Origin of the sequence: Streptomyces sp. DSM 40868 (assembly GCF_011820545.1) — a bacterium.
Taxonomy (GTDB): domain Bacteria; phylum Actinomycetota; class Actinomycetes; order Streptomycetales; family Streptomycetaceae; genus Streptomyces; species Streptomyces eurythermus.
In genome coordinates, this window is the sequence record NZ_CP050504.1 from 7098278 (window position 1) to 7154537 (window position 56260).

The 56260-nt window shown below is 73.6% G+C and carries 54 protein-coding genes and 2 pseudogenes (2 of these 56 cut by a window edge); 39 read left to right on the forward strand and 17 right to left on the reverse strand.

Features of this window, described 5'->3' with window-relative positions; all coding sequences use genetic code 11:
- A protein-coding gene (locus HB370_RS32155; RefSeq protein WP_167513053.1) for a biotin carboxylase N-terminal domain-containing protein crosses the window boundary here: on the forward strand, positions 1-738 show its final stretch. The gene continues 1035 nt to the left of window position 1, outside the view; the window shows 738 of its 1773 coding nt (coding positions 1036-1773); its start codon lies off the left edge, out of view; it ends in the stop codon at positions 736-738.
- 307 nt (positions 739-1045) lie between these two features.
- On the opposite strand, the gene HB370_RS32160 is transcribed toward HB370_RS32155, so the two are convergent.
- A complete protein-coding gene (locus tag HB370_RS32160; protein WP_030789311.1) occupies positions 1046-1984 on the reverse strand; it encodes an NADP-dependent oxidoreductase in 939 nt (312 codons plus the stop codon).
- Positions 1985-2259: 275 nt separating this feature from the next.
- Here HB370_RS32160 and HB370_RS32165 point away from each other — a divergent pair, with 275 nt between their 5' ends.
- The 8 genes from HB370_RS32165 (at position 2260) to HB370_RS32200 (ending at position 12545) form a co-directional block, all read left to right on the forward strand.
- Positions 2260-3312, forward strand: a complete 1053-nt coding sequence (locus HB370_RS32165) for a DUF6081 family protein (protein WP_030789308.1) — start codon at positions 2260-2262, stop codon at positions 3310-3312.
- A 295-nt stretch (positions 3313-3607) separates the two neighbouring features.
- The gene (locus HB370_RS32170) at positions 3608-6067 is read left to right on the forward strand and encodes a SpoIIE family protein phosphatase (RefSeq protein ID WP_030789305.1); all 2460 of its coding nucleotides are present in this window, start codon (positions 3608-3610) and stop codon (positions 6065-6067) included.
- Positions 6068-6169: 102 nt separating this feature from the next.
- Positions 6170-6889 carry a class I SAM-dependent methyltransferase gene (locus HB370_RS32175; protein ID WP_030789303.1) on the forward strand — a complete coding sequence of 240 codons (720 nt, stop codon included), beginning with the start codon at positions 6170-6172 and terminating at the stop codon, positions 6887-6889.
- 71 nt (positions 6890-6960) lie between these two features.
- The gene (locus tag HB370_RS32180; RefSeq protein WP_030789301.1) at positions 6961-7794 is read left to right on the forward strand and encodes a M55 family metallopeptidase; all 834 of its coding nucleotides are present in this window, start codon (positions 6961-6963) and stop codon (positions 7792-7794) included.
- Entirely contained in the window at positions 7787-9091 is a 1305-nt protein-coding gene (locus tag HB370_RS32185; RefSeq protein ID WP_030789298.1) for a M20/M25/M40 family metallo-hydrolase, read from the forward strand. The genes HB370_RS32180 and HB370_RS32185 overlap by 8 nt, the downstream gene beginning before the upstream one ends.
- 3 nt (positions 9092-9094) lie before the next feature.
- Positions 9095-11062 carry an LpqB family beta-propeller domain-containing protein gene (locus tag HB370_RS32190; protein ID WP_030789296.1) on the forward strand — a complete coding sequence of 656 codons (1968 nt, stop codon included), beginning with the start codon at positions 9095-9097 and terminating at the stop codon, positions 11060-11062.
- Complete coding sequence (locus HB370_RS32195) at positions 11059-11982, forward strand: LD-carboxypeptidase (RefSeq protein ID WP_030789294.1); 924 nt, start codon at positions 11059-11061, stop codon at positions 11980-11982. Before HB370_RS32190 ends, HB370_RS32195 begins: the two co-directional genes overlap by 4 nt.
- Before the next feature lie 17 nt (positions 11983-11999).
- The gene (locus HB370_RS32200) at positions 12000-12545 is read left to right on the forward strand and encodes a GNAT family N-acetyltransferase (RefSeq protein WP_030789291.1); all 546 of its coding nucleotides are present in this window, start codon (positions 12000-12002) and stop codon (positions 12543-12545) included.
- Positions 12546-12551: 6 nt separating this feature from the next.
- Here HB370_RS32200 and HB370_RS32205 read toward each other — a convergent pair whose 3' ends face one another.
- On the reverse strand, positions 12552-12902 hold the full coding sequence (locus tag HB370_RS32205; protein WP_030789288.1) for a VOC family protein: 351 nt from the start codon (positions 12900-12902) through the stop codon (positions 12552-12554).
- An 80-nt stretch (positions 12903-12982) separates the two neighbouring features.
- Between HB370_RS32205 and HB370_RS32210 the strand changes: the two genes are divergently transcribed.
- Entirely contained in the window at positions 12983-13405 is a 423-nt protein-coding gene (locus tag HB370_RS32210) for a phage holin family protein (protein ID WP_030789285.1), read from the forward strand.
- 6 nt (positions 13406-13411) lie between these two features.
- On the opposite strand, the gene HB370_RS32215 is transcribed toward HB370_RS32210, so the two are convergent.
- Positions 13412-14368, reverse strand: a complete 957-nt coding sequence (locus HB370_RS32215) for an LLM class F420-dependent oxidoreductase (protein ID WP_030789282.1) — start codon at positions 14366-14368, stop codon at positions 13412-13414.
- A gap of 223 nt (positions 14369-14591) precedes the next feature.
- Here HB370_RS32215 and HB370_RS32220 point away from each other — a divergent pair.
- The 13 genes and pseudogenes from HB370_RS32220 to HB370_RS32280 all read left to right on the forward strand — a co-directional run.
- Positions 14592-14891, forward strand: a pseudogene (locus HB370_RS32220) (FAD-dependent oxidoreductase); the annotation flags it as partial.
- A gap of 90 nt (positions 14892-14981) precedes the next feature.
- The gene (locus HB370_RS32225; protein ID WP_030789275.1) at positions 14982-16829 is read left to right on the forward strand and encodes a transketolase; all 1848 of its coding nucleotides are present in this window, start codon (positions 14982-14984) and stop codon (positions 16827-16829) included.
- A gap of 116 nt (positions 16830-16945) precedes the next feature.
- Positions 16946-17134, forward strand: a pseudogene (locus HB370_RS32230) (ATP-dependent DNA ligase); the annotation flags it as partial.
- A 44-nt stretch (positions 17135-17178) separates the two neighbouring features.
- Complete coding sequence (locus HB370_RS32235) at positions 17179-17586, forward strand: gas vesicle protein (RefSeq protein WP_030789262.1); 408 nt, start codon at positions 17179-17181, stop codon at positions 17584-17586.
- Positions 17587-17650: 64 nt separating this feature from the next.
- Positions 17651-18073, forward strand: coding sequence for a gas vesicle structural protein GvpA (locus tag HB370_RS32240; RefSeq protein WP_030789259.1), 423 nt, complete (start codon positions 17651-17653; stop codon positions 18071-18073).
- On the forward strand, positions 18070-18840 hold the full coding sequence (locus tag HB370_RS32245) for a GvpL/GvpF family gas vesicle protein (protein WP_030789256.1): 771 nt from the start codon (positions 18070-18072) through the stop codon (positions 18838-18840). The genes HB370_RS32240 and HB370_RS32245 overlap by 4 nt, the downstream gene beginning before the upstream one ends.
- Before the next feature lie 29 nt (positions 18841-18869).
- Positions 18870-19133 (forward strand): gas vesicle protein GvpG, encoded by a 264-nt coding sequence (locus HB370_RS32250; RefSeq protein WP_030789253.1) that lies wholly within the window; start codon positions 18870-18872, stop codon positions 19131-19133.
- Positions 19130-19756, forward strand: coding sequence for a hypothetical protein (locus HB370_RS32255; RefSeq protein ID WP_030789251.1), 627 nt, complete (start codon positions 19130-19132; stop codon positions 19754-19756). Before HB370_RS32250 ends, HB370_RS32255 begins: the two co-directional genes overlap by 4 nt.
- Positions 19753-20916, forward strand: a complete 1164-nt coding sequence (locus HB370_RS32260; RefSeq protein WP_030789248.1) for an SRPBCC family protein — start codon at positions 19753-19755, stop codon at positions 20914-20916. Before HB370_RS32255 ends, HB370_RS32260 begins: the two co-directional genes overlap by 4 nt.
- Positions 20913-21248, forward strand: a complete 336-nt coding sequence (locus tag HB370_RS32265) for a gas vesicle protein (RefSeq protein ID WP_030789245.1) — start codon at positions 20913-20915, stop codon at positions 21246-21248. The genes HB370_RS32260 and HB370_RS32265 overlap by 4 nt, the downstream gene beginning before the upstream one ends.
- A complete protein-coding gene (locus HB370_RS32270; RefSeq protein WP_030789242.1) occupies positions 21245-22069 on the forward strand; it encodes a GvpL/GvpF family gas vesicle protein in 825 nt (274 codons plus the stop codon). Before HB370_RS32265 ends, HB370_RS32270 begins: the two co-directional genes overlap by 4 nt.
- Positions 22066-22293, forward strand: coding sequence for a gas vesicle protein (locus tag HB370_RS32275; RefSeq protein ID WP_030789239.1), 228 nt, complete (start codon positions 22066-22068; stop codon positions 22291-22293). The genes HB370_RS32270 and HB370_RS32275 overlap by 4 nt, the downstream gene beginning before the upstream one ends.
- Positions 22290-22571 carry a gas vesicle protein K gene (locus HB370_RS32280; protein WP_030789236.1) on the forward strand — a complete coding sequence of 94 codons (282 nt, stop codon included), beginning with the start codon at positions 22290-22292 and terminating at the stop codon, positions 22569-22571. The genes HB370_RS32275 and HB370_RS32280 overlap by 4 nt, the downstream gene beginning before the upstream one ends.
- A gap of 21 nt (positions 22572-22592) precedes the next feature.
- On the opposite strand, the gene HB370_RS32285 is transcribed toward HB370_RS32280, so the two are convergent.
- From HB370_RS32285 to HB370_RS32295, 3 genes are all read right to left on the reverse strand, one after another.
- Positions 22593-22763: a hypothetical protein gene (locus tag HB370_RS32285; protein WP_030605834.1), complete on the reverse strand. Its 171-nt coding sequence runs from the start codon at positions 22761-22763 to the stop codon at positions 22593-22595.
- Between the two features lie 43 nt (positions 22764-22806).
- Positions 22807-23628: a class I SAM-dependent methyltransferase gene (locus HB370_RS32290; protein ID WP_030789233.1), complete on the reverse strand. Its 822-nt coding sequence runs from the start codon at positions 23626-23628 to the stop codon at positions 22807-22809.
- A gap of 130 nt (positions 23629-23758) precedes the next feature.
- Positions 23759-25258, reverse strand: coding sequence for a bifunctional phosphatase PAP2/diacylglycerol kinase family protein (locus HB370_RS32295; protein WP_030789232.1), 1500 nt, complete (start codon positions 25256-25258; stop codon positions 23759-23761).
- Between the two features lie 57 nt (positions 25259-25315).
- On the opposite strand from HB370_RS32295, the gene HB370_RS32300 reads away from it, so the two are divergent.
- Together HB370_RS32300 and HB370_RS32305 are read left to right on the forward strand one after the other, a co-directional pair.
- Positions 25316-25963 (forward strand): histidine phosphatase family protein, encoded by a 648-nt coding sequence (locus HB370_RS32300; protein WP_030789230.1) that lies wholly within the window; start codon positions 25316-25318, stop codon positions 25961-25963.
- A gap of 77 nt (positions 25964-26040) precedes the next feature.
- Entirely contained in the window at positions 26041-27660 is a 1620-nt protein-coding gene (locus HB370_RS32305; RefSeq protein ID WP_030789228.1) for an ATP-binding cassette domain-containing protein, read from the forward strand.
- Between the two features lie 63 nt (positions 27661-27723).
- On the opposite strand, the gene HB370_RS32310 is transcribed toward HB370_RS32305, so the two are convergent.
- Positions 27724-28842, reverse strand: coding sequence for a Vms1/Ankzf1 family peptidyl-tRNA hydrolase (locus HB370_RS32310; RefSeq protein WP_030789226.1), 1119 nt, complete (start codon positions 28840-28842; stop codon positions 27724-27726).
- Positions 28843-28899: 57 nt separating this feature from the next.
- Here HB370_RS32310 and HB370_RS32315 point away from each other — a divergent pair, with 57 nt between their 5' ends.
- Entirely contained in the window at positions 28900-29187 is a 288-nt protein-coding gene (locus HB370_RS32315; protein ID WP_030789224.1) for a DUF6158 family protein, read from the forward strand.
- A gap of 94 nt (positions 29188-29281) precedes the next feature.
- On the opposite strand, the gene HB370_RS32320 is transcribed toward HB370_RS32315, so the two are convergent.
- From HB370_RS32320 to HB370_RS32335, 4 genes are all read right to left on the reverse strand, one after another.
- The gene (locus HB370_RS32320) at positions 29282-29824 is read right to left on the reverse strand and encodes a type 1 glutamine amidotransferase domain-containing protein (RefSeq protein WP_030789222.1); all 543 of its coding nucleotides are present in this window, start codon (positions 29822-29824) and stop codon (positions 29282-29284) included.
- 6 nt (positions 29825-29830) lie between these two features.
- Positions 29831-30514, reverse strand: a complete 684-nt coding sequence (locus HB370_RS32325) for a hypothetical protein (protein ID WP_051816048.1) — start codon at positions 30512-30514, stop codon at positions 29831-29833.
- Positions 30511-30888: a DUF2795 domain-containing protein gene (locus tag HB370_RS32330; RefSeq protein WP_030789216.1), complete on the reverse strand. Its 378-nt coding sequence runs from the start codon at positions 30886-30888 to the stop codon at positions 30511-30513. The genes HB370_RS32325 and HB370_RS32330 overlap by 4 nt, the downstream gene beginning before the upstream one ends.
- A 94-nt stretch (positions 30889-30982) precedes the next feature.
- Positions 30983-32779 (reverse strand): thiamine pyrophosphate-requiring protein, encoded by a 1797-nt coding sequence (locus tag HB370_RS32335; RefSeq protein WP_030789213.1) that lies wholly within the window; start codon positions 32777-32779, stop codon positions 30983-30985.
- A gap of 433 nt (positions 32780-33212) precedes the next feature.
- On the opposite strand from HB370_RS32335, the gene HB370_RS32340 reads away from it, so the two are divergent.
- The 3 genes from HB370_RS32340 (at position 33213) to HB370_RS32350 (ending at position 36829) form a co-directional block, all read left to right on the forward strand.
- Complete coding sequence (locus HB370_RS32340; RefSeq protein WP_051816047.1) at positions 33213-34043, forward strand: hypothetical protein; 831 nt, start codon at positions 33213-33215, stop codon at positions 34041-34043.
- A gap of 252 nt (positions 34044-34295) precedes the next feature.
- Complete coding sequence (locus HB370_RS32345; protein WP_244405718.1) at positions 34296-35783, forward strand: aminotransferase class I/II-fold pyridoxal phosphate-dependent enzyme; 1488 nt, start codon at positions 34296-34298, stop codon at positions 35781-35783.
- Positions 35780-36829: an MBL fold metallo-hydrolase gene (locus HB370_RS32350; RefSeq protein ID WP_030789198.1), complete on the forward strand. Its 1050-nt coding sequence runs from the start codon at positions 35780-35782 to the stop codon at positions 36827-36829. The genes HB370_RS32345 and HB370_RS32350 overlap by 4 nt, the downstream gene beginning before the upstream one ends.
- A 21-nt stretch (positions 36830-36850) precedes the next feature.
- Here the strand turns inward: HB370_RS32350 and HB370_RS32355 are convergent, their stop codons facing one another.
- Positions 36851-37474 (reverse strand): VTT domain-containing protein, encoded by a 624-nt coding sequence (locus tag HB370_RS32355; protein WP_030789194.1) that lies wholly within the window; start codon positions 37472-37474, stop codon positions 36851-36853.
- Positions 37471-38244, reverse strand: a complete 774-nt coding sequence (locus HB370_RS32360; protein WP_030789191.1) for an MBL fold metallo-hydrolase — start codon at positions 38242-38244, stop codon at positions 37471-37473. Before HB370_RS32360 ends, HB370_RS32355 begins: the two co-directional genes overlap by 4 nt.
- 84 nt (positions 38245-38328) lie before the next feature.
- Here HB370_RS32360 and HB370_RS32365 point away from each other — a divergent pair, with 84 nt between their 5' ends.
- The 7 genes from HB370_RS32365 (at position 38329) to narI (ending at position 49036) form a co-directional block, all read left to right on the forward strand.
- Complete coding sequence (locus HB370_RS32365) at positions 38329-38760, forward strand: hypothetical protein (RefSeq protein ID WP_189753597.1); 432 nt, start codon at positions 38329-38331, stop codon at positions 38758-38760.
- A 137-nt stretch (positions 38761-38897) separates the two neighbouring features.
- A complete protein-coding gene (locus HB370_RS42130; protein ID WP_244406064.1) occupies positions 38898-41438 on the forward strand; it encodes a phage holin family protein in 2541 nt (846 codons plus the stop codon).
- Positions 41439-41579: 141 nt separating this feature from the next.
- Positions 41580-42443 carry a helix-turn-helix transcriptional regulator gene (locus HB370_RS32380; protein ID WP_030789184.1) on the forward strand — a complete coding sequence of 288 codons (864 nt, stop codon included), beginning with the start codon at positions 41580-41582 and terminating at the stop codon, positions 42441-42443.
- A 101-nt stretch (positions 42444-42544) separates the two neighbouring features.
- Positions 42545-46228, forward strand: coding sequence for a nitrate reductase subunit alpha (locus HB370_RS32385; protein ID WP_030789182.1), 3684 nt, complete (start codon positions 42545-42547; stop codon positions 46226-46228).
- Positions 46228-47823: a nitrate reductase subunit beta gene (gene narH / locus HB370_RS32390; RefSeq protein WP_030789179.1), complete on the forward strand. Its 1596-nt coding sequence runs from the start codon at positions 46228-46230 to the stop codon at positions 47821-47823. The genes HB370_RS32385 and narH overlap by 1 nt, the downstream gene beginning before the upstream one ends.
- The gene (gene narJ, locus HB370_RS32395; RefSeq protein WP_030789176.1) at positions 47823-48317 is read left to right on the forward strand and encodes a nitrate reductase molybdenum cofactor assembly chaperone; all 495 of its coding nucleotides are present in this window, start codon (positions 47823-47825) and stop codon (positions 48315-48317) included. Before narH ends, narJ begins: the two co-directional genes overlap by 1 nt.
- Complete coding sequence (gene narI, locus HB370_RS32400; RefSeq protein ID WP_030789172.1) at positions 48314-49036, forward strand: respiratory nitrate reductase subunit gamma; 723 nt, start codon at positions 48314-48316, stop codon at positions 49034-49036. The genes narJ and narI overlap by 4 nt, the downstream gene beginning before the upstream one ends.
- A gap of 65 nt (positions 49037-49101) precedes the next feature.
- Here narI and HB370_RS32405 read toward each other — a convergent pair whose 3' ends face one another.
- Together HB370_RS32405 and HB370_RS32410 are read right to left on the reverse strand one after the other, a co-directional pair.
- A complete protein-coding gene (locus tag HB370_RS32405; RefSeq protein WP_030789169.1) occupies positions 49102-49527 on the reverse strand; it encodes an OsmC family protein in 426 nt (141 codons plus the stop codon).
- Between the two features lie 133 nt (positions 49528-49660).
- Complete coding sequence (locus HB370_RS32410) at positions 49661-50485, reverse strand: helix-turn-helix transcriptional regulator (RefSeq protein WP_030789164.1); 825 nt, start codon at positions 50483-50485, stop codon at positions 49661-49663.
- A 103-nt stretch (positions 50486-50588) separates the two neighbouring features.
- On the opposite strand from HB370_RS32410, the gene HB370_RS32415 reads away from it, so the two are divergent.
- The 3 genes from HB370_RS32415 to HB370_RS32425 all read left to right on the forward strand — a co-directional run bounded on the left by HB370_RS32415 (position 50589) and on the right by HB370_RS32425 (position 52457).
- Positions 50589-50894, forward strand: a complete 306-nt coding sequence (locus HB370_RS32415) for a 4a-hydroxytetrahydrobiopterin dehydratase (protein WP_030789161.1) — start codon at positions 50589-50591, stop codon at positions 50892-50894.
- Positions 50895-50899: 5 nt separating this feature from the next.
- Positions 50900-51655 (forward strand): class I SAM-dependent methyltransferase, encoded by a 756-nt coding sequence (locus tag HB370_RS32420; RefSeq protein WP_030789158.1) that lies wholly within the window; start codon positions 50900-50902, stop codon positions 51653-51655.
- A 112-nt stretch (positions 51656-51767) separates the two neighbouring features.
- Positions 51768-52457, forward strand: a complete 690-nt coding sequence (locus tag HB370_RS32425; protein ID WP_030789155.1) for a hypothetical protein — start codon at positions 51768-51770, stop codon at positions 52455-52457.
- Positions 52458-52508: 51 nt separating this feature from the next.
- On the opposite strand, the gene HB370_RS32430 is transcribed toward HB370_RS32425, so the two are convergent.
- Together HB370_RS32430 and HB370_RS32435 are read right to left on the reverse strand one after the other, a co-directional pair.
- Positions 52509-55169 carry a cellulose binding domain-containing protein gene (locus HB370_RS32430; protein ID WP_030789152.1) on the reverse strand — a complete coding sequence of 887 codons (2661 nt, stop codon included), beginning with the start codon at positions 55167-55169 and terminating at the stop codon, positions 52509-52511.
- 153 nt (positions 55170-55322) lie between these two features.
- Positions 55323-56260, reverse strand: partial view of a glycoside hydrolase family 48 protein gene (locus HB370_RS32435; RefSeq protein WP_030789136.1) — the final stretch only. Its footprint extends 1975 nt past the window's final position; the window shows 938 of its 2913 coding nt (coding positions 1976-2913); its start codon lies off the right edge, out of view — the gene reads right to left on this strand; it ends in the stop codon at positions 55323-55325.

Here is a 56260-nt window from a genome sequence, read left to right on the forward strand (position 1 = left end):
CTGCCCGCACCGGGCACGGTGACCAGGTTCGAGGCGCCGTCCGGCCCCGGAGTCCGGCTGGACGGGGGCGTCGAGTCCGGCAGCGTCATCGGACCGGCCTGGGACTCGCTGCTCGCCAAGCTGATCGTCACCGGCCGAACCCGCAAGGAAGCCCTCCAGCGGGCCGCGCGTGCGCTGGAGGAGTTCCGCGTCGAGGGTATGGCCACCGCCCTCCCCTTCCACCGCAAGGTCGTCACCGATCCGGCGTTCGCGCCCGAACTGACCGGGTCCGACGAGCCGTTCACGGTCCACACCCGGTGGATCGAGACCGAGTTCGTCAACGACATCCCCGCCTTCGCCGCCCCCGCCGCCGACGCGGCGCAGGACGAGGCCGGTCGCGAGACCGTCGTCGTCGAGGTCGGCGGCAAGCGCTTGGAGGTGTCCCTGCCGGCCGGGATGGGCATGTCGCCGGCCCGCTCCGGGCCGACGGCCGACGCCCAGCCGAAGCGCCGCGCGGCCAGGAAGTCCGGCCCGGCCGCGTCCGGTGACGTCCTGGTCTCCCCGATGCAGGGCACGATCGTCAAGGTCGCCGTCGAGGAGGGCCGGCAGGTCCAGGAAGGCGAGCTGGTCGTGGTCCTGGAGGCCATGAAGATGGAGCAGCCGCTCAACGCGCACAAGTCCGGCACCGTCACGGGGCTTTCGGCCCAGAGCGGCGCCTCGCTCACTTCAGGCGCCGTGATCTGCGAGATCAAGGACTGATGGGCTCGCCGCCGTCCCGGCCCGAGGCCGCAGCGGCCGGGACGGCTGCGAGCCGGCCGACGAGGCCGTTGTCGCCCCCGCCGGCCGCGCCGGGAGGGAAGCCGGCGGGGCGCAGACGGACCGGTTGAGCACGGGCGGACCGGTGGGGTGCCCGGGGACCGGCGAGGTGACGGTGGACCGGTGGGACCACGCGGGGGGCCACCGTCCTCGACGCCCCGCCGCCCGGCAGGGACGGCCCGGTCCATGGTGCGGGGTGCCGTCGCGCCGGTGATCGGGCCGACGCCGACGGCGCCCGGGTTCCGCTCGGTCAGGGCACCAGGACGAGACGTCCGCGGAGGCCGCCCTTCGCCAGCCGCCGGTGCGCCTCCACCGCCTCGGTCAGCGGCAGCACATCGGCGACCCGCGGGGTCAGGCGCCCGGCCCCGGCGAGTGTTGCGAGACCGTCCAGCGTCCGCCCGTCCGCCTCGACCCACTGCAGTTCGGTGACCCGTATGCCCCGCATGGCGAACGGTGCCGCCCCCGCGAGCACGGAGGCGAACGCCCCTTGGTTGCGCACCGCGTCCAGCACCTGAATGCCCTGGACGGCCGCGTCGAGGACGGCGTCCACGCCGCCGGGCACCAGAGCGCGGGCCGCCCGCGCGACATCGTCGGTGCGAGCGATGAACGAGCGGGCCCCCAGGCTCCGTATCAGTTCCTCGTCCTGCTGCCCCGCCACGGCGACGACGTGGACGCCGGCCAGCGACGCCAATTCGGTGGCGTAGCCGCCCACCGCACCGGCCGCCCCGGTGACGAGCAGGGTCCGGCCGGGCTGCAACGACAGTCGCGCCAGGGCCTGTTGCGCGGTCAGGGCGTTGAGCGGCAGCGTCGCCGCGACGGTGGGCGACATCCCGGCCGGGGCGGGCGCGACGGCCGAGGCGTCCAGGACCACGTAGTCCGCGTAGGCGCCGTAGGGGCCGTCGAAGCGTTCCCGCAGAGCGACCACCGCCTGCCCGGCCTCCAGCCCGCCCACACCCGGGCCGACCTCGTCCACCTCGCCGGCGATGTCCGCGCCGATGCCGACGACGGAATGGCGTGCCATCAGGCCGACTTCGGCCAGCTTTCCCTCACGGACGGCGGCGTCCACGGGATTCACGGCGGCGGCGCGCACCCGGACGCGGACCTGGCCGGGGCCCGGTACCGGCTCCGGCACCCGCACGATTTCCAGGGCCTCGGGGCCGCCCGGGTTCCTGACTACAACGGCACGCATGGTGACCTGCCTTCCAGCCGGCTGGCTGACAAAGATTCCGCGGACGGAATCAGGTTCGAATTCGAGAGCGGGCGGGTGAGCTCTGCCGACCGCCCCTGGACCTCTCCCGCGCACGTGGGGAAGCAGTCGACGCCACTCTGCCGGGGCTCGTTCAAACGCTCGTCAAAGCACGATGGAGGCAGGACGTCACCGCTGCTCCCAGGCAGCTTTGTTCCAGCTTTTACACCGCCCCCACAAGCTGGTTTCCGACATCCAACGCACGAGGGGGGATCACCATGAGCAAGAAGAGATTGCGGTCACTGCTGGTGGCCGGGTCGGCGGCGCTGGCGCTGGCCGTACCGGTGACGGCGGCGTCGGCCGCCACGGACGTCGACCAGTCCCGGCAGACCGTGTTCAGCGACGACTTCGGCAGCGGGTTCGACACCTCCGAGTCGGGCAGGTGGCAGCTCTTCCAGCAACGCGGCCTGACCGCGAACGACGGAGTCACCACCACCGGTGCGAACGGGCTGAACGTCGTGCCCTCGGGAACCGACGCCGCCACCGGCGCCCCGGCCTTCGCCTTCACCACGGGGCAGGAGTCGGCCGGCGGGCAGGGCGACGCCGACCACATGAAGTGGATGGCCTATCCCCGGCACAACGCCACCAGCGGCTACCCGGGCTGGGACGTGCCCGCGACCGGTTCGTGGGCGTGCGCCTCCTCGCTCTCGGTCACCGAACGGAACATGAACCGGCAGCCGTTCGGCAGCGCCGTCAGCGACCCGGACGCCGACATCCGGCTCGGCTCGGGCGGACTGGTCGGCGCCGACCTGCAGACCGGTGTGGTGGTGGACTTCCACGTCACCAACAACACGGTCTACGCGTGGTACGAGCGGCTGCGTTTCCCCGGATCGACGTACGCCGCCTTCACCTACGCCGTACCGGTGGCGAAAATAGCCAAGGGCACCAAGATCAACACGAAGATCATCGTGGGCAACGGCGGTACGACGGCCCACTGGATCCTCAACGGCATCAACGTCCTCACCGTCGACCGGCTCGGCACCCTCGCGCTCGACCGGAAGTACTTGCTCACCGATCACGGCGGGACCCCCGAGGCCGTCTCGGTCAAGCAACTCACCTGCGGGCTGGGCCTGTTCACCGTTCTCGACGGTGCGGGGGCGGACGGCAAGGGGCTGGTCCGGCTGTCCTCGGGCGACGGTTTCTACTTCGCCCCCCGCCAGGGTGCTCCGGCCCCGGCCACCTTCGCCGACGAGAACAGCCTGAGCGGCAACCGCCTCTGGGGACAGGGCGTGAACATGCAGGCGGGTTACGTGCGCGTGTCGACGGGCTGACGACGCGCCGACGCGGGTGCCGGACCTGAGCGCCGGCACCCGCGACACGCGTTCCCGGCCCGGGCGGCGGCGCCCACGGCCCGGTGGACGGCGACCGTTCGACCACGGACACGGCGCCCGTCGGGAACAGTCGTAGCCCGACCGGGGGGCGCACGGGGCGCGCCGGGCCGTGCGCCGGTGCATCCGGTGCACCCAATTCCAGGATTGCCACACATCGCGACCGGCGGCCGCCTTACCGTAGTGGCGGGCGGCACAGATCGTTTGCGGACAGCCGTGGGGAGAAAGGGCCTGGGCCATGGACCGTGGCAACGAGCGGGACACGCCCGCCGGGCACGGCGTCGGCGACACCGCGGCGGGGCGTGTCCCGCTGGCCGTGGTCGTCGTCGACCGCGCCGGTCTGGTGTCCCACTGGAGCAGCGGTGCGCGGCGCCTGTTCGGCATCGGCCGGGAGGAGGCCGTGGGCAGGCCCGCGGCCGATCTGCTGCCCGTCTCCGGCGCCCTCCACGACACGGACGACCCGCACGGCGGTCCCGCGTCGTACGACGGATCCGGCCCCGACCTCGAGACCTCCCTCGACGGGCAGAGCGGCTTTCCCCGGGCCGGCTGCGCCCGGCTCTGCCCGCACCCGGAGGGACCCGGCGCCGAGGACCGGATCGACGTACTGTGGTGGGCCTACCCGCTGGTCGGCCCCGACCCGTCCCGGCTGCTGGTGCTCGTCGCCGACGCCACCCGGCTGCGCGCCGAACGCGGCCACGACGACGCGACCGCCGAACGCATCACGCCCGGCTTCGCCCGCCACACCGAACTGCCCGCCGCCGAGGACCTCGAACGGCGCCTGCCCGACATCCTGCCCAACATGGGCCCGGGCCTGAGCGCCCGCATCGTCTCCCAGGTCCTCGAACTCGGATACCCGATCCTGGAGTTCAGTCAGTACGAACGGGTGCCCGTGACCCCGTACTGGGGCGTGCCCCGCCGCCCGGGCCGCAGGACCGCCGAAGCCGTACCCGGGGCCGTGACGGCCGGGCACCGGCCCGTGGCCGTCGCGGTCCCGGCCGGCGCCGAGCAGGACCTGGAGTACGCCGCCGTCCGCGAGCGGCTGGAGTTCCTGAACGAGGTCAGCTCCCGCATCGGCTCCTCCTTGGACCTCGGCGAGACCATCCGCGAGGTCACCAGCGCCGCCGTACCCCGGTTCGCGGACTTCGCCGGCACCCACCTGCGCGCCGCGGTGCTGGCCGGCGAGGGCTTCCCGGACGGCCCGCCGGACGCCAGCACCGTGATGTTCCGCGTCTGGGTCGAGCACAACGACGAACCCGGCCGCTGGGACGACACCGTGCCCGTCGGCGAGGCCTTCGCCTTCCCCGAGCACACCCCGTTCTACAAGTGCATGGTCACCGGCGAGCCCGTGCTCGTCCCACGGGTCACCGACGAGCTGTCCGAGCGGATCTCCGGCGAGTTCGAGAAGCGCGACCTCAGGCCGCTCATCGGCGGCCGGTCGCTGCTGATCGTCCCGCTCAAGGCGCGCAACGTCGTCCTCGGCTTCATGGTGCTGATGCGCCGCCCCGACCGGCCGCAGTTCGACGACATGGACCGCACCACCGGCGCCGAACTCGCCGCCCGCGCGGGCCTGGTGCTGGACAACGCGCGCATGTACACGTACCAGGAGAACGTCGCCGACACCCTCCAGGACAGCATGCTGCCGCAGATCACCCCGCGGATGGCCGGCTGTGACGTCGCCACCCGCTATCTGCCCGGCACCCGGCTCGGCAGGATCGGCGGCGACTGGTTCGACACCATCAAACTGCCCGGCTCCCGCACCGCCCTAGTGGTCGGCGACGTCATGGGTCACGGACTGAACTCGGCGGCGATGATGGGCCAGTTGCGCACCGCCGTACAGACCATGGCCGCCATGGAGACCCCGCCCGCCCAGCTCCTGCGCAACCTGGACGCCCTGGCCCGCCGGCTCGGCGACACCTACCTCGCCACCTGCCTGTACGCGGTCTACGACCCGATCCGCGGCGAGCTGACCCTCGCCAACGCCGGTCACATCCCGCCCGTGCTGGTGCGCGCCGAGGACGGCGGCAGCAGGCTCCTCGACCTGCCCACCGGAGCCCCGATCGGCGTCGGCGGCGTCCCGTTCGAGGCCGTCCGGGTCAGGGTGGCGCCCGGCGACCGGCTGGTGCTGTGCACCGACGGCCTGGTCGAGGTGCGCGGCTCCGACATCGGCGAGGGCCTGGCCGCGCTCTGCGAGTCCGCCGCCCACCCCGCCGCCTCGATGGACGACGCCTGCGACACCATCATCCGCGCGCTGAACACCCGCGGCGGACGCAAGGACGACGTCGCCCTGCTCATGGCGCGCCTGAACGGCATCCCGGACGACCACGTCGCCGAGTGGCGGCTGGAGTCCGTACCGGCCGAGGTGCCCCGGGCCCGCCGCCTGGTGCGCGGGCAACTGCTGGACTGGGGCCTGCCGCAGGCCGTGGAGACCGCCGAACTGCTGGTCAGCGAGGTCGTCACCAACGCCGTGCTGCACGCCGGGAGCGACCGGATCGGCCTGCGGATCGTACGCACCGACGCGCTGCTGTTCGAGGTCACCGACGACGAACCCGCCCTGCCCGCCCTGCTGAGCACCGGCCCCGAGGACGAGTTCGGCCGTGGACTGCGCGTGGTCAGCCGGCTGGCCCGGGAGTGGGGCGCCAGCGCCACCGGGCACCGCAAGACCGTCTGGTTCGAACAGGCCCTCACCACCGGCCGCTGACCCGCCGGGACACTCCCCGCCGGGAACCGTGCCGCGCGACCCTTGCCCCGCGCCGGTCCGCCGCGATATCCCGATCACGGAACCGACCCGTGGGGAGACCGCATGAACATCTCGGACACCTATCGCGACGCGTGGGAGAGCTACTGGAGCGAGACCTCCGGCGCCCGGGGGGAGGCGATATGGGACTCCGACCCCGCGCTGAGCGCCGCACCGCACAGCGAACTCCTCCTGCCGCACGCCGACCCGGGCCGTACGATCGTCGACCTCGGCTGCGGCAACGGCACCCAGACCCGCTATCTGGCCACCCGGTTCGCCCGTGCCGTGGGCGTCGACCTCTCGCACGCGGCCGTCGAACACGCCCGCCGGGCCGCGGGCGACGCCCCCGTCGAGTTCCAGCAGCTCGACCTCACCGACACCGGCGCCGTCCGCGCCCTGCACCGGCGGCTCGGCGACAGCCACGTCTACATGCGGGCCGTCATCCACCAGAGCGAACCGGCCGCGCGCCCCGCGGTGGCCGCCGCCGTCGCCGAGATCATCGGCACCGAGGGCCGTGCCTTCGTGGTCGAGCTGACCTCCGCCTCCCGGGACGTCCTCGGCCGCGCCGCCGCCGGCCCGGCCGGCCCGCCGCCCAAGCTCCGGCGCGTCTTCCACCACGGCCTCAAGCCCGCCGCCGCCCCCGACGAGGAGATCCCGCGCCTGCTCGCCGAGGCCGGCCTCACCGTCCTGGCCGACGGCGAGACCGCCCTGCCGCAGACCGAGTACCTCCCCGACGGCACCCGCATCGACCTGCCGGCCCGCTGGTTCGTCCTCGCCCGGGCCTGACCGGACTCGGGCACCGCGTTCCCCGCCGGGGTCGTGGCCAGGGGGCGGCCCGGCGCGTAACGTGACACGGCATGAAGATCCTCATCAGTGCCGACATGGAGGGGGCCACGGGCGTCACCTGGCCCGCCGACGTGCTGCCGGGGACGCCGCAGTGGGAGCGGTGCCGTTCGATGTTCACCTCGGACGTGAACGCCGCCGCGGAGGGCTTCTTCGACGGCGGCGCCGATCGGGTGCTGGTCAACGAGGCCCACTGGACCATGCGCAACCTGCTGCTGGAACGGCTCGACGAGCGGGTGGAGATGCTCACCGGCCGGCACAAGGCGCTGTCGATGGTGGAGGGCGTCCAGCACGGCGACGTCGACGGCATCGCCTTCGTCGGCTACCACGCCGGCGCCGGCATGGAGGGCGTCCTCGCCCACACCTACCTCGCCAACCAGATCACCGGGGTGTGGCTGAACGGCGTCCGCGCCAGCGAGGGTCTGCTCAACGCCCACGTCGTCGCCGAGTACGGCGTCCCGGTCGTCCTCGTCACCGGCGACGACGTGGCCTGCGAGGACGCCCTCGGGTACGCGCCCGAGGCACCGAAGGTGGCCGTCAAGGACCATGTGTCCCGGTACGCGGCCGTGTGCCGGACCCCGGCCCGGACCGCCGCCGACATCCGCGCCGCCGCCAAGGAGGCCGCCCTGCTGGCGGTCCGTCACGAACCCGCCGAGGCCGGGCCGTTCACGGTCGCCGTCGAGTTCGACGCCGAGCATCTCGCCCAGGCCGCCACCGTCGTCCCCGGCGTGGCGCGGACCGGCGAGCGGAAGGTGGCGTACACCAGCGCCACCATGTACGAGGGCATCAGGACGTTCAAGGCGGTCACCACGATCGCCTCCGCCGCCGTGGAGGAGCAGTATGGCTGACCCGCAGGCACTCGACGAGGTCGTGGAGTTCACCTCCGGCCTGATCCGTATCGACACCACCAACCGGGGCGGCGGCGACTGCCGGGAGCGGCCGGCCGCCGAGTACGCCGCCGAACGGCTGGTCGGGGCCGGCCTGGAGCCCCTGATGCTGGAACGCACCCCGGGCCGCACCAACGTGGTGGCCCGGATCGAGGGCACCGACCCGTCCGCCGACGCGCTGCTGGTCCACGGCCACCTGGACGTCGTACCCGCCGAACCCGCCGACTGGAGCGTGCCGCCGTTCTCCGGGGAGATCCGGGACGGGATGGTGTGGGGGCGGGGCGCCGTCGACATGAAGAACATGGACGCGATGATCCTCGCGGTGGTCCGCTCCTGGGCCCGGCAGGGCGTACGGCCCCGCCGGGACCTGGTCATCGCCTTCACCGCCGACGAGGAGGCCAGCGCCGAGGACGGCTCCGGGTTCCTCGCCGACCGGCACCCCGAACTCTTCGAGGGCTGCACGGAGGGCGTCAGCGAGGGGGGCGGCTTCACCTTCCACGACGGCTCCGGCCGGGAGATCTACCCGATCGCGGCGGGGGAGCGGGGCACCGCCTGGCTGAAGCTCACCGCGCGCGGCCGGGCCGGGCACGGCTCCAAGGTCAACCGGGAGAACGCGGTGACCCGGCTGGCCGCCGCCGTCACCCGCATCGGCGAACACGAGTGGCCGACGCGCCTCACCCCCACCGTGCGGGCCGCCCTCGACGCGCTCGCCGCGCTGTACGGCATCGAAGCCGGGCGCACCGACGTGGACCGGCTGCTGGAGAAGCTCGGCCCCGCCGCGGGGCTGGTCGAGGCGACCGTCCGCAACAGCGCCAACCCGACGATGCTGGACGCCGGTTACAAGCTGAACGTCATCCCCGGCGAGGCGGTCGCCCATGTCGACGGCCGCTATCTGCCCGGCACCGAGGAGGAGTTCGCCGCCACCCTGGACCGGCTCACCGGACCGGACGTCCACTGGGAGTTCGCACACCGCGAAGTGGCGCTCGAGGCACCGGTGGACTCCCCGCTGTTCGCCGGAATGCGGGCCGCCGTCGAGGAGTTCGCGCCCGGCGCGCACGTCGTGCCGTACTGCATGGCCGGCGGCACCGACGCCAAGCAGTTCTCCCGGCTCGGCATCACCGGCTACGGATTCGTCCCGCTGAGGGTGCCCGCCGGCTTCGACTACCCGGCGCTGTTCCACGGCGTGGACGAACGCGTGCCCGTCGAGGCGCTGCGCTTCGGCGTCCGCGTCCTGGACCGCTTCCTGAGGGCGGCCTAGCCGATGGGGGAGCAGACGCGCACCGCGCCGTACGGATCCTGGCCCTCGCCCGTGACCGCCGCGCTCGCCGCCGCGCACGACGGCCACCCGGACTGGGTGGGGTTCGTCGGCGACGAGATCTGGTGGACCGAGCCCCGGCCCGCCGAGGGCGGCCGGCGGGCCCTGGTCCGGCGGCGCGCCGACGGTGCCGAGGAGACCGTGCTGCCCGCGCCGTGGAACGTCCGCAGCCGGGTCGTCGAGTACGGCGGCCGGCCCTGGACCGGGGTGGTGGCCGACGGCCGGCCGCTGGTCGTGTTCGCGCACTTCGCCGACCAGCGGCTGTACCGCTGGGAGCCCGGCGCCGAGCCCGTTCCGCTCACCCCCCTCTCCCCGGTGGGCGGCGGCCTGCGCTGGGCCGAGCCCCGCGTGGACCTCGCCCGCGGCGAGGTGTGGTGCGTGCTGGAGGAGCACACCGGGGACGGGCCGGACGACGTACGGCGGGTCCTGGCCGCCGTACCGCTGGACGGCTCGGCCGCCGCCGACCGCGCCGCCGTACGCGAACTCGCCCCGCCCCGGCACCGGTTCGTCACCGGCGCCCGGCTCTCTCCCGACGGTCGGCGGGCCGCCTGGATCGGCTGGGACCATCCGCGGATGCCCTGGGACGGCACCGAACTGCTGGTCGCCGACGTGACCGGCGACGGCCGGCTGACCGGCGTCCGCACGGTCGCCGGGGGCCCGGACGAGTCCGTCTGCCAGGCCGAGTGGGCCCCGGACGGCCGCCTGCTGTACGCGAGCGACCGCGGCGGCTGGTGGCAGCTCTACCGCGACGGCACCCTCCTGTGCCCCCGCGAGGAGGAGTTCGGCGGGCCCCTGTGGCAGCTCGGGCTGCGCTGGTTCGCGCCGCTGGACAACGGCCTGCTGACGGTCCTGCACGGACGCGGACCGGCCGCGCTCGGGATACTGGACCCGGAGACCGGCGAGATCGTCGACGCCGCCGGACCCTGGACCGAGTGCGCCCCCACCCTCGCCGTCCACGGCCAGCGCGTCGTCACCGTCGGCGCCGGCCCGCACACCGGGTACGAGGTGGTCGAGCTGGACACCGTCACCGGCCGTGCCCGGGTGGCCGGCGCCCGCCACCGCGACCCCGTCGACCCCGCCTACTACCCGCGGCCCGAGGTGCGCACCTTCGCCGGGCCCGACGGCCGCGAGGTGCACGCCCACGTGTATCCGCCGCACCACCCGGCGCGGACCGCGCCCGACGGCGAACGGCCGCCGTACGTCATCTGGGCGCACGGCGGCCCCACCAGCCGCAGCCCGCTCGTGCTGGACCTGACGATCGCCTACTTCACCTCCCGGGGCATCGGCGTCGCCGAGGTGAACTACGGCGGCTCCACCGGGTACGGCCGCGCCTACCGGGAGCGGTTGCGCGAGCGGTGGGGCGTGGTGGACGTCGAGGACTGCGCGGCCGTCGCCCGCGCCCTCGCCGCCGAGGGCACCGCCGACCCCGCCCGGCTGGCCGTCCGGGGCGGCAGCGCCGGCGGCTGGACCGCCGCCGCCTCCCTGACCACCACCGACGTCTACGCCTGCGGCACCATCCGCTACCCGGTGCTCGACCTCACCGCCTGGGGCCCCGGCGAGACCCACGACTTCGAGTCCCGCTACCTGGAGTCGCTGATCGGCCCGCTCGCCGAGGTCCCCGACCGGTATGCCGAACGCTCCCCGATCACCCACGCCGACCGGCTCACCGTGCCGTTCCTGCTGCTCCAGGGCCTGGACGACGTCATCTGCCCGCCCGCCCAGTGCGAACGCCTGCTCGCCCGGACCGCCGGCCGGGGCGTACCGCACGCCTACCTCACGTTCGGGGGCGAGGGCCACGGATTCCGCCGCGCCGATACCATGATCCGCGCCCTGGAGGCGGAACTGTCGCTGTACACCCAGGTGTTCGGGCTGGACCCGACGCCGCCCGTACCGAAGCTGGAGCTGTCTTCGTGAAGGAACTCGTCCGCCCGCACCGGCTGGCCCCGGGCGCCCGGGTCGCCGTGGTCGCCACCAGCGGGCCGGTACCCGAGGAACGCCTCCAGGCCGGCCTGGACGTGCTGCGCGGCTGGGACCTCGACCCGGTGCCCGGCCCCCACGCGCTGGACCGGCACCCCGGGTTCGGCTATCTCGCCGGCACCGACGCCGACCGTGCCGCCGACTTCCGGAACGCCTGGTGCGACCCGGCCGTGGACGCGGTGCTGTGCGCCCGCGGCGGCTACGGCGCCCAGCGCATGGTCGACCTGCTCGACTGGGACGCCCTGCGCGCGGCCGGACCCAAGCTGTTCATCGGCTTCAGCGACGTCACCGCGCTGCACGAGGCCATCGCCACCCGGCTGGGACTGGTCACCCTGCACGGGCCGGTGGCGGCCGGTGCCGACTTCATCAAGAACCAGCGGGCCCAGGAGCACCTGCGGGCCACCCTGTTCGCGCCCGAGACCGTCCGCACCCTCGCCTTCGGCGGCACCGCCCTCGTCCCCGGCCGGGCCCGGGGCGTCACCCTCGGCGGCTGCCTGTCCCTGCTCGCCGCGGAACTCGGCACCCCGCACGCCCGGCCCTCGGCGCGCGGCGGACTGCTGTGCCTGGAGGACGTCGGCGAGCCGGCCTACCGGCTGGACCGCTGCCTCACCCAGCTCCTGCGCGCCGGCTGGCTGGACGGGGTGCGCGGGGTGCTGCTCGGCTCCTGGGAGGACTGCGCCGGCCAGGAGGAGCTGCGGGCCCTGTTCGCCGACCGGCTCGGCGGGCTCGGGATCCCGGTCGCCGAGAACGTCGGATTCGGCCACTGCGAGGGGGCGTTGACGGTTCCGCTCGGGGTGGCCGCCACCCTGGACACGGAGGCGGGCACGCTCACCCTGGACGAGCCGGCCCTGCGCTGACGCCGTAGGCTGGGCCGATGGCGCATCCCCCGTCCCGGTACCTCGCCGAAGGCCCCCGCGTGGGCATCCGGCCCTTCACACTGGAAGACGGTCCCGAGTTCACCGCCCGGGCCCGGGAGAGCAAGGACCTGCACCGGCCCTGGCTGTTCCCGCCGGACACCGACGAGGCGTACGCCGACTACGCCGGCCGGCTGATCGACGATCCGGCCCGGGCCGGTTTCCTGGTGTGCGAGCGGGACGGCGGGGACATCGCCGGCTTCATCAACATCAACAACATCGTGCGGGGCGGCTTCCAATGCGGCGCCCTCGGCTACGGCGCCTTCGCGCACGCGGCCGGGCGGGGCCTGATGCGCGAGGGCCTGGAGCTGGTGATCGGGTACGCGTTCGGGCCGCTGGGCCTGCACCGGCTGGAGATCAACGTCCAGCCGGGCAACGCCGCCTCCATCGCCCTCGCCCGGGGCGCCGGGTTCCGCCTGGAAGGCTTCTCGCCCGCGATGATCCACGTCGACGGCGCCTGGCGCGACCACGAACGCTGGGCCCTGACCGCCGAGATGCGGGGCTGAACCGGCTCAGCCCCGCTGCTGGTCCACGTACTCGAAGACCGACCCGTCCGGGTGCACCGCCAGCAGATTGCGGCCCACCGGCGTCGGCACCGGTCCCGCGACGATCCTCGCGCCCAGCCCGGTCAGCAGCCGGTGGGCCTCCTCCACGTCCTTCACCGCGATCGTCGCGGCCACCTTGCGCAGGATCTCCAGTTCCTCCTCGGGGCCGCTCATCAGCAGGAACGAACCGACCGCGGCGACCTCGACCCCGCCGCGCGTGAAGCGCAGCGCTCTGCCGCCGGTCAGCTGCTCGTAGAAGGGGATCGCGGTATCGAGGTCGTCGACGCAGATGCGCAGCGAAGCGCCCAGAATCTCCATGCGGACGAGCCTAGTTGGGGCCGCCCGGGGCGTGCACGGCCCCCGCGTTACCCGCTGTGGGGGACGGGTACCCGCAGGGCATGAACAACCGTTCGGAAAACCTGGAACATCATCTGGACCGGCACCTGGTCGAGGAACTGGCCCAGGTGGCCCGCGAGACGGTACGCGACGAACTGCGCGAGCAGACCCGCAGGCAGCGCCGCACCGCCCTGCTGTACGCGGCCTCGGGCGCCGTCGCCCTGTACGCGGGCGGCGCGGTGGCCCTCGCGGTGGGCCTGGCCCTGGCGTCCGGGCTGCCCGGCTGGGCCGCGGCCCTGCTCACCGCGGCGCTGCTGGGCGTGGTGGCGTACGTCCTGCGCGGCGCGGCCCACGGCCGGCACACCCCGCACCCCCCGCACCGTGTCGTGGGCGGCACCGCCCCGGGGGCCCCGCCGACGGGCCTGGGCATGCCGTACCCGCCGATGCCCCAGACCCCGCCGGACGTCCCGCACCACAGGGCCTGACACCGCTCACCCGGCGAGCTGAGGCAGCACCTTCGTCCGGTAGAAGTCGAAGAACCCCCGCTGATCCGGGCCGATCTGGTTCACGTACACCCGGTCGAACCCGGCGTCGGCGAACGCCCGCAGCGTGCTCACGTGCTGGTCGACGTCGTCCCCGCACACGACCTTCTCCCGCACCATGTCCTCGGTGACCAGCTCGTGCAGCTGCTCGAAGTGCCGGGGCGAGGGCAGCACCTGCCCCATCTCGCCGGGCAGCAGCTCGTTGTACCAGAGCCGGTGCACCGTACGGACGCACGCGTCCCGGTCGGTGCCGTAGCAGACCTTCGTGCCGCCGCTGACCGGCTTCGTCCCGCCGCCGCCCTCGCGGAACCGGGTGACCATCTCCTGGTCCGGCGTCATCGTGATGAAGCCGTCGCCCACCCGGGAGGCCAGCGAGAGCGCCTTGGGGCCGAAGGCGGAGATGTCGATCGGGACGGGCTCGTCCGGGACGGTGTAGAGGCGGGCGTTCTCCACCGTGTAGTGCTTGCCGTGGTGGCTGACCTCCTCGCCGGTGAACAGCCGGCGCATCACCTCGACGGCCTCCTCCAGCATCTCCAGCCGTACCCGCACCGGGGGCCAGCGGTCGCCGAGGATGTGCTCGTTGAGTGCCTCGCCGGTGCCCACGCCGAGCCGGAAGCGGCCCTCGGTCAGCACCGCGCTGGTCGCCGCGGCCTGGGCGAGCACCGCCGGGTGGATCCGTACGGTCGGACAGGTCACGGCCGTCTCGACGGGCAGCGACACCGCCTGCGACAGCGCCCCGATCACCGACCACACGAACGCGCTCTGGCCCTGCTCGTCGTTCCACGGGTGGTAGTGGTCGGAGATCCACAGCGCCTGGAACCCGGCCTGCTCGGCCATCCGGGCCTGCTCGATCAGGGCCGCGGGGTCGTGTTCCTCGGCCGCCAGGAAATAGCCGTACTCGGGCATGGGGAAACCTCCGCGAGGCTGACACCGGTCCAGGTGGGGCCGGGTAACCGGGCACGCCCGCGCGAAACGCCGCCGGAGCGCGGGCGGGGGCGCGCGGGCGGCCGGATGCGCGGCCGCGTACCCGTCGCCCCGGACGGCGCAACGGTGACCCGCCCGGCGTTTGGCCGTCCCGGCCCCGGTTACGCGGAAGACCTCGGACCAGCCGCACCGCCGGAGGCGCACCGTGAGCCGACCCCGCGTCGTGATCGTCGGCGCCGGTTTCGCCGGGTACCGGGCCGCCCGCACGCTGGTCCGGCTCACCCGGAACCGCGCCGACATCACGCTCGTCGACCCGGCCGACCACTTCCTGTACCCGCCGCTGCTGCCGCAGGCCGCCGCCGGTGTCCTGGAGGCCCGCCTGGTCACCGTGTCGCTGCCCGGCACGCTGCGCGGAGTGCGGCTCGTCCTCGGCGAGGCCGAGGAGGTCGACCTGGACGGGCAGTCCGTGCGCTACCGCGACCCCGAGGGCGGCACGGGCCGGATCGGTTCCGCCGACGGCCCCGAGACGGCCGGCTGAACCCGCGGACGGACCGGAGCCGGCCCCAGCAGACCCGTAAGGAGACCGAGGAGACTCATGAACACCGACGAACTCGCCGAACTCGGACAGCAGTTGCGCGTGGACAGCGTGCGGGCGTCCGCCGCCGCCGGATCGGGACACCCCACGTCCTCGATGTCCGCCGCCGATCTGCTGGCCGTCCTGCTCGCCAACCACCTCCGCTACGACTTCGAGCGCCCCGAACACCCCGCCAACGACCGCTTCGTGCTGTCCAAGGGACACGCCTCCCCGCTGCTGTACGCCGCGTACAAGGCGGCCGGCGCCATCGAGGACGGCGAACTGGTCACCTTCCGCAAGCTCGGCAGCCGGCTGGAGGGCCACCCGACGCCCCGCAGGCTGCCCTGGGTGGAGACGGCCACCGGCTCGCTCGGCCAGGGCCTGCCGGTCGGCGTCGGCATCGCGCTCGCCGGGAAGCGGCTGGACCGCACCGGCTACCGGGTGTGGGTGCTGTGCGGCGACAGCGAGCTGGCGGAGGGCTCGGTGTGGGAGGCCGCCGAACACGCGGGCTACGAGAACCTGGACAACCTCGTCGTCATCGTGGACGTCAACCGGCTGGGCCAGCGCGGCCCCACCCGGCACGGCCACGACCTGGACGCCTACGCCCGCCGCTTCCAGGCCTTCGGCTGGCACACCATCGAGATCGACGGGCACGACATCGACAAGATCGACCGGGCCTACGGGGAGGCGCTGTCCACCGCCGGGCAGCCCACCGCGATCCTCGCCCGCACCCTCAAGGGCAAGGGCGTCGCCGCCGTGGAGGACCGCGAGGGACTGCACGGCAAGCCGCTGCCCGAGGCCGAGGAGGCCATCGCCGAACTCGGCGGGCAGCGTGATCTGCGGGTCCGGGTGAGCGAACCGCAGGTCGCCGCCGCGCTGCGCTCCCTCACCACCGAGGCGGTCCGGCTGCCGCACTACGAGGTGGGCGAGGAGGCCGCCACCCGGGACGCCTTCGGCAAGGCCCTGGCCGCGCTCGGCACCGCGCGCGGCGACGTCGTCGCCCTGGACGGCGAGGTCGGCGACTCCACCCGCACCGAGGAGTTCGCCAAGGAACACCCCGACCGCTACTTCGAGTGCTACATCGCCGAGCAGCAGCTCGTCGCCAGCGCGGTCGGCATGGCCACGCGGGGCTGGGTGCCGTACGCCGCCACGTTCGCCGCGTTCCTCACCCGCGCCCACGACTTCGTGCGCATGGCGTCCATCAGCGGCTCCGGGATCAACCTGGTCGGCTCGCACGCCGGTGTCGCCATCGGCCAGGACGGGCCCTCCCAGATGGGCCTGGAGGACCTGGCGATGTTCCGGTCCGTGCACGGCTCCACGGTGCTCTACCCGTGCGACGCCAACCAGACGGCCCGGCTGGTCGCGGCCATGGCCGGGCTGGACGGCATCCGCTACCTGCGCACCTCCCGCGGCAAGACACCGGTGATCTACGGCCCGGACGAGGAGTTCCCGGTCGGCGGCAGCAAGACGCTGCGCTCCGGCGACGCCGACCGGCTGACGATCGTCGCGGCCGGGGTGACCGTGCCCGAGGCGCTGACGGCCGCCGACCGGCTCGCCGAGGAGGGCATCGGGGTACGGGTCGTCGACCTGTACTCGGTCAAGCCCGTCGACGCCGCCACCCTGCGCCGGGCCGCCGAGGAGACCGGCTGCCTGCTCACGGTGGAGGACCACCACCCGGAGGGCGGCCTCGGGGACGCCGTCGCGGAGGTGTTCGGCGACGGCCGGCCGGCCCCCCGGCTGGTCCGGCTGGCGGTGCGCACCATGCCGGGCTCGGCCGCCCCGGACGAGCAGCTGCACGCGGCCGGCATCGACTCCGTCGGCATCGCGGCGGCGGCCCGGCTGCTGGTCGAGGAGGCGGTCGTGCGATGAGCCACGGCGCCGCGCGGACGGTCCGGGCGGGCCGGCGCGCGGTGGAGATCGAGCGGCCGGGGAAGGTCCTCTTCCCCGGCCGCGACGGCACGCCCGGGTACCCCGAGGGCGAGCTCGCCCGGCCGGGCGCCCCGGTTGCCGTGCCCCTAGCCTGGAAGCAGGTGGACGATCCGGAGCCCGGCGCCCGCCGGTGGACCCTCGCCGACGCCGTCGAGCAGGCCCGTACCGAGCCGTGGGCCGGCCTGCCGCGGCGGGGCCGCTCCCTCGGTCCGGTTCGGCGCCGCCTGGATGACATGCGCTCCTGAGGTTTGGCCAAGGGAGGAACGGCCACACGCAGGGAGAGGTGGCCATGTCGAACACAAACAGCACACCGAATACACAGAGTTCACGGAAATCACAGAACTCGCACGACACGAACGATACGCACGACACGAACGACTCGCACGACTCCGTGCGGAACGAACGGAACCAGAACGACGCGGACGGCCGCCGGCCGACCCCCATGGAGGTACTGCGCCAGGCGCGCGCCCAGCTCACCGAACTCACCGGGCTCGTCCCCGAGACGGTCTCCTCCTTCGAGCAGACCGAGGACGGCTGGTCCGTCGAGGTCGAGGTGCTGGAACTCGCCCGGGTGCCCGACACCATGAGCCTGATGGCGAGCTACCAGGTCGAGCTGGACCCCGAGGGGCAGCTGACCGGATACCGGCGCGTCCGCCGTTACGAACGCGGCAGGGCCGACGCCCGCGGGGGCCGCTGAGCCCACCGCACGCGCCCGACCGTCCACACCGTGCACCTACTAGGCACGAGGAGGAATCGCCGGCATGACTGTTGTTCCGGCACAGCAGACCGGAGGCGGAGGCGGCAGCAGCGGCCTCTACGACGTGCTCGAGCTCGTTCTCGACAGGGGGCTCGTGATCGACGCGTTCGTCCGCGTCTCCCTGGTCGGGATCGAGATCCTGAAGATCGATGTACGAGTCGTCGTGGCCAGCGTCGACACCTATCTGCGCTTCGCCGAGGCGTGCAACCGCCTGGACCTGGAGGCGGGTCCGCGCAAGAGCCCCGGCCTGCCCGAGATCGTCGGCGAGGTCACCGAGAAGGGCGCCCGGGGCAAGTCCAAGGGCGCGCTGTCCGGTGCCGCCCAGACCATATCCGACGCCTTCAACCAGGCCCGCCAGGAAGGGGAGGCCGAGTCCCGGCCGCGTGCCCGCAAGGCTCCGTCGCGCAGTAAGGAGGAGCAGGAGTGAGCACCTACGTCTACGGCATCACCACCCGGTCGCACCCGGCGCTGCCCGAGGGCATGACCGGGGTGGGGGAGCCCGCCCGGACGGTGCGCGTCCTCACGGCCGGCGACCTGGCCGCCGTGGTCAGCGACGCACCCGAGGACCTGCGCCCCAAGCGCCGCGACCTGCTCGCGCACCAGAACGTACTCGCCGAGGCCGGGGCCGGCGGCTGTGTGCTGCCCATGCGGTTCGGCAGCGTCGCCACGGACGACGACGCGGTGGTCCAGGTGCTCACCGAGCGGGCGGACCACTACGCCGAGCGGCTGCGGGAGCTGGACGGCAAGGTCGAGTACAACGTCAAGGCCACCCATGTCGAGGAGGCCGTGCTGCACCTGGTGATGGCCGAGAACACCGAGGCACGCGCTCTCGCCGAGGCCAACCGCCGCGCCGGCGGAGGCAGCTACGACGACAAGATCCGCCTCGGGGAACTGGTCGCCCACCTGGTCAAGGCCAAGGAGTCCGACGACGCCGAACAGGTACGGGACCTGCTGGCACCGGCCGCGAGCGCGATCAGCGTGGGCCCCGAGTCCACCGGCTGGCTGCTGAACGTGTCGTACCTCGTGCCACGCGACTCGGCCGAGCGCTTCCTGGCCGCCGTGGAGGAGGTCCGCCAGAGCCACCCCCACCTCGACCTGAGCGTCCACGGGCCGCTGCCGCCGTACAGCTTCGTCGACCCCGGCCCGGCCCAGCCCGCCGGCACCACGACCGGCGCGGACGCCGGCGCGCGCTAGCGCTCCCGGCCCGACGGAAGGAGAACACCATGGGACTGATAGGCGAAGTGCTGATGCTGCCGCTCGCCCCCGTGCGCGGCGCCGGCTGGGCCGTCAGGCAGGTGCTCCGCGAGGCGGAACGGATCTACTACGACCCCGCCACCGTACGGGCCGAGCTCGCCCGCCTCGAAGAGCAGCTCGAGGCGGGCGAGATCACCGAGGAGGAGTTCGACCGGCGCGAGGACGAACTGCTCGACCGGCTGGAGACGGCACTGCACTCCGGCGACACGACAGGCAACGGGACGGGACGATGAACCGAACGGCACTGGGCCTCGCCGTAGGGGCCGGATATCTGCTGGGCCGTACGAAGAAGCTGAAGATGGCGCTCGCGGTCGGCTCCCTGGTGGCCGGCAAGAAGCTGAACCTCAGCCCGAAGACGCTCGCGGACGTGGTGAACCAGCAGCTGAAGAACAACCCGCAGTTCCAGGAGATCGGGGACCAGCTGCGCCAGGATCTGCGGGGCGTCGGCAAGGCGGCCACCGGTGCGATGGTCGAGCGGCGCATGAGTTCGCTCGCCGACCGGCTGCACAGCCGCACCGACCAGGTGCGCGACCAGTTGTCCGGCGGCTCCGGCGAGGAGACCGCCGAAGGGGAAGAGGGCCCGGAGAAGGAGTCCGCCGAGGGAGAAGAGGCTCCGGAGAAGGGGTCCGCCGAAGGGGAAGGGGCCTCAAAGAAGGGCTCCGCCGAGCGGAAGGCCCCCCAGAAGAAGGCTCCCGCCGGGCGGAAGCCGGCCAAGAAGCCGCTGTCCGCCGCCGGCAAGGGAGCGACCAGGAAGACCGGCGCGGCCGGCAAGACGGCGGCGAAGCGCACGTCAGGGGCCGGGCAGGCCGCCCGCGGCGCCGTCGGCCGGCACTCGAAGGGCGGCGATGACCGATGACCGACACCCTCCGCTCCACGGCCTCCAAGGCCTCGGGCCCGCTGACCGACCTCGCCCACAGCGAGGCCGCCGACCGGCTCAAGGAGGAGGCCCGCGCCTATCTGATGGCGCAGGCCGAGCGGCTGCTGGCCGGTGCCGGCCGCAAGCTCGGCGAGACCACCGTCCGGCTCAACGACATCGCCGAGGGCAACAGCCCGGGCTTCGCCAAGCTGGCCCTGGACGGCGGCCGCAAGCTGGCCGAGGGCAAGGGACCGCTGCGCTCCGCGCTGGAACTGGGCGCCTCCCGCGCCAAGGACAGCGTGGTGGACGCGGTCAGAAACCTCGGGGGAAGCAAGGGCAAGAAGGGCGGCGCGGGCAGGAAGCCCACCGTCATCATGGAGTCCGTCGACGTCGGCGTGCCGCTGCGCACCGCGTACGACCAGTGGACGCAGTACCAGAGCTTCAGCACCTTCGCCAAGGGCGTCAAGAGCGCGAGCCGCTCCGACGACACCCACTCCGACTGGCAGGCGAAGATCTTCTGGTCCTCCCGCAGCTGGAAGGCGCAGACGACCGAGCAGATACCCGACTACCGCATCCAGTGGTCCTCCGAGGGCGCCAAGGGCACCACCAAGGGCGTGGTCTCCTTCCACCGGCTGGAGGAGAACCTCACCCGGGTGCTGCTGGTCATGGAGTACTACCCGACCGGCTTGTTCGAGAAGACCGGCAACATCTGGCGCGCCCAGGGCCGCCGGGCCAGGCTGGACCTGAAGAACTTCGCCCGTTTCATCACCCTCAAGGGAGAGGCGGAGGACGCCTGGCGCGGCGAGATCCGCGACGGCGAGGTGGTCCGCAGCCACGAGGACGCCGTGGCCGAGGAGGAGCGGGACCGGGAGTCCGGGGACGAGGGCGAGGAGCCCGAGGCGTCCGCGGACGCGGCCCGGGAGCCCGAGGCCGGGTACGAGGACGAGGAAGAGGAAGAGGAGCCCTACGAGGCCGGGTACGAGGAGGAGGACGAGGAGCCGGAGGAGCCCGAGGAGCCTGAAGAGGGCGAGGAGCCCGAAGAGGGCGAGGAGCCTGAAGAGGGCGAGGAGGGCGCCTACGACGAGTACGAGGAGTACGAGGCGGACGAGGCAGACGAGGAAGAGGAACCCGGGCACACCGGGCGCGGGAGTGGTCGATGACGACACCGGGCCGCCTGCCCGAACCGTACGGACAGGCATCGGGGGCCAACCTCGCCGACATCCTCGAACGGGTGCTCGACAAGGGTGTCGTCATCGCGGGCGACATCAGGATCAACCTGCTCGACATCGAACTGCTCACCGTCAAGCTGCGCCTGATCGTCGCCTCGGTGGACAAGGCCAAGGAGATGGGGATCGACTGGTGGGAGAGCGATCCCGCCCTGTCCTCCCGGGCCCGCCGGGACGAGCTGGCCCGGGAGAACGCCGAGCTGCGTGAACGGCTCGCCCGGCTGGAGGAACTGGAGCCGGGCCGCGCCCCGAAGGAGGCCCCATGACCGGACTGCGGTACGTGTACGCCGTCTGCCGTCCCTTCGTGACGCCGTTGCAGGCCGAGCTGACGGGCGTCGCCGGCGCCCCGGCCGGCCTGCTCCACCACCACGGGCTGGTCGCCGTGGTCAGTACGGTCCCGGAGGCCGACTTCGGCGAGGAGGCCCTCAAGGCCCACCTGGAGGACCTGGACTGGCTCGCGGCGACCGCCCGGGCCCACCAGGGCGTGGTCGACGCGCTCACCACGGTCACCACCCCGCTGCCGCTGCGGCTCGCCACCGTCTTCCGGGACGACAGCGCCGTACGCGTCATGATCGAGGCCCGCGAGGACCACTTCCGCGCCCTGCTCGACCGGCTCGACGGCCGGGTGGAATGGGGTGTGAAGGTGTACGCCGAGGAGGCGGCCGCCGAACCGGCCGGGGCGGCGCCCGCCGCCCCGGAGAAGCCCGCGAGCGGCCGCGACTACCTGCGGCAGCGACGCGCGCGCGGTCAGGCGAAGGAGGAGACCTGGCAGCGTGCCGAGCGGTTCGCCCACGCGCTGCACGAACGCCTTTCGGCACGCGCTGAGGATTTCCGGCTGCACCCTCCGCAGAATTCCGCGCTCTCCCGGGAGTCGGGACTGAATGTGCTCAACGCGGCCTATCTGGTGCCCCGGGCCCATTCCGAGGAATTCGTGGAACTGGTGGACCACACGAAGGAGGAGGAGCCTGGATTCCGGGTGGAACTGACCGGCCCGTGGGCCGCTTATTCGTTCACGGGAGACACCGGGGACACCGGGGGCACCGCGGAAGGCGCGGGCGTGGCGGACGCGGGGGAGGAAGTGCCGTGACCGTTGTCGAACGGCGCGAGATCGCGCTCGTCGACCTGCTCGACCGGCTGCTGGCCGGCGGAGTCGTCATCACCGGGGACATCACCCTGCGGATCGCGGACGTCGACCTGGTCCGCATCGACCTGAACGCGCTGATCAGCTCCGTCAACGCGGCGGTGCCCTCGCCCTTCGAGCCCCGGTTCTTGCCCGCCGGGCCCGCCGAGCCGTCCGAGGAGGCCCTGTGACTTCGCGCAACCGGCTCGACCTGGAACCCGACACGGTCGAGCGCGACCTGGTGAAACTGGTGCTGACCGTGGTGGAACTGCTGCGCCAGCTCATGGAGCGGCAGGCCGTGCGCCGCTTCGACACCGGCGAGCTGACCGAGGAGCAGGAGGAGCGGATCGGGCTCACGCTGATGCTCCTCGAGGAACGCATGGCCGAGTTGCGCGACCGCTACGGACTGCGGCCCGAGGACCTGAACCTGGACCTCGGGCCGCTCGGACCGCTGCTGCCCCGCGACTAGGAAACCGGCCGGGGCGTCATGTCACCACCGGTACCAGCGCCCCCTGCCGCCGCCGGCCGTCGTGCCGCGGGCCACGAAACCCAGCAGCCAGAGGACCAGCACCGCCAGGGCGATCCACCAGAGTATCTTCACCGCGAATCCGGCGCCGAAAAGAACAAGGGCCAGAAGCAGAACCAGCAGAATGGGAACCATAGTGTGAAACCTCCTGCGGATCTGGTTTCCAGAAATCCGCGAATCAGGCTTCTTTACGGCACAGAATCTCCCCGTGCAGAACGGCGAACCAGCCGTCCTCGCACCGCCCCCATTCCCGCCACGCCTCGGACACCGCCCGCAGCCGCTCCGAAGTGGCATGACCGCCCTGGACCGCCCGGTCGGCGTACGCGGAGGCCAGGGTGCGGTCGGCCCACAGCCCGCTCCACCAGGCCCGCTCCTCGGCGGTGGCAAAGGTCCAGGTGCTGGTGGTGGCGGTGACGTCGGTCAGTCCGGCGGCCAGCGCCCACGCCTTCAGCCGGCGCCCGGCGTCGGGCTCGCCCCCGTTGGCCCGGGCCACCCGCTCGTACAGGTCCAGCCAGTCGTCCAGCCTCGGCACCGCCGGGTACCAGGTCATCGCCGCGTAGTCCGCGTCGCGTACGGCGATGAACCCGCCCGGCTTCGTCACCCGGCGCATCTCGCGCAGCGCCCGCACCGGGTCGCCCACGTGCTGGAGCACCTGGTGGGCGTGGACCACGCAGAAGGTGTCGTCCGGGTAGTCCAGGGCGTGGACGTCGGCCACCGCGAAGTCGACGTTGGCCAGCCCCCGGCCGGCGGCGGTGGCCCGGGCCCGCTCCAGCACGCCGGGCGCCCGGTCGACGCCGGTGACATGGCCGTCGGGGACCAGCTCCGCCAGGTCGGCGGTGATGGTGCCCGGTCCGCAGCCGATGTCCAGGATCCTCATGTGGGGCTTCAGGGAGCCGAGCAGATAGGCCGCGGAGTTGGCGGCGGTCCGCCAGGTGTGCGAGCGCAGCACCGACTCGTGGTGCCCGTGCGTGTAGACGGCGGTCTCCTGTGCCTCCGGCATGGCCGTACCCCTTCCCCTCGTGGCGGACGGGCCGTACCCGTCCGCCGGTACGTCCCCACCGTACGCGCGCATGCCGAATGATGAGATCCGCGTATCGTGATATGGACTGACGGGTGATCAGGCGGTGAGGTCAGGCGGTGGTGTCCAGCGGGCGGTAGACCGTCAGCGCCTCCGGCAGCTTCTCCAGCGTCACCTCGCCCGACACCGACGTGACCTCGCCGTCGTAGGCGAGCGGGGTGCCCGGGGCGACACCGGTCAGCCGCAGCCGGTTCACCTGCACCGCCGAGTGGGCCGGCGACCTGGTCAGCGGTCCCGCCACGGCCGCCGCGAGCAGCCGCAGCGCGGGCCTGCGGCCCCCGTGCACCACCCGCACGTCCAGCAGCCCGTCCGCCAGATCGGTCCGGCGACCCGGCGTGAGCCCCACGCGGTGGTAGACACCGTTGCCGACGAACAGCACCCACAGGGGCCGCGGCTCACCGCCCACCTCCACCTCCAGCGGGTGCTCGCCGGCCCGCAGCACGCGCAGCGCGCCCAGCACCCCGGCCGGCCAGCCGCCGATCCGGCGCGACCAGCGGTCCCTGACCCGCACCAGCTCCGGGTACACACCCAGGCTCAGCGTGTTCAAAAACAGGCCCTCCCGACCCCCCGAAGCGAACCGGCCCGCGTCCACCCGGACCGCCTCGCCGTGCCGGACCGCGCGGGCCAGCAGACGCTCGTCCGCCACGCCCAGGTCGGCGGCGAAGTGGTTGAGGGTGCCGCCCGGCAGCACCGCGAGCGGCAGCCCGTGCCGCAGCGCCACCCGGGCCGCCGCGTTCACCGTGCCGTCGCCGCCGCACACCCCGAGCACCCGGGCCCGCGCCGCCGCCTTCTCCAGCTCGTCCCCGACCTCCTCCGGCGCGCACTCGACGACCTCCGCCGCCGGCAGCGCGTCGTGCAGCGCCCCGACCCGGTCCGCCGTCCCCGAGGCCCGGTTGGCGACCAGCACCAGCCCCTCGCCCTCGGGCAGCGCGGGCGCCTCGGCCCGGGACCGGGCGGGCAGCCGCACCCCGGCGCGCGGCGGCACCAGCCGCCGTACCACGAAGGCGGCGCCCGCGCCGAGCGCCGCCCCGGCCAGCACATCGCTCGGGAAGTGCACCCCGGTGTAGACCCGGGACATCGCCACCGAGAACGCCACCGGCGCCACCGCCGCGCCCCACGCCGGCGACTCCAGCGCCACCCCGGTCGCGAAGGCCGCGGCCGAGGCCGCGTGCCCGGACGGGAAGGACGTGGTGATCGGTTGCCGCGACAGCCTCCGCACCAGCGGCACCGGGTCCAGCACCGGCCGGGCCCGGCGCACCGAGCGCTTGCCGAGGGTGTTGATCGTCAGCGAGGCCAGGCCGAGCGAGGCCAGGCCCCGGACCGCCGCGGCGCGGGAGCGGGGCGTGCGGCTCGCGGCCAGGGCGGCGGCCGACGCGAACCACAGCACGCCGTGGTTGGCGGCCCGGCTCAGCCGGGGCAGCACCCGCTCGGCGCCGGGCCAGTGCCAGGCGGCGGCGGCCTCGAACAGCCGGCCGTCGAGGTCGAGCAGCGTGCGCAGCCGGGCGCGGGCGGCGGCCGACGCGGGGGCGGTCAGGTCCAGGTCAGGGCTCATGGGATGCGGTTACCCTGAAGGGCCCGTTTCCTGTGTACGCGCGGGAGGTGAACCCGGATGCGGCTGCTGCTCGTACGGCACGGCCAGACCCCGTCCAACGTGGACGGCCTGCTGGACACCGCCGTGCCCGGCCCGGGGCTGACCCCGCTCGGCCGGGCGCAGGCCGCCGCGCTGCCCGGGGCGCTCGCCGGGGAGGACATCGACGCCCTGTACGCCTCCACGCTGGCCCGCACCCAGCAGACGGCCGCCCCGCTGGCCGCCGCCCGCGGCCTGGAGGTGCTCGTGCGGGACGGCATCCGCGAGCTGTCCGCCGGCGACCTGGAAATGCTGCCCGGGCACACCCCGGAGGGCCGGCGGTACCTGCGCACCGCGTTCGCGTGGGCGTCCGGGGACACCGCGCTGCGGATGCCCGGCGGGGAGAGCGGCGCGGCGGCACTGGCCCGGTACGACGCCGTGGTGGCCGAGGCCGCGGCGAGCGGGGCCCGGACCGTCGCCATGATCAGCCACGGCGCCGCGATCCGGGTCTGGACCGCCGCCCGCGCCGCCAACGTCGACGTGACCTTCGCCGCGGCCCGCCCCCTGGAGAACACCGGCGTGATCATCCTGGAGGGCACCCCGTCCGACGGCTGGAAGGCCCTGTCCTGGGAGGGCGCCGCGGTGACACCGGCCGACGAGGGCGGCCCGACGGGGGAGGCCCTGGGATGACGCGGCGGCCGGAACACCCGTAGCCCGCCCGATACCCGTTTGCCCCCGTGCCCGCGCGCCGCGCAGAATGCCTGCCCATGGGATATCTGGAAGCCGCGCACCTGGAGTACTACCTCCCCGACGGAAGGGCGCTGCTGGGCGATGTCTCCTTCCGGGTCGGAGAGGGCGCCGTCGTCGCCCTGGTCGGACCGAACGGCGCGGGCAAGACCACGCTGCTGCGGCTGATCTCCGGCGAGCTGAAACCGCACGGCGGCACCGTCACCGTGGCCGGCGGCCTCGGCGTGATGCGCCAGTTCGTCGGCTCCGTACGCGACGAGACGACCGTACGGGACCTGCTGGTCTCCGTCGCCCCGCCCCGGATCCGGGAAGCCGCGAAGGCCGTCGACGCCGCCGAGCACGCCCTGATGACCGTCGACGACGAGGCCGCCCAGCTCGGCTACGCGCAGGCCCTCGCCGACTGGGCCGAGGCGCGCGGCTACGAGGCCGAGACCCTGTGGGACATGTGCACCACCGCGGCCCTCGGCGTGCCCTACGAGCGCGCCCAGTGGCGCGAGGTGCGCACCCTCTCCGGCGGCGAGCAGAAGCGGCTGGTGCTGGAGGCGCTGCTGCGCGGCACCGACGAGGTCCTGCTGCTGGACGAGCCGGACAACTACCTCGACGTGCCCGGCAAGCGCTGGCTGGAGCAGCAGCTCAAGGAGACCCGGAAGACCGTCCTGTTCGTCTCCCACGACCGTGAACTCCTCGCCCGCGCCGCCGAGAAGATCGTCTCCGTGGAGCCGGGCCCGGCCGGCGCCGACGCCTGGGTGCACGGCGGCGGCTTCGCCACCTACCACGAGGCCCGCCGCGAACGCTTCGCCCGCTTCGAGGAGTTGCGCCGCCGCTGGGACGAGAAGCACGCCCAGCTGAAGAAGCTGGTGCTGAACCTGCGTCAGGCCGCCGCCGTCAGCCACGAGATGGCCTCCCGGTACGCCGCCGCCCAGACCCGCCTGCGCAAGTTCGAGGAGGCCGGCCCGCCGCCGGAGCCGCCCCGCGAGCAGGAGATCACCATGCGGCTGAAGGGCGGCCGTACCGGCGTACGGGCCGTCACCTGCGCGGGGCTGGAACTGACCGGCCTGATGAAACCGTTCGACCTGGAGGTCTTCTACGGCGAACGGGTCGCCGTCCTCGGCTCGAACGGTTCCGGCAAGTCCCACTTCCTGCGGCTGCTGGCCGGCGAGGACGTCGCGCACACGGGCGAGTGGAAACTGGGCGCCCGGGTCGTCCCCGGCCACTTCGCGCAGACCCACGCGCAGCCCGCGCTCCAGGGCCGCACCCTGCTGGACATCCTCTGGAAGGAACACGCCCAGGACCGGGGCGCGGCCATGTCCCGGCTGCGCCGCTACGAACTCACCCGGCAGGCCGAGCAGACCTTCGACCGGCTCTCCGGCGGACAGCAGGCCCGCTTCCAGATCCTGCTGCTCGAACTGGCGGGCGCCACCGCCCTGTTGCTGGACGAGCCCACCGACAACCTCGACCTGGAGTCCGCCGAGGCCCTCCAGGAGGGGCTGGAGGCGTTCGAGGGCACGGTCCTCGCGGTCACCCACGACCGCTGGTTCGCCCGCTCCTTCGACCGCTTCCTGGTCTTCGGCAGCGACGGCCGGGTCCGCGAGACCCCGGAACCGGTCTGGGACGAACGCCGCGTCGAGCGGGCCCGGTAACCCCGGGCCCGCGCCCCGGACACCGGGCCGGCACCGCCGGCGCAGTCCCCGGACACCGGGCCGCTACCGCCAGCGCAGCAGCGCGCCCATGCCGCCCGCCGGTACCTCCTCGCCGGTGTCCGCCAGCACCGGCGCCAGCGAGAAGACCGGCGCGTCCGTCACCACGGCCGCCCGTACCAGCGCGTCGTCGGCGCGGGCCGGCCAGGCATGCTGTTCGCCGAGGTCCCTCAGCTCCGTACGGCGCTCCGCCAGCTGGGCCGGGTCCTCGCCGATCCACACCTCGCGCCCGGTGTCCGGCCCGTCCGGGAGGATCAGCAGCTCGGCCAGCCGGTGCTCGCGGGCCGCCTCGATCAGCCCCGGCACCCCCTCGACGGCCGCGGCCCGCCGCTCCTCGTCGGGCGTCCGGGCGGACCGGTACCGGTCCACCTCGGCCAGGATCCGCTCCCGCACGTGCCGGGCCCGGATCTCCTCCACCTCGCGCGGCAGCAGCCTGCTGCCCACGCCGTGCGCGGTCTCCACGGCCCGGTCCCGCAGGTGCGCCGGCAACTGCTCGTGCACCGACCGGCACTCGCGTTGCTCCCCGCACAGGATCAGCAGATCGGCGCCGGTCTCGGCCTGGCAGGCCGCGAGCGCCTCGGCGATGTCCCGCGCGTTGTGCTCCCAGGTGTTCTCCACCTTCAGCTGGTAGTGCCGCTCGGACCAGTCGGTCGCCTTCGCCCGGTGCATCGGCCACTGCCGGCTGCCCGTCACATGCCCGGCCTCCTCCCGCAGCACCGCGCTGCGCAGCTCGAAGTCGGCCCCGGTGCGGTCGATGTACGCCACCAGCGACACCGGGTCCTCGCCGGCCAGGTCCAGCAGCGGGGTGACGTGCGGCAGCGTGTCCCAGCGCACCAGGCCCTGCGGCGGGGCCTGGGTCAGCGGCACCTGGAGCACCACCTCGCCGTCCCGGGCGAACACGGCCCGCCCGTACGGCTCGGTGCTGCGCTCGAGGGACGCCACCGCGTCGTGCACCGCCCGGCAGGTGGCCTCGTCGGCGCCCTGCTCCCGCAGCCGCCGGGCCACCGCCTCGGCCGTCAGCCTGCGCCGGGTGTGCATGTCCTCCTCGTGCTGTGACAGGTCGACGTATGCGGAGGCCCAGGACCCCGGATGTTCGTACAGTGGATTCAGGAACGCGAGTTCCATGGATTCCTCCCGGAAATCACTCGGGGGCAGTGCGTGCCGGGCGGGTACCCGTACCCCATGAACGAACACGACGAGCGGGGCACCACCATGACCGGAGTCGACCCCAGCCGGCTGGACGACCAGCAGCTCATGAAGGAGCTGGAGACGATCCACCGCACGCGCCACGACACCCTGCTGTACGGCTCGAACGACGCACTGCGGGCCCATAACGAGCGGATGGCGCAGCTGGAGGGCGAGTATCTGCGGCGCAACCCCCGCCGCCTGGTGAGCGCGGGCCGCACCCGCGAGGGCGCCCGGGAGCGCGGCTGCGGCGAGGCGGCCACCCCGGACGCCTCCGGCACCTGACGGCCGGAGCCCCCCCCACAAGGCACAACGCGCGGCACAACGACGGGGCCGGCCCGCTTCCGGGCCGGCCCCGTGACACACGGGTGGGTGGCGGTCAGCCGGGCTCTCCGGCGAACACGTGCAGGAACGCGTCGCAGAACGCCTTCAGATCGTCCGGCTTACGGCTGGTCACCAGCTGGTTGGGGCCGTGGTCGCAGATCTTGACCTGCTCGTCCACCCAGGTGCCGCCGGCGTTGCGGATGTCGGTCGCGAGGCTCGGCCAGGACGTCAGCACCCGGCCGCGCACCACATCGGCCTCCACCAGCGTCCACGGCGCGTGGCAGATCGCGGCGACCGGCCGGCCCTGGTCGAAGAAGTCCTTCACGAACGCGACGGCCTTCTCGTCCATCCGCAGGAAGTCCGGGTTGGCGACGCCGCCCGGCAGCACCAGACCGCCGAAGGACCCGGCCGACGTCCGCTCCACCACCTCGTCCACGGCAAAGGTGTCCGCCTTGTCCAGATGGTTGAACGCCTGGATCTTCCCCGGCTGTGTCGACACGAGCACCGGCTCGTGCCCGGCGTCCGAGGCGGCCTTCCACGGCTCGGTCAGCTCCACCTGCTCGACGCCCTCGGGTGCCACCAGAAACGCGATACGCATGATGTCTCAAGCTCCTTTCAGTTTCCGCAGCGCCGCCCTGTGCGCCCGGGCGCGCCGCTTCCTTCCCCTGGCCGCCCGCCGGCAGCGCAGCAGCTCCTCGCCGTACGGCAGCAGCACACACGCGCCGATCGCGACCCCGATGCCCGCCAGATAGCCCGGCGACGGCGGGCGCCGGCGCGGCAGCAGCCGCCAGGCGTCCGGATCCCCGCGCCCGCCCCGCAGCAACGACCGCACCTGGTCGGAGTGCAGGCACATCAGGGAGACCAGCCCGCCGAACGGCAGCGACTCCAGAAAACTGTGGATGTGCTGCTCGACCGGCTTGACCTCGCGGTCGCTGTCCTCCGCCGTCCGTACGTCCCACAGCGCGGTGGCCTCGTGCACGGCCGCCGCGCCCAGCTGCACGGCCAGCAGCAGTGGATTGACCTCGTAGCGCAGGGTGAGCGCGATGGGCAGGCCCACCTCCGCCATCATCAGGGAGTGGATCAGGGACTCCTTCGTCCCCGACGTGTCCTCGATCCGGGTACGCCGGTGCATCGCCCAGTCGGCGAGCCCCGGCACGAACCAGCCGGGCAGCAGCCCGTACAGCAGGAAGCGCGTCGTGACCTCGCCGACGTCGACCGTCGCGCCCCGCGCGATCTCGGCCGCCTGGCCCGCCGCGCGGGGAGCCGGCCAGGGCGCCCCCTGCCTCATGCGCCCCCCACCAGCGCCTCGGCCAGCTGTTGCAGGTTCTCGTACCGGTCCTGGTGGGGCAGACCGGCGACGGCGTCGATCAGTGTGCCGGGCGCGTTGCTCCGGCGCAGTGCCCGGGCCAGCTCGCCCGGCTTCGCGGGGAAGGCGTGCCGGCTCAGGTGCCGGGCCAGCTCCATCCGGGTCCGCTCCAGGGACGCCGGGGACCCGAGTCCGCCCACCGGGCCGCTCCAGACCTCCGGGTCGTCGTCCGCGGCCGGCTCCGGGTCGTGCCACTCCTCCACACGCGTGGGATGGCCCGACCGCAGCAGCCCTTTCAGCTCGTGCTTCATCTCGTCGTCCCGGTGGACGTTCAGCCGGTCACTGCCTCGCTGCATATCTCCCTCCAAGGGTCGAAGGTCCGCACCGCGTACCCGGTGCCCCACGTCCCACACGGGCTTCCGCGTCCGGCGCGGGACTCGTCCCGCACGGTCACTGCTTGGCCCGGCCGGGCAGGAACTCCTGCACCTTCGCCTTCAGGCCCTGCTTGATCACCGAACCCCGGTCGGCGTCGCCCTTCAGGATCGACGCGGCCGTCGCCTCCATCTGCTCCCAGCTGGCGTGCGGCGGGATCGGCGGTACGGCGGGGTCGGTGAGGAACTCCAGTACCGCCGGCCCGTCCGCCTCCAGTCCGGCCCGCCAGGCCGCCTCCACGTCCTCCGGCTTCTCCACCCGGATGCCGGTCAGCCCGAGCGAACGGGCGAACGCCGCGTACTGCACATCCGGGATCGACTGCGACGGCAGGAACGAGGGGGCGCCCTCCATGGCCCGCATCTCCCAGGTCACCTGGTTCAGGTCCTGGTTGTTCCACACGGCCACCACCAGCCGCGGATCCGACCACAGATCCCGGTACTTGGCCGCCGTGATCATCTCCGCCAGCCCGTTCATCTGCATCGCGCCGTCACCGACCAGCGCGAACACCGGCCGGTCCGGGTGCGCGAACTTCGCCCCGATCGCGTACGGCACGCCCGGGCCCATCGTCGCCAGCGTCCCGGACAGCGAACCGCGCATGCCCGGCCGCATCGTGATGTGCCGCGCGTACCAGTTGGCGACCGAACCGGAGTCCGAGGTCAGGATCGCGTTGTCCGGCAGCAGCGCGTCCAGCGACCGGGCCACGTACTCGGGGTTGATCGGATCGGCCGCCACCGCGGCCCGCCGCTCCATCGTCTGGTGCCAGCGCTTCACGTTCGCGCACACCGTGTCGTACCACTTGCGGCCGCGCCCCTCCGCCTTCAGCAGCGGGATCAGCCGGCGCAGCGTGGCCTGCGCGTCGCCGACCAGGTTCACCTCGTACGGGTAGCGCATGCCGATCATGTGCGCGTCGATGTCGATCTGCACCGCGCGCGCCTTGCCGAACTCCGGCATGAACTGCGTGTACGGGAACGACGAGCCGATGGTCAGCAGCGTGTCGCAGTCCCGCATCAGCTCGTACGACGGCCGGCTGCCGAGCAGTCCGATCGGGCCCGTCACATACGGCAGCTCGTCACTGAGCACGTCCTTGCCGAGCAGCGCCTTCGCCACGCCCGCACCGAGCAGCTCGGCGACCTCCCGCACCTCCGCGACCGCCCCCGCCGCGCCCTGGCCGACCAGCAGGGCCACCTTCTCGCCCGCGTTCAGCACGTCCGCAGCCCGGCGCAGCGCCTCGTCGGTCGGGGTCGCCGTGAACTCGCTCATCCCCAGGCTGGACGGCACCATCTTGAACGCGTGCGTGGGCGGCGAGTAGTCCAGCTCCTGCACATCGCCCGGGATGATCAGCGCGGTCGGGCAGCGCCGGGCGTACGCGGTACGGATCGCCCGGTCCAGCACGTTCGGCAGCTGCTCGGGCACCGTCACCGTCTCCACGAACTCGGAGGCGACGTCCTTGTACAGCGTGTGCAGGTCGACTTCCTGCTGGTAGGAGCCGCCCATCGCGGTCCGGTTGGTCTGGCCGACGATGGCCAGCACGGGTACGTGGTCCAGCTTCGCGTCGTAGAGGCCGTTGAGCAGGTGGATGGCGCCGGGTCCGGAGGTCGCCGCGCACACCCCGAGGCGTCCGCTGAACTTCGCGTACCCGACCGCCTCGAAGGCGGACATCTCCTCGTGCCGGGACTGGACGAACCGCGGCTGGTTCTCGGCACGGCCCCAGGCGGCGAGCAGTCCGTTGATGCCGTCGCCCGGATAGCCGAAAACCTCCTCCACGCCCCAAGCGCGCAGGCGTTCGAGGATGTGGTCCGAGACCTTGGTGCTCATGGACAGACCTCCCGGTGGAGAGCGAAGCGGACGATCCGGTCAGCCCGTACCGAGTGACCTGCGCGGCAGACGGAAAACCTCCGGGGTGGGGTGGGGGCGCGGGGCAGCGGGGCGCCTCCGGGGGGCGGGGGCGCGCGTCGGCAAGGGCCTGTGCCGGGGGGCGTCCCGTGTCGTCCGGTGCGCTCCGGTGGCCGTCACCCGCGCGGCCCCGCATGTCGCGCGAATGGGCTCCGGCCGCGCGCGGTACGGGCCCGCGCGGGCTGTCATGGCAGCGAGGGCACACCGACCGTGCCCCCGTGGCCGGGGCGCCGCACGGCGTCGCCGCGGTACGACCGTCCCCCCGGGGCCGGGTGCCGCACGCGTCGCCGTGGTGCCGGAGCGCCGGCGTACGGCCTGTCCGACCGCCCGCCGCACCCCGCGAGGAGCCCCGCCCATGCGCCGCACCGCCCGCGCCGCCCTGTCCGCCGCCTTCGCCGCCGGTGCCGTGCTCGCCCTGGCCGGGCCCGCCGCATCCGCCGCCGCCCCGGCACCGCCCCCGGCGTCCTGCGACCCGGTCACCGGGCCCGTGCCGGCGCCGGTTCCGGTTCCGTTGCCGGGCGCCTTGGGGGCCGCGCCCATAGCCCCCGGTGACGGGACCGGGGGCGGCTCGGGGTGCGAGGACGCCTTCCTCGGAGCCGGCGGGCGAGAGCAGGCCGGTCCGGACGGCGGTGGCATCCCGGACGCGAGCGGCCTGGACGGCGCGCCGGACGCCGGAGCCGTGGAGGGCACCGGGAAGGAGGCGGCCGGGCCGGACGGTACGGGGTGGGACGGCTCGGGGTGGGACGGGGCCGGGCAGGTCGGCGGGGGCCAGGACACGGGCGGGCCCGACGGTGGCGGTGGCGGTCGGGACGGCGGAAGCCCGGACGGTGGCGGTCATGACGGGGGCGGGCAGATCGGCGGCGGTGCGGACGGCGGTGGGCAGGTCGGTGGCGGGCGGGAGTGCTCAGCAGGGGATTCCTGCGCGGAGGACGGTCACCCGTGCGGGGAATCCCGCGACGCGGCCTGCTCCGACGACGGCCTCGCCTGCCGTGCGGCCCCCGACGCCGACGGCTGCCGCCCGGCCGGCGTCCAGCACGGCGTGGACGCGGGAGCGGGCGGCACCTTCGAGGACTCGGTCCCCGCGCTGGCCGCCGGCGCCGCCCTGATCGCCGCCGCCTGCGCGGGCGCCGGCTACCGGCTGTACGGCCGCTCGCGCCTCGCGGCGGACCGGTCCGCCGAAATGTGACCCCGGCAACAGCGGCGACCGCCCATGGACAGCCGTACGCCGGGTACACGCCGTCCCGAGGGCACCGGCATCGCCCCACCGGCACCCTCCGCCCCGCGACCCCCGGACCCGAGACGCACAGCCACAGCACGAGGGACACGGACGACACGGACAAGGAACGCGGACCGGCGGCCATCAGGCGGGATGGCGGCCACGAGGAACGCACGGCCCGGGCGGGCGACACAACGGCACCACGGACTCGCGGAGGCGGACATGCGGCGCACGGACCCGGAGCGCGACCCCCGGGACGGCCCCGGCCCCACCCACCGCGGCGAGGCCCAGGGCGCCGCTCCCGGCGGTGAGGACGGCGGCTCCGTTTCCCACGAGGTGAACCCCGGTCCCGCCCACCGTGGGGGTGACGAGGACCCCGCGCCCCGCCGGGGCGGCCACGCCCCCGTCCGCCGCAGTGAGGACCAGAACCCGGCCCGCCGCCGGAACGGCCACACCCCCGCCCGCCCCCGGGAGGACCACGGCCCCGTCCGCTACGGCCCGCCGCTTCCCGGTGACGGTCTGCCCGTGTTGCCCGAGTTGTCCGCCGTGGTTGCCGCCGCGGCGGACCGTGCGGACGCGCAGCCCGTCGGCGGTGCCCCCGCCCTGCTGGAGGCGGCCTGCGGCTACTGGACCCGGCGCGGGCTGTCCTGCGTCCCCGACCGGATCGTCGCGGGCCCCGGTGCCCCCGCGCTGCTGCTCGCCATCACCGCCGCGCTGGCCGGGGAGGGCGCCGACATCCTCGTACCCCGCCCCTGCGCCGCCTGGTGGGCGCCGTACGCCCGGCTCCTCGGCCGGCCCGTGTTCCATGTGCCGACCCCCGCCGAGGGCGGCGGCGTCCCCGACCCGTACGCCCTGCTGGAGACCGTGCGCCGGGTCCGCGCCGAGGGCGGCGACCCCCGGCTGCTGGTGCTGTCCGTCGCCGACGACCCCACCGCCACCGTCGCCCCGCCCGAACTGCTGCACGAGACCGTCGAGGCCGCCACCGCCGAGGGCCTCCACCTGGTCAGCGACGAGACCTGGCGCGACACCCTGCACGCACCGCACGAGACCGTCCTGCTCAGCCCGGCCGAGATGTGGCCCGACGACGTCACCGTCGTCACCGACCTGGCCGGTGCCCTGCTGCCCGCCGGCTGGCCCGCCGCCGTCGCGCGCTTCCCGGCCACCGGAGCCGGGCGGCGGCTGCACGCGCGCGTGCTCGACGTGCTCACCGCCCTCGGCGCGCGGCTCGCCGTACCGGTCGCCGCGGCGGCCTGCTACGCCCTCGACGAGCCGCCGCCCGTCACCGAACGCCGGGAGGCCACCGTCCGGCTGCACGCGCGCGTGGCCGCCGCCGCGTACGCCGCCGTGGTCGCCGCCGGCGCACTCGCCCGGCCCCCGCAGGCCGGCCGTCACCTGTACGCCGACCTCGCGCCGCTGCGCGAGCCGCTGGCGGCCCAAGGGGCCGGGGACGCCCAGGAACTGGAGGACCTCCTGACCGCCCGGCTCGGCATGCCCGCGCCCGGCGGGCACCGCTTCGGCGACGACCTCGGGGCGCTGCGCGTACGGCTCGCCACCGGACCCCTGCTGGGCGGCACGGACGAGGAGCGCACCGAAAGCCTCGTGTCACCCGCACCGCTGGAACTGCCACACGTGCAACGCGCGTTGGTGTCCTTGAGGTCGGCCTTCGACGATCTCCGCGACGACGCTCAGCGATGGGAGCCTCCTCGATGACGCAGCAGACGCATGAGCCCGGCCCGGTCACGACGACCACGGCACCCGGCGCACCGGACCCCCTCGCCGCGCCCTTCCCCCCGCTGGCCGAGCCCCGCCCGCTGGGCGAACGCCGGGTCTGGCCGCGCACCTTCCACGACCGGCTGACCGCGCCCCTGCCCGGCCTGAAGGGCCTCGCCCGGTTCGCCCGCGAAGGCGCCGTGCGCCCCGGCCCCGACGGCCTCGCCGACATCCCCCGGCTGCCGTACGAACCGGGCCCGCTGCCCCGTGTCGACAGCCGCACCCTGGCCGTCACCTGGGCGGGACACGCCAGCTGGGTCGTCCGGATCGGCGGGCTGACCGTCCTCACCGACCCGGTGTGGTCCCGCCGCATCCTGGGCACCCCGGCCCGCGTCACCCCCGTGGGCGTGCCCTGGGAGGACCTGCCCCCCGTCGACGCCGTCGTCATCAGCCACAACCACTACGACCACCTGGACGCCCCCACCCTGCGCCGGCTCCCGCGCGACACCCCCGTCTTCGTGCCCGCCGGCCTCGGCGGCTGGTTCCGCCGCCGCCGGTTCACCCGCGTCACCGAGCTGGACTGGTGGGAGGGGGCCGAACTGTCCGGCACCCGCTTCGACTTCGTCCCCGCCCACCACTGGTCCAAGCGCACCCTCACCGACACCTGCCGCAGCCTGTGGGGCGGCTGGGTCCTCACCGCTCCCGACGGACAGCGCCTCTACTTCGCCGGTGACACCGGCTACGGTCACTGGTTCTCCCGCATCGGCCGCCGCTACCCCGGCATCGACCTGGCCCTGATGCCCATCGGCGCCTACGACCCCCGCTGGTGGCTCAGCGACGTCCACTGCGACCCCGAGGAGGCGGTGCAGGCCACCCTGGACCTCGGCGCCCGCCGCATGGCCCCCATGCACTGGGGCACGTTCATCCTCTCGGCGGAACCGGTCCTGGAACCGCTTACTCGGGTACGGACGGCCTGGGAGAAGGCGGGGCTGGAACGCGACGACCTGTGGGACCTCCCGGTCGGCGCTTCCAGAGTGCTGGGCTGAGACGGACCCCCTGCGGAGACCTCATCCGGCGGCGGCCCGCACCCGCCGCCACACGCCGGGCACCGCGCTGATCAGAACCGTCAGCACGACCGCCAGCACCACCCCCTCCCAGGGCTCCTCGAACAGCGAACCCCCCACGATGCCGATCACCTGATACGTGGCCGCCCAGGCCAGACACGCCGGCAGGTTCCCCCGCGCGAACCTCCGCGGCGGCCACTCGGCCATCAGGCACGCCAGCATCACCGGTATCCGCCCCGCCGGGACGAGCCGGGACAGCACCAGTACGGCGGTCCCGTGTTCGGCCAGCTTCCCCCGGGCCCGCGCCAGCCGCTCCTCCGGAGCCCGGGCCCGGATCGCCGCCAGCCACCGCGACCCGCTCCTGGACCGCATCCCGCGCCGGCCCAGCCAGTACAGCGCCGCGTCCCCCAGGAACGCGGCCAGCGACGCCGTCACGAACACCAGTGCCGGCGAGTACGGCGCCCGCTGATGGAACGCGACCACCGCCGCCGAACTCACCAGCGCGCCCGTCGGCACCACCGGCACCAGCGCCCCGATCAGCACCAGCAGGAACAACGACGGATAGCCCACCGCCTGCTGCGTGGACTCGGGTGTCACGGTGGCCGACGCGGCGGCGAGCCAGGTCACCGCGCGACCTCCAGCCGCACACTCTCGCCGTGCGCCAGCTTGTGCACCGCCACCCCCGGCGCGGCCTCCGCCGCCAGCCGTACGAACTCGTCACCCGGCGCGTGGAACTCGTGCGGGCGCACCGCGTCCATGCCGATCGGCCAGTACGTCCCGTAGTGCACCGGCACCGCGACCCGGGGCGCCAGCCGGGCCAGCGCCCGCGCCGCCCGCCCCGCGTCCAGGTGCCCCTCCCCGAGATACGGGCCCCAGCCGCCCACCGGCAGCAGTGCCGCGTCCACCGGCCCGACCCGCTCGGCCATCTCGTCGAACAGCCCCGTGTCGCCGGCGAAGTAGGTCCGCGCCTCGCCCTCCACGACGTACCCCAGCGCGGGGGAGCGGCGCGGGCCCACCGGCAGCCGCCGCCCGTCGTGCAGCGCCGGCACCACCCGGACCAGCACCTCGCCCACCCGCACCGCGTCGCCGGGCACCACCTCGGTGACCCGCAGCTGCCGCAGCCGGCGCAAGCCGGGTACCGCCCGTGGTGCGCCCCGGGGCACGAGCAGGCGCGTGCCCGGGGCGAGGCAGGCCAGCGAGGGCAGGTGCAGATGGTCGGCGTGCAGATGCGAGACCAGCGCGAGGTCGGCGCGGCGGGCCGCGGCGGGCGGCACCGCGCCCCGGCGACGGCGCAGGTGCGCCAGCCGGCGGGCGAACAGGGGATCGGTGAGCACCCGTATGTTCGTGTCCTCCACCACGCAGGTGGCGTGACCCCACCAGGTGATCTCCACCGGCACCTTCTTTCGCCTCCTTCGCGCGACTCCCCGAAGCCTACGGGCAGGAGTAGGGTCGGCGGCGAAAACGGGAGGTGAGGGGACGCCATGAGACAGCCGCGAGGGGTTTTCGGCATGCTGACGCCGGTGCGGGTCACCGCCATCGCGAGCCTGACGCCCCTGGAGGAGCTGGAGGCCGACCCCTTCCTGGTGGATTCCCGGAGCCAGCACGCCATGTGCGCCCGCTGGGCCGCCGAGCGCGGCTACGTCATCGCCCGGGAACTTCTCGTCGGCGGTCTGCGTTTCGATCATTGCGCGCTGTGGGAGGGGGTGCGCCCCGGGGTGGACGTGTTCGTCGCGCCCAGCCTCCGGGTGCTGCGCCGGGCCCTGTCGTCGGTGGAGGAGTTCACCGCCGAGTGCGCGCGCCGGGGCGTGCGCGTGGAGACGGTGGGGCGCGCCGAGCCGTCGTACGACGCGCAGATGAAGGCCCGGGTGCACCGCCGCCTGTCCATGCCGACGGCCGGCTACGACGGCCGGTGACCCCGGTCCGTCCGGGCCGCCGGCGCCCCGTGTGACAAGGTGGAGCCGGGCCCGACCGGCCCGCTTGGAGCGTAAGGAGGTCCTCCTGGCCCGAGGGGCGGGAAGGGCCGGGTTGTGAGGTGTACGGCGTGCGGGGCATGCGGTGGCGGCGGATCGCCAGTCAGGTCGGGCGCAGCGTCGCCGTATGGGCGGTCTCCACCGTCACCATGCTGGTCCTCGCCGGGCTCCTGCCCGACTTCCGGCTCCAGTCCGCCGACGGCGACAGTGTCACCACCATCGCCTTGGCCGCCGCCTGCGGGGCGGGAGCCTTCGGCGTCCTGTCGGCCGTAGTCTGGCCGTTGCTGGTCCGGCTGCTGCTGCTCGTGCCGGCGCTGGTCCTCGGCCTGCTGGTCTTCTTCCTCAACGGCTCCCTGCTGCTGCTCGCCCTGCGCGTCAACCCCTCCGGCCGGGGCGAGGCCGCGCCCGAGACCGCGGTCATCGTGGCCGCGGTGATGTCCGCCGTCGCCTCCGCGACCGGCGCGGCCCTCGCGGTGCGCGACGACGAGGCCTACCGCCGCCGGCTGCACCGCCTCGCCACCCGCGGCCGCCGGGGCCACCCGCCCTGCCCCACCACGCCCGGCCTGGTCTGCGTCCAGCTCGACGGCGTGGGCCACGACGTCCTGACGGACGCGGTCCGCAAGGGCCTGATGCCGACGGTCGCCCGCTGGCTGGCGTCGGACGAGGACGCGGCACCGGCCGCACACGGCGTACGACCGGCAGCCGACGGGCGACGAGCGGGCAGGGCTGGCGCCCGACCGGCAGCCGACGGGATACGACCGGGCACGGACGGCACACGCCCGGCCGACGACGGCACACGGGGCCCGGTCGGCGACGGCTCGCGTCCGGTCGCAGACGGGAGACGACCGGGTACGGACGATGGACGGCCCGTCGGCGACGGCCCGGGACCGCGAACCGACGGCATACGGCAGGCCGGCGAGGACGCGCGTCCGGCCGCCGCCGGGATACGACCGGCCGGAGACGGCCCACGCCCGGCAGCCCCCTCCGGCCGCCCCGCCCACGCACCGACCGCCACCCCCGGCCGCTCCGCCCTACCACAGGCAGCCACCCCCCTCCCGCCCCACGAGCCCACCACCACCCCGCACTCGGCCCAGGAGCCCACCACCCCCCTCCCCACCCGCGCGCCCACCCACCGCCTCACCCCTTGGCGCACCGACTGGTCCAGTCAGACCGGTGCCAGTCAGCTCGGCATCCTGCACGGCAGCACCTTCGACGTGCCGGCCTTCCGCTGGTACGAGAAGGACCGCGGCGAGGTGATGGTCTGCAACCGGCCGACCAGCGCGGCCGAGCTCCAGCGCCGCGCCGCCCTGCGCACCCGTGACGACGGGCTGCTCGCCGTCGACGGCGCCAGCCGCGGCAACCTCTTCAGCGGCGGCGCCGGCGAGCAGGCCCTGGTGCTGTCCATCGCCACCCGCCGCCGCGGCCGCGACAACCGCTCCCGGGCCGGCTACTTCGCCTACTTCTCCGACCCCGCGAACGCCGTCCGCACCGCCCTGTCCTTCGTCGCCGAGGTGGCCCGCGAGATCGGCCAGTCCACCCGGGCCCGGCTGGGCCGGCAGCGCCCGCGGGTCGGCCGGGGCGGCCTGTACCCGCTGGTCCGTGCCTTCGCCACCGTCGTCGAACGGGACGTCGTCGTCGCCGCGGTCATGGGCGACATGCTCGCCGGCCGCACCGTCGTCTACGCCGACCTCGTCGCCTACGACGAGGTGGCCCACCACTCCGGCCCGCGCGGCCGCGACGCCGAGCAGGTCCTCCGGCGCCTCGACCGCTGCCTGGCCCTGCTGGAGCGCGTCGCCGAGCACGCCCCGCGCCCGTACCGGATCGTCGTGCTGTCCGACCACGGGCAGAGCCCCGGTGAAACGTTCCGCGCCCGCTACGGCCTCACCCTCGGCGACCTGGTCCGGGCCGGCTGCGGGCTGCCCGTGCCGCGCCGGGCCGAGCAGACGCACAGCGGCGCCGAGGCCCGCGCCGCCGTGCGCGCCGCCCTGCGCCGCCCGGTGGAGGAGAAGGGCGGGCACCACCGCCCGGCCCGCCACCGCGAGCCCGTGGTGCTGGCCTCCGGCAACCTCGGCCTGGTCTCCTTCCCGGACGTCCCGCACCGGATGACCAAGGAGGAGATCGACGCCCGCCACCCGGCCCTGCTCACCACCCTCGCCAACCACCCCGGCATCGGCTTCCTGCTGGTGCGCAGCGAGCGGCACGGCGGTGTGGTGCTGGGCGCGTACGGCGCCGAGATCCCGCTGGACCGGCTGGACGAGGAGCCCGGCCCGCTGGCCCGCTTCGGTCCCGGCGCCGCCGACGCCGTCCGCCGCACCCACTCCTTCCCGCACACCGCCGACATCATGGTCAACTCCGCCTACGACCCCGCCGACGGCGAGGTCCTCGCGTTCGAGGAGCAGATCGGCTCGCACGGCGGTCTCGGCGGCGCCCAGTCCCGCCCGTTCCTGCTCTCCCCGGTGGACCTCTCCCCGCCGGCCGCCGACGGGACGGAACCGGTCGGCGCCGAGCGCATCCACCGTATTCTGCGCCGCTGGCTGGACGAGCTGAACGGCCCCCAGGTACCGCTGACGCCCGCCGCCGAGAAGGAAGAAGCGGAAGAGGAGGCGGAAAAGGCCGCCTGACGACGGCCCGGCCGACCCGTCGCGATCCGGCCACGCTCCCGCCCGCCCGGGCCCGTTCACCGGCTAGGCCATATGTGCGAGAGCGCGATCGCATGACAGACTGCTGCCCGCGTTCATCGGCACGTAGGGGAGGGCGTGGCTGTGAGTGAGCGGCGGGCTGCGCCCACCGTGGGCCAGGTGGTGCTCGGCAAGCGGTTGCAGGAGCTGCGGGAGGCCGCGGGGCTCAGCCGCGACGAGGCCGCCCGGGTCCTCAGGGTGGCGTCGGCGACCGTACGGCGGATGGAGACGGCCGAGGTCTCGCTGAAGATCCCCTACGTGCAGGTGCTGCTGACCACCTACGGGGTGCCGGACGAGGAGGCCGACGCCTTCGTCCGGCTGGCCGAGGAGGCGAACCAGCCGGGCTGGTGGCAGCGGTTCCACGACGTGCTGCCGGACTGGTTCAGCCTGTACGTCAGCCTGGAGGGCGCCGCCCGGATCATCCGCTCCTACGAGCCGCACTTCGTGCCCGGCCTGCTCCAGACCGAGGACTACGCGCGGGCGGTGATGGAGGCGGGCACCGTCGGCCACACCTCCCCGGAGACGGTCGACCGGCATGTGTCGCTGCGCATGGAACGGCAGCGGCTGCTGGACCGCAAGGACCCGCCCCACCTGTGGGTGATCATGGACGAGACGGTGCTCAGGCGCCCGGTGAGCACCGACCCGAAGGTGCTGCGGGACCAGCTGGACCGGCTGCTGGAGTACGCCGAACGGGACCGGGTCACGCTCCAGATCGCCGAGTTCGCCGCGGGCCCGCACCCGGGCACGTACGCGCCGTTCACGCTGTTCCGGTTCGCCGAGCCGGAGCTGCCGGACATGGTCTTCACCGAGTACCTGACCGGCGCGCTCTATCTCGACGCGCGCCGTGAGGTGGCCGCGCACCTGGAGGTGCTGGACCACATGACGGCCCGCGCCGCGTCCGCCCGGCGCACCCAGAAGCTGCTGCGGGAGTACCGCGAGAGCGTGTGACCCGCCCCCGCGTCCGGCGTGACCCGTACGGGTCTCCGGACGGGTGCCCCGCCGGGCCTCCCCCTAGGTTCTGAGTACGGGGGCGAACCGAGGGAGCGCATGTGACCGACACGCGGAGACCGCCCAGGGAACCCGGCGCGGCCCTGCTGTCCGCCGGCCGCTTCTTCCGGCCCGGCACGCCCGCGCCCGACCTGCACAGCGTCACCCTGACCGGCGGCCGGCAGGCGGACGCCTTCTACCGGGACCGGTGGAGCCACGACAAGGTGGTGCACTCCACCCACGGCGTGAACTGCACCGGCTCCTGCCGGTGGAAGGTGTACGTCAAGGACGGCATCATCACCTGGGAGACCCAGGAGACGGACTATCCCTCGGTGGGCCCGGACCGGCCCGAGTACGAGCCGCGCGGCTGCCCGCGCGGCGCCGCGTTCTCCTGGTACACCTACTCGCCCACCCGGGTCCGCCACCCCTACGTCCGGGGCGTGCTGCTCCAGATGTACCGGGAGGCGAAGCAGCGGCTGGGGGACCCGGTGCTGGCCTGGGCGGACATCCAGAACGACCCCGAGCGGCGGCGCCGATACCAGCGGGCGCGCGGCAAGGGCGGCCTGGTGCGGGCGCGCTGGGAGGAGGCGGTGGAACTGGTCGCCGCCGCGCAGGTGCACACCATCAAGACCTACGGCCCCGACCGGATCGCCGGGTTCTCCCCGATCCCGGCGATGTCGATGGTGTCGCACGCGGCCGGCGCCCGCTACCACTCGCTGATCGGCGCGTCCATGCTGTCGTTCTACGACTGGTACGCCGACCTCCCGGTGGCCTCCCCGCAGGTCTTCGGCGACCAGACGGACGTACCGGAGTCCGGCGACTGGTGGGACGCCGCCTATCTGATCATGTGGGGGTCCAATGTCCCGGTGACCCGCACCCCGGACGCGCACTGGATGGCGGAGGCGCGGTACCGGGGCCAGAAGGTGGTGGTGGTCTCACCCGACTACGCGGACGCCACGAAGTTCGCCGACGCCTGGCTGCACCCGCACCCGGGCACGGACGGCGCGCTGGCCCTGGCGATGGGCCATGTGATCCTCAAGGAGTTCTTCGTCGACCGGCAGACGCCGTTCTTCACCGACTACGTGCGGAAGTTCACCGACCTGCCGTTCCTGGTGACGCTCGCCGAGCGGGACGGGGCGTGGGTACCGGCGAAGTTCCTGCGCGCCACCGACATCGGCCGGGGCGGCGAGGGCGCGGAGTGGAAGACGGCCGTCCTGGACGAGACGACCGGCCGCGCGGTGGTGCCGAACGGCTCCCTGGGCTTTCGCTGGACCGAGTCGGGCGAGGGCCGGTGGAATCTGGAACTGGGCGACATCCGGCCTCTGTTGAGCCTGTACGGCAGCGAGGTCGCGGTGCCGGTGGAGGTGCTGCTGCCCCGGTTCGACACCGAGGGCGGCACACACGGGCAGGGGCGGGGCGAGGTGCTGCGGCGCAGCGTGCCGGCCACCCGGCTGGGCGGCCCGGACGGCCCGCTGGTGACGACCGTCTACGACCTGCTGCTGGCCCAGTACGGGGTGGCCCGCCCCGGGATGCCCGGCGACTGGCCCGACTCCTACGACGACGCCCGCACCCCGGCCACCCCCGCCTGGCAGGAGGCGCACACCTCCGTCCCGGCCGCCCAGTGCGTGCGCATCGCGCGGGAGTTCGCGCGGACCGCCGAGCGCTCCGAGGGCCGCTGCATGATCATCATGGGGGCGGGCACCAACCACTGGTTCCACTCCGAGACGATCTACCGCGCCTTCCTGGCGCTGCTGAAGCTCACCGGCTGCCAGGGCCGCAACGGCGGCGGCTGGGCGCACTACGTGGGCCAGGAGAAGTGCCGCCCGGTGACCGGCTGGGCCACGCTGGCCGCCGCCTCCGACTGGTCCCGCCCGCCCCGGCAGGCGATCGGCACCGGCTACTGGTACCTGCACACCGACCAGTGGCGCTACGACCGCTTCGCCGCCGATGTGCTCGCCTCGCCGCTCGGCGAGGGCCGGTTCGCCGGGATGACCGCCGCGGACTGCCTGGCGCTGTCCGCCCGCGCGGGCTGGATGCCGTCGTACCCCACCTTCGACCGCAACCCGCTCGACCTGGGCGAGCAGAGCGGCGACCCGGTGGCGAAGGCGGTCGCCGAACTGCGCGCCGGCACCCTGAGGTTCGCCTGCGAGGACCCGGACGCCCCGGAGAACTGGCCGCGCGTGCTGACCCTGTGGCGGGCCAATCTGCTGGGCTCCTCGGCCAAGGGCGCCGAGTACTTCACCCGGCACCTGCTGGGCACCCACTCCTCGCTGCGCGCCGACCAGGCCGCGCCCGGCGAACGGCCGAGGGACGTGACCTGGCGGGAGCCGGCACCGGAGGGCAAGCTCGACCTGCTGCTGTCGCTGGACTTCCGGCACACCTCCTCCACGCTGCTGTCGGACGTGGTGCTGCCGGCCGCGACCTGGTACGAGAAGCACGACCTGTCCTCCACCGACATGCACCCCTTCGTGCACGCCTTCACCCCGGCCGTGGACCCGCCCTGGCAGGCCCGCACCGACTTCGACACCTTCAAGGCGCTCGCCCGGAAGCTCAGCGAGCTGGCCGTCGACCATCTGGGCGTCCGCAAGGACCTGGTGGCAAGCCCGCTCCAGCACGACACCCCGGCCGAGACCGCCCAGCCGGGCGGGGTGGTGCGGGACTGGAAGCGCGGCGAGTGCGAGCCCGTACCCGGCAGGACCCTGCCGAACCTGACCGTCGTGGAGCGCGACTACACCGCGATCGCCGCCAAGTTCACCTCCCTCGGCCCGCTGGTGGAGAAACTCGGCCTCGCCGTCAAGGGGATCGCCCTGCGCCCGGACGTGGAGGTCTCCCAGCTGCGGAAGTCCAACGGCACCGGCTACCAGGGCCGGCCGTCGCTGGACACGGCCGTGAAGGCGGCGAACACCATCCTCGCCCTGTCCGGCACCACCAACGGGCGCCTGGCCACCGAGGGTTTCCGCACGCTTCAGCGGCGCACCGGGCGGCCGATGGCCCATCTCGCCGCCGAGCACGAGGGCAAACGGGTCACGTACGCCGACACCCAGGCGGCGCCCGTGCCGGTGATCACCTCGCCGGAGTGGTCGGGCAGCGAGTCCGGCGGCCGGCGCTACACGGCCTTCACGCTCAACACCGAGCACGGCAAACCCTGGCACACCCTCACCGGCCGCCAGCACTTCTTCCTCGACCACGACTGGCTGCACGAACTCGGCGAGGCCCTGCCGGTGTACCGGCCGCCGCTGGACATGCACCGGCTTTTCGGCGAACCACGCCTCGGAGCGGACGGGCAGCGGGAGGTGACGGTGCGTTACCTCACTCCGCACAACAAATGGTCGATCCACTCCGAGTACCAGGACAACCTGTTCATGCTGGCCCTCTCCCGGGGCGGGCAGACCATCTGGATGTCCCCCGAGGACGCCGACGCGATCGGGGCCGGGGACAACGACTGGGTGGAGGCGGTCAACCGCAACGGCGTGGTCGTGGCCCGCGCGATCGTCTCGCACCGCATGCCGCCCGGCACCGTCTACCTGCACCACGCGCAGGAGCGCACGGTGAGCGTCCCGAAGACGGAGACCACCGGGATGCGCGGCGGCATCCACAACTCCCTGACCCGGCTGCTGCTCAAACCGTCCCATCTGATCGGCGGATACGCGCAGTTGTCCTGGGCGTTCAACTACCTGGGCCCGACGGGCAACCAGCGCGACGAGGTCACGGTGATCCGCCGCCGCGGCCAGGAGGTCGAGTACTGATGCGTCCGATGGCCCAGATCGCGATGGTGATGAACCTCGACAAGTGCATCGGCTGCCACACCTGTTCGGTCACCTGCAAACAGGCGTGGACCAACCGGCGCGGCATGGAGTACGTCTGGTTCAACAACGTGGAGACCCGCCCCGGACAGGGCTACCCGCGCCGCTACGAGGACCAGGACAAGTGGCGCGGCGGCTGGGAGCTGAACCGGCGCGGCGCGCTCACCCTCAAGGCCGGCGGCCGGTTCCGGAAGCTCGCCGGGATCTTCTCCAACCCCCGGCTGCCGGAGATCAAGGACTACTACGAACCCTGGACGTACGAGTACCGCAACCTCACCGACGCCCCGCTCGGCGACGACTACCCGGTGGCCCGGCCGGTGTCGTCGATCACCGGGGAGCCGATGAAGATCGAGTGGTCCTCGAACTGGGACGACAACCTCGGCGGCGCCCCCGCCTACGGCGACCTGGACCCGATGGTCGAACGCCTGCGCCAAGAGGCGTCCGACAAGGTGCGGTTCGCCTACGAGCAGACGTTCATGTTCTACCTGCCGCGGATCTGCGAGCACTGCCTGAACCCCTCGTGCGTGGCCTCCTGCCCGTCCGGGGCGATGTACAAGCGGGCCGAGGACGGCATCGTCCTGGTCGACCAGGACCACTGCCGGGGCTGGCGGATGTGCGTGACCGGATGCCCGTACAAGAAGGTGTACTTCAACCACGCCACCGGCAAGGCCGAGAAGTGCACCCTGTGCTACCCGCGGATCGAGGTCGGCCTGCCGACGGTGTGCTCGGAGACCTGCGTGGGCCGGCTGCGCTACCTCGGGGTCCTGCTGTACGACGCCGACAAGGTGACCGCCGCCGCCTCCGTATCGGACGAGAAGAACCTGTACGAGGCCCAGTTGGGCGTGTTCCTCGACCCGCACGATCCCAAGGTGCTGCGCGCCTGCGAGGACGCCGGCATCCCGCGCCAGTGGACCGAGGCGGCCCGCCGCTCGCCCGTGCACGCGCTGGTCAGCCGGTACCGGGTGGCGCTGCCGCTGCACCCCGAGTACCGGACCATGCCGATGGTCTGGTACATCCCGCCGCTGTCGCCGGTGGTGGACGCGCTGTCCGACACCGGGCACGACGGGGAGGACGCCGGCAACCTGTTCGGCGCCATCGACACCCTGCGCATCCCGCTGGAGTACCTGGCGGAGATGTTCACCGCGGGCGACACCGGGCCGGTACGGGCCTCGCTGGAGAAGCTCGCCGCGATGCGCTCCCACATGCGGGCCCTCAACCTCGGCGAGAGGCCGGACCCGGAGATCGCCTCGGCGGCCGGTATGCGCCCGGCCGACATCGAGGCCCTGTACCGGCTGCTGGCCATCGCCAAGTACGAGGAGCGGTACGTCATCCCGACCGCCGCCGTCGGGGACGCCCGCCGGCTGGAGGAGTCGGCGGTGCCCGCCGAGTGCGGCCTCGACCACCCGGGCGGACCCGGCATGGGCGGCGACGGGCCGTTCGGCCGGGACTCCGGCCGCAGACGGCTCCCGCTGGTGTCGGTGGAGAACTTCCACCTGCTGCGCGGACGGCAGACCTCGGACGACGCGGAGGAGGCCTGATGCCCTCGGACGCGGTGCTCTACCAGGCGGCGGCCCTGTGCCTGACCTACCCGGACGACGACCTCGTCGCCCGGCTGCCGCTGCTGCGCGAAGCCGCCCCGCAGCTGCGGGAGTTCACCGACCACGCGGCCGTCACCCCGCTGCTGGACCTGGCCGCGCACTACGTGGAGGTCTTCGACCTCAAGAACCGGCACAGCCTGTACCTGAGCTGGTGGCACGACGGCGACACCCGGCGGCGCGGAATGTCCCTGGTGCGCTTCAAGGACGTCTACCGCCGCCACGGCCTGGAGTTCAGCGGCGAGGAGCTGCCCGACTTCCTGCCGGCCGTGCTGGAGTTCACCGCGCGGACCGGCGAGACCGGCCTGCTGACGGAGCACCGTACCGGCCTGGAGCAGTTGCGTACCCGGCTGGCCGCCTGCGGCACACCGTACGCGGGCGTCCTGGACGCGGTCTGCGCCGCCCTGCCCGCCTCCCACCCCGGAGCACGCCGATGACCGTCCTGCTGTGGGGCGCCCTGCCCTACGTCGCCCTCGCCCTGCTGGTGGCCGGCCTCGTCTGGCGCTACCGCTACGACAAGTACGGCTGGACCACCCGCTCCTCCCAGGTGTACGAGTCACGGCTGCTGAACGTCGCCTCCCCGGTCTTCCACTACGGCATCCTGTTCGTGCTGGCGGGACACCTGGTGGGGCTGTTCGTGCCGGTGTCCTGGACGGAGACGTTCGGCGTGGACGAGCACGCCTACCACCTGCTGTCGCTGTACGGCGGGACGGCGGCCGGGGTGCTGACGGTCGCCGGGGTCGGGCTGCTCGTCTACCGCCGCCGCACCCGCGCCCCCGTCTTCCGGGCCACCACGGCCAACGACAAGGCGATGTACCTGCTGCTGCTCGGCGCGATCGGGCTGGGCATGGCCGCCAAACTGACGCACACCGGCGGCAACGGGTACGACTACCGGAGCACCATCGCCCCCTGGGCGCGCGGCCTGTTCACCCTCCGGCCGGAGACGGGGCTGATGACGGGCGTGCCGGTGCTGTACCAGGTGCACGCGGTGGTGGGCATGGTGCTGATCGCGTTCGTGCCGTACAGCCGGCTGGTGCACATGTTCAGCGCGCCGGTGCAGTACCTGTTCCGGCCGTACGTGGTCTACCGCACCCGGGACCCCCGCCGGCTCGGCCCGCGACCGGACCGGCGGGGCTGGGAGCGGCTGGGCGGCTGAGCGCTCCGAGAACGCCGTGGGCCGCGCCCCGGTGCGGGGGCGCGGCCCACGGGCACGGACGAGACTCAGGCCAGCTCGGCCGTCAGGGTGATCGTCGTACCGGCCAGGGCCTGGCTGACCGGGCAGTTCTTCTTGGCGTCCTCGGCCGCCGAGACGAAGCCCTGCTCGTCCAGACCCGGCACCTCGCCGCGCACGGTGAGGTGGATGCCGGTGATGCCCTCGCCCGGCTGGAAGGTGACGTCGGCCTTGGTCTCCAGCCGGGTGGGCGGGGTGCCGGCGCCGGTCAGGCCGTGCGAGAGGGCCATGGAGAAGCAGCTGGAGTGGGCGGCGGCGATCAGCTCCTCGGGGCTGGTCCTGCCATTGGCCTGCTCGGCGCGCGAGGGCCACGACACCGGCTGCTCGCCGATGCCGGAGGAGTCGAAGGAGACGGTCCCGCTGCCCTTGAGCAGCTCGCCTTCCCAGACGGTGTGCGCGGTGCGCGTGGTTGCCACGTTGCTTCCTTTCGCGAGGATCGCGGTTGCCGGGGTTCCCGGTGCCCCTATCCGATCACATCCGGGCCCCTCGCACGGCCGAAGACCGGCTCCGCCGGGTGAACGGCGGGTGATGCCGCGGCGCCGGGGCCGGTCAGCCGGCGAGCGCGCGCAGATGGTCGGCGGTGGCTCGGTCCGCCGGCAGGAGGGTCTCGATGGCGAGTTCGGCGACCGTGATGTCCATCGGGGTGTTGAACGTGGAGATCGAGGACACGAACGACAGGGTCCGTCCGTCGTGCTCCACGCGCAGCGGCAGCGCGAAGTACGGGACCGGCTCCGCCGGTTCGGCATCCGGTTGCTCCTCGGGCATCGGATAGGCCGCCACCTCCTCGTACAGCGCGCGCAGCCGGTCCGAGCGGTGCAGGGCGATCTCCCGCTCCATCTGGGCCAGCAGATGCCCGCGCCACTGACGCAGATTCAGGATGCGCGGCGCCAGCCCCTCCGGGTGCAGCGTCAGCCGCATGGCGTTCGGTGCCGGGGACAGCAGCTTCTCCGGCACCCCCGCCAGCAGCACCTCGACGCCCCGGTTGGCGGCGACGACCGTGTACCCGGCGTCGACCACCAGCGCGGGGTAGGGCTCATAGCCCCGGATGAGCCGCTCCAGCCCGTCCCGCAAGCCCTCCAGCGCCGGGTCGTCCAGCGGGGTCTCCGCATAGCGCGGGGCGTAACCGGCCGCCAGCAGCAGGGCGTTGCGCTCGCGCACCGGCACCTGGAGCCGCTCCGCCAGCCGCAGCACCATCTCCTCGCTCGGCCGGGACCGTCCGGTCTCGATGAAGCTGATGTGCCGCGCCGAGGAGCCGGCCCGCAGCGCCAGCTCCAGCTGGGAGACGCGGCGCCGCTCGCGCCAGGCGCGCAGCAACGGGCCGACACCGGGGCCGGCGGCGGGGGAGACGGGGCGGGCGGAGGCGGCAACCGACATACCCGTGACCCTAGTCGAGCCCCGGCACGCGTCGGTGCGCCGTCCGTACCCCGGCCGTGGCAGGCTGGGTCCGTACCCCCGGCATGGAAGGGAGCGCACGGTCATGGCCGTAGCACCGCTGTCGCAGCAGGAGATCGAGGACCGCCTGGCCGGGTTGCCCGGCTGGTCGGTGCGGGACGGGCGGCTCACCCGGACCTACCGGCTCGGCTCGCACTTCGCGGCCACCGCGCTGGTGGTGCACATCGCCGGCATCCAGGACGAGCTGGACCACCACTCCGACCTGACCCTCGGCTACGACTCCGTGGTCCTCGGCGTGCACACCCACAGCGCGGGCGGCGCCCTCACCGTCAAGGACTTCGAACTGGCCCGGAGGGTGGAGGACATCGCCCCAGGCCACGGGGCACACTGAGCGATGTGCTCGATTACGAGAAGGAAGCCGAGGACTACGACGCCCTGCGCGGCGGCGAGGCCCGGGCCGAGGCCGCCGCACGCACCGTCCTCGGTCTGATACCCCCCGGGCCCGGACGCCTCCTGGACGTCGCCTGCGGCACCGGGATCGTCACCCGGCGGCTCGCCGCCGCGCGCCCCGGGCTGCGGGTGACCGGCGCCGACCTCACCCCCGCGATGCTCCGCCGGGCGGCGGCCCGGCTGCCCGGCGCGGTCGTCCGGGCCGACAGCCGCCGACTGCCCTTCCCCGACGGCACGTTCGACGCCGTCACGACCATCTGGCTGCTGCACCTGCTGGACGACCCCGCGGACCTGCGCGCGGTCGTCGCCGAGTGCGCCCGGGTGCTGCGGCCCGGCGGGGTGTACGTCACCACCGTCGACAAGGCCGCCGCGCACAACGTCGGCAGTGACATCGACGCGGTCCTCGCCGACCGCCCGCGCCGGCCCGCGGCGGACGCCCCCGCCGCCGTCACCGCCGAGGCCGCCCGGCACGGGCTGCGGCCCGCCGGGCACGGCTCGTTCCGCAGCCCCGGGCAGGGCCGCAGCCCCCGCCGGACCATCGCCGACCTGCGCCGGGGCTGGTTCACCCTGCTGCCGCCCGGCGAGCCGCGCACCGAGGAGTTCGCCGCCCGGCTGGCCGCGCTGCCCGACCAGGACCGCCCGCGCGCCGACCCGCTGTTCAGCGTGCGCGCGTTCCGGAAAGCGGCGCCCGCCCCGCCCTGAGCCGGGGTGACGGCGCGACCAGGCCCCCGGACACGATTCCATCACGGAGTTTTCACATTCCGCTTCGAGAGGGGATCATGCGAAGATCACACAGCACGTCCCAGGGGGGCCCATGAGCACCGACTTCACACCACCGCCCATGCCGGGCTACGGACCGCCGGTCCCGCCGCCGCCCGTACCGCCGAGGAAGCCCCGTACCGCGCTCATCGCCGTGTCGGCGGCCGTCGTCGCCGCCGCGGTCTCGGCCCTGGTCACGGTGGGGGTCAGCGGAGACGCCGAGGCCGAGCCGGCGCCCACCGTGACCGTCACCGAGACCGCCGCCGCGGGCGCGGACGACGCCGAGGCCGACGACGCGGCGGCCACCGACGACGAGGAAGCCACGGACAGCGCGGACGGCGGCGAGGAGGACGGCGTCTACGCCCTGGACGACACCGCCGTCTACGAGCCGGCCACCGAGGTCGCCCTCTCCGGGTTCAAGCGCTCCGTGACCGGCGAGTACGCCGAGCCGGAGAACACGCCGTACCTCCAGTTCACCGTCAAGGTGAAGAACGGCGGCAAGAAGGCCCTCGACATCACGCAGCTCACCGTCAACTGCTCCTACGGCAAGGACGGCAAGAGCAGCGACTCGGTCTTCGACTCCGAAGCCGGCCTCGAGGGCGGCCCGGAGACCAAGCTGCTCCCGGGCCGCTCCCTGAACGTGCCGTGGGGCTGCGAACTGCCCAAGGGGGAGAAGCTCATCCAGATCGAGGTCAGCCCCGACTTCGAATCGGACGCGGCGATCTTCACCGGCACCGTCAAGTAGGGGACCCGGCGGGGATGCCGCTCGTGGCCGGCACCCCCGCCGGGCCGATCGTCAGGCGACCGTACAGGTCCGGTCGCCCAGCTTGAAGGAAGCCGGTCTGCTGTTCGTCGTACCCGACCGGCTTCCCGTGAAGCCGAAGGACACCGACGAGCCCGCCTCCACCGTGCCGTTCCAGCTCACGTTCCGCGCCGTGACCGTCGCGCCGGACTGGGTGTAACCGGCGTTCCACATCTGCGTGACCTTCTGGCCGTCGGCGAAGGACCAGGTGAGGGACCAGCCGTTCCACGCCGAGGAGCCGGTGTTGGCCAGCGTCACGTCGGCCTGGAAGCCGTCGGCCCACTGATGGGTGATCTTGTAGCTGACGGTACAGGCGCCAGTGGGCCCCGGCGCCGGATCGGTGCCGCCGCCGGTGTCGCCGGTGCCGGAGATGTCGCCGTAGACGACCCCCCGGCCGTTCGTCGACACGTACACCCGGCCGTAGACCCGCGGGTCACCGGTGATCGCCGCGCCGGTCCAGCCCCACTGGTGGGCGTCGTCGTTGATCCGGGTCCAGGACGCGCCCTTGTCCGTGGAGCGGAAGATGCCGCGCACCCCGCCGATCTTCGCGCTGGTGTAGAGCGTCTGGTACGAGGCGCCCGGGGCGGCCCTGCCGAAGCCGACGGTGTCGGCCTGCTCCACGCCCGGCACCTTGGTGAAGCTCGCGCCGCCGTCGGTGGAGTGCCACAGCCCGTAGGCGCCGTCCGCCGCCCCGCCCGCCAGCCACACGTCTCCCTTGGCGCCGGGCAGTGCCTTGAAGCGCACGCTGTCCCCGCTCGGCAGGCCCGTGGCCGGCGAGGCGGTGAAGGTCGCCCCGCCGTCCGAACTGACGTAGAACCTCCCGGACTTGAAGCCGTAGAAGGTCTTCGCGTCGACGCGGTCGGACTCGACGATCGCGCCGGCCGGGATGCCGGCGGACTCCGCCCAGGAGGTCCCGAAGCCCGTGGTGTGGCGCACGCCGGTGCCGGCCGGGCTCCACACGAACCGGCTGCCGTCCGCCGCCGCCGCCACCGTGCCGCCGCCCGAGACACCCGAAGGGTCCTGGCCCGCGAACCAGGTGGCCCCGTTGTCCGTGGAGAACGCGATGTGCGGCCCGGAGTCCAGGTCGCCGACGCGGACGACGGTGTTCGGGTCCGACTCGGCGAAGTCCAGGCTGGTGGTCGAGGTGAAGGTCGGTGACGTGTACATCATGGACGGCACCGAGGTCAGGTCGGTGTGCCGGAAGCCGCCGATGTCACCGAGGGCGCTGAACAGCTGGGCGCCGCCGGAGGGCGGTGCGGCGAGGTCGTTGACCGCCGTCTCCTCCAGGCCCCGCACCATCGGCTTCAGGCTGAACTGCCCGCCGCTGTCCCACTTCGTGAGGTCCTCGGTGCCGTAGACCGTGGCGCCCGTGCCGTACATCATCCGGGCGGAGTCGAACGGGTCGATCTCCAGCGCCTCCGTCATCCAGCCCAGTTTCGGCGTCTGTTCGGGCGGTGACGGGTTCGCGCCGAAGGTCAGCCAGGGCGAGGAGGACACGTCCATGGTGTAGCGGTTGGCGCGGTTCGGGTACGACGTGTAGTCCCACGCCTTCGTCCAGGTGGCGCCTCCGTCGGTGGACCGGAACAGCTGGGTGTCCGGCCACCAGGAGCTGTACGCGGTCGCCATGAGGGTGGACGGGTGCTGCCGGTCGACGGTCAGCCCGCTGAAGCCGTAGTAGGTGTCCGCCTCCGCGACCGGGCTGATGTCGGTCCAGGTGCCGGTCGCCGTCGCGTAGCGGAACAGCCGGCCCTTGCCGCCGTCGTAGGGGCCGCCCGTGTCGCTGTAGGCGAGGTAGAGGTAGCCGTTCACGGCGTCCAGGACGCCCTTGTGCGCCAGGTACCCGGTCGGCTGGCCCGCCAGCCGGGTCCAGGTGACGCCCGCGTCCGTGGAGCGGTAGACCGCGTTGTCCTTGTCGGCGACGCCCACGTAGAGGGTCTTCGTCGCGCTCCCGGACGTGCCCGTGGACTCGTCGAAGGTGACCCAGACGATGCCCTGGTTGTCGCTTGCGTACCCGCTGGTGTCGCTCGGGTCCTGCCGGTAGTTGCCGGGGTTGGGGAAGCTCGTCACCTGCGACCAGGTCACCCCGGAGTCCGTCGACCGCCACAGGCCCTTGCCGCTGGGCGCGCCCAGGTACAGCACGCTGTTCCGGTTCGGGTCGACGGCCAGCCGCTCGCCCATGCCCCGGCCGGGCATGTTGCCGCCCAGCTTGAACGGCAGGTCGGTCTTCTGCCAGGTCGCGCCCCGGTCGGCGGAGCGCAGCACCGCCCCGTCGGTCGGGTCCCAGCTGTTGGTGTACGTCCCGACGGCCGCGTACACCTTGTCCGGCTGGACGGGGTCGGAGGCGAGGCTCACCACTCCGGTGTGCCCCCACTCGGTCCAGCCCACCGAGTCCAGCAGCGGGGTCCAGGTCTTGGTCGCCTGCTGCCAGCGGTAGGCGCCGCCGATGTCGGTGCGGGCGTAGGCCAGGTTCTTCTCGGTGCGGTTGAAGACGATCCCGGGGACGAATCCGCCGCCGTCGATCCGGGCGTTCTTCCAGGTGTAGGCCTCCGCCGTGAGGGGCGGAGCGGAGGCGGTGGCGGCCACTGCGGGCGGGGTGCCGGCGAGCAGTCCGGCGGCCAGCGAGAACGCGGCCACGAGGATGCGGGTTCTGCGCACGGTGGGGACACCTTTCCTGACGTCGTATCAAGAAGGTCACGGAGGTGGGGCGGTGCGTGGGGGCCGGGCGGCCCGACCGCACGGTCGGGCCGCCCGGCCCGGGTGGCCCCGCCGTCCTGTGGCGGGGCCGGGTACGCGGAGTGCCGGCGGGGACTATTCGAGCAGTTCCGCGTACGAGCCCATGGCCAGGGCGATGTCCGCCTCGGCCCAGAACCGGTGGTACGTGAACACGGGCGCTGCGCCGCCCTTGAGGTAGGCCTCGATCTTCGACCAGTTCGGGTCGCTCTTGTAGAAGGACCGGATCGAGGAGAACGTGGACGAGGAGTTGATCGCGTCGCCGTTGGGCATGGTGCCGCTCCAGCCGCTCGGCACGTACACCTTCTCGTTGAACCGGCTGTAGTCGGTCCGGGTCTCGGGCACGGCGATGCCGAGGCTGTCCTGGTAGTTGTTCCACATGCCGTCCAGCAGCGCCTTCGCCGTGGACTTGGCCGCCGTGTCACCGGACTTGGCGGCGTAGTACGTCAGCGTCTTGGCGTAGGCGGCGGCCACGCCCACGTCGTCGGTGTAGTCGGCGACGGTGACGTGCAGCCCGTTGTTGGAGCCGGGGCTCGTGGCGTTCCAGGTGTCGGGCTGGCCCGACCACTGGAGGGTGGAGGGGATGCGGTAGGTGCCGTCCGGGTTGATCGTGGTCTTGGACAGCGCCCACTTCACCCACTTGTCGAGGATCGCCTTGGCCTGGGCGTTCCCGGTCTGCTGGTAGTACTCGGCGACCCGCTCCATCGACCACGCCTGGAAGCCGAACCACTGGTTGGACGGCGGGTCGTGGTAGACGGGCGCCGGGTCGTAGGCCATGCCGTAGAAGGTGGAGGTGCCGGCGGGCGGGGAGGCGTAGCGGCCGGCCCAGCTGTTGGTGGCGCCGCCCGCGATGCCGCCCTCGGAGGACTGGAGCCACTGGTAGAACTCCAACTGCCGCTGGAGCGACTTACCCCAGTCGCTCGCACCGGTGGCCGACTTGGGCTTCAGGTCGGCGAAGGAGCTGAGCGCGTAGGCGGCCAGGGGGTTCTGGTAGCCGCCGTGGACATGGCTGGAGC

Coding starts and splice junctions, on each gene's coding strand:
- HB370_RS32290 (WP_030789233.1), bottom strand. CDS start 23,628: ATGCCGGAGGCACAGGAGACCGCCGTCTACACGCACGGGCACCACGAG.
- HB370_RS32255 (WP_030789251.1), top strand. CDS start 19,130: ATGAACCGAACGGCACTGGGCCTCGCCGTAGGGGCCGGATATCTGCTG.
- HB370_RS32205 (WP_030789288.1), bottom strand. CDS start 12,902: ATGGAGATTCTGGGCGCTTCGCTGCGCATCTGCGTCGACGACCTCGAT.
- HB370_RS32160 (WP_030789311.1), bottom strand. CDS start 1,984: ATGCGTGCCGTTGTAGTCAGGAACCCGGGCGGCCCCGAGGCCCTGGAA.
- HB370_RS32300 (WP_030789230.1), top strand. CDS start 25,316: ATGCGGCTGCTGCTCGTACGGCACGGCCAGACCCCGTCCAACGTGGAC.
- HB370_RS32180 (WP_030789301.1), top strand. CDS start 6,961: ATGAAGATCCTCATCAGTGCCGACATGGAGGGGGCCACGGGCGTCACC.
- HB370_RS32295 (WP_030789232.1), bottom strand. CDS start 25,258: ATGAGCCCTGACCTGGACCTGACCGCCCCCGCGTCGGCCGCCGCCCGC.
- HB370_RS32200 (WP_030789291.1), top strand. CDS start 12,000: ATGGCGCATCCCCCGTCCCGGTACCTCGCCGAAGGCCCCCGCGTGGGC.
- HB370_RS32250 (WP_030789253.1), top strand. CDS start 18,870: ATGGGACTGATAGGCGAAGTGCTGATGCTGCCGCTCGCCCCCGTGCGC.
- HB370_RS32215 (WP_030789282.1), bottom strand. CDS start 14,368: ATGCCCGAGTACGGCTATTTCCTGGCGGCCGAGGAACACGACCCCGCG.
- HB370_RS32335 (WP_030789213.1), bottom strand. CDS start 32,779: ATGAGCACCAAGGTCTCGGACCACATCCTCGAACGCCTGCGCGCTTGG.
- HB370_RS32415 (WP_030789161.1), top strand. CDS start 50,589: ATGGCCGTAGCACCGCTGTCGCAGCAGGAGATCGAGGACCGCCTGGCC.
- HB370_RS32210 (WP_030789285.1), top strand. CDS start 12,983: ATGAACAACCGTTCGGAAAACCTGGAACATCATCTGGACCGGCACCTG.
- HB370_RS32310 (WP_030789226.1), bottom strand. CDS start 28,842: ATGGAACTCGCGTTCCTGAATCCACTGTACGAACATCCGGGGTCCTGG.
- HB370_RS32365 (WP_189753597.1), top strand. CDS start 38,329: ATGAGACAGCCGCGAGGGGTTTTCGGCATGCTGACGCCGGTGCGGGTC.
- HB370_RS32345 (WP_244405718.1), top strand. CDS start 34,296: ATGCGGCGCACGGACCCGGAGCGCGACCCCCGGGACGGCCCCGGCCCC.
- HB370_RS32225 (WP_030789275.1), top strand. CDS start 14,982: ATGAACACCGACGAACTCGCCGAACTCGGACAGCAGTTGCGCGTGGAC.
- HB370_RS32270 (WP_030789242.1), top strand. CDS start 21,245: ATGACCGGACTGCGGTACGTGTACGCCGTCTGCCGTCCCTTCGTGACG.
- HB370_RS32410 (WP_030789164.1), bottom strand. CDS start 50,485: ATGTCGGTTGCCGCCTCCGCCCGCCCCGTCTCCCCCGCCGCCGGCCCC.
- narH (WP_030789179.1), top strand. CDS start 46,228: ATGCGTCCGATGGCCCAGATCGCGATGGTGATGAACCTCGACAAGTGC.
- HB370_RS32240 (WP_030789259.1), top strand. CDS start 17,651: ATGACTGTTGTTCCGGCACAGCAGACCGGAGGCGGAGGCGGCAGCAGC.
- HB370_RS32235 (WP_030789262.1), top strand. CDS start 17,179: ATGTCGAACACAAACAGCACACCGAATACACAGAGTTCACGGAAATCA.
- HB370_RS32260 (WP_030789248.1), top strand. CDS start 19,753: ATGACCGACACCCTCCGCTCCACGGCCTCCAAGGCCTCGGGCCCGCTG.
- narI (WP_030789172.1), top strand. CDS start 48,314: ATGACCGTCCTGCTGTGGGGCGCCCTGCCCTACGTCGCCCTCGCCCTG.
- narJ (WP_030789176.1), top strand. CDS start 47,823: ATGCCCTCGGACGCGGTGCTCTACCAGGCGGCGGCCCTGTGCCTGACC.
- HB370_RS32330 (WP_030789216.1), bottom strand. CDS start 30,888: ATGCAGCGAGGCAGTGACCGGCTGAACGTCCACCGGGACGACGAGATG.
- HB370_RS32425 (WP_030789155.1), top strand. CDS start 51,768: ATGAGCACCGACTTCACACCACCGCCCATGCCGGGCTACGGACCGCCG.
- HB370_RS32315 (WP_030789224.1), top strand. CDS start 28,900: ATGAACGAACACGACGAGCGGGGCACCACCATGACCGGAGTCGACCCC.
- HB370_RS32305 (WP_030789228.1), top strand. CDS start 26,041: ATGGGATATCTGGAAGCCGCGCACCTGGAGTACTACCTCCCCGACGGA.
- HB370_RS32325 (WP_051816048.1), bottom strand. CDS start 30,514: ATGAGGCAGGGGGCGCCCTGGCCGGCTCCCCGCGCGGCGGGCCAGGCG.
- HB370_RS42130 (WP_244406064.1), top strand. CDS start 38,898: ATGCGGTGGCGGCGGATCGCCAGTCAGGTCGGGCGCAGCGTCGCCGTA.
- HB370_RS32185 (WP_030789298.1), top strand. CDS start 7,787: ATGGCTGACCCGCAGGCACTCGACGAGGTCGTGGAGTTCACCTCCGGC.
- HB370_RS32265 (WP_030789245.1), top strand. CDS start 20,913: ATGACGACACCGGGCCGCCTGCCCGAACCGTACGGACAGGCATCGGGG.
- HB370_RS32350 (WP_030789198.1), top strand. CDS start 35,780: ATGACGCAGCAGACGCATGAGCCCGGCCCGGTCACGACGACCACGGCA.
- HB370_RS32340 (WP_051816047.1), top strand. CDS start 33,213: ATGCGCCGCACCGCCCGCGCCGCCCTGTCCGCCGCCTTCGCCGCCGGT.
- HB370_RS32190 (WP_030789296.1), top strand. CDS start 9,095: ATGGGGGAGCAGACGCGCACCGCGCCGTACGGATCCTGGCCCTCGCCC.
- HB370_RS32285 (WP_030605834.1), bottom strand. CDS start 22,763: ATGGTTCCCATTCTGCTGGTTCTGCTTCTGGCCCTTGTTCTTTTCGGC.
- HB370_RS32175 (WP_030789303.1), top strand. CDS start 6,170: ATGAACATCTCGGACACCTATCGCGACGCGTGGGAGAGCTACTGGAGC.
- HB370_RS32165 (WP_030789308.1), top strand. CDS start 2,260: ATGAGCAAGAAGAGATTGCGGTCACTGCTGGTGGCCGGGTCGGCGGCG.
- HB370_RS32320 (WP_030789222.1), bottom strand. CDS start 29,824: ATGCGTATCGCGTTTCTGGTGGCACCCGAGGGCGTCGAGCAGGTGGAG.
- HB370_RS32170 (WP_030789305.1), top strand. CDS start 3,608: ATGGACCGTGGCAACGAGCGGGACACGCCCGCCGGGCACGGCGTCGGC.